The following is a 56010-nucleotide window of genomic DNA, read 5'->3' on the forward strand; positions in this document are numbered from 1 at the left end:
GAAGACAACGGCGGCATTTATTCGCGCAACAGGCCGGAAGCCCGGCGCGCCTACTGGACCAAGGACCTGAAGCGCTGGGCAGTCCTGCGCGGCAAGACGTTGAACTTCGAAAATCGCGCTGCCCTGTCCGATCCGACGCCCGCCGGCTTCATGGTCATCGCGGCCATCGAGGACGGCTTGGACTGGCTCGGGCTCACGCGCGCGCTGCAGACGGCATTCTGGACGGACGCGGCGGATATCGGCCGGAGCGAGGTGCGCCAGGCAATCGCCAACTCGGTAGGGATCGACGGGACAAAGCTGGAAGAATGCGCCCAGGCCGAGGCCACCCAATCGATCTGGAGATCCAACATCGAAAGCGCCAAGAACACCGGCGTCTTCGGCCTTCCGACGTTTCGTTACGAAGACGAGCTCTACTGGGGGCAGGATAGCCTGCCATTCCTTGAGCGCCACCTGAACGGCGAGAAGATCGCCGTCTGACCGCCAGCCTGGTGAGACTTGGTGACGGTCAATCTGCATCCGTGCCTGATCGTGATGGCATGGCACGATTTCGGTTGGCACTGTCAACACCCGAAAGAGGGACGTGAACTATGGGCCTCCTGTCCGTTGAGCTATCGGGCCAATTGCTGGCGAGGTTCGGTGATCGCTTCTCGATCTCACAGGCGCTGCGCGAGCAGCATGGCCGCGGCGAATCCCATCACACGCCGGCAATTCCGGATGCCGTCATATTCGCGCAAAGCACTGACGACGTGGCCGATGCCGTCCGGCTCTGCGCCGCCGCAGGCGTGCCCGTCATCGCCTTTGGCGCCGGAACCTCGCTCGAGGGACATCTGACCGCGGTGCGCGGTGGCGTGTCGATCGATCTTTCGCAGATGTCGCAGATCATTCGTGTCAGCGCCGAGGATCTCGACTGCACCGTCCAGGCCGGCGTCACGCGCGAGCAGCTCAACGCGCACCTGCGCGACCAGGGCCTGTTCTTCCCGATCGACCCGGGCGCCAACGCTTCGATTGGCGGCATGACGGCGACGCGGGCTTCGGGCACCAACGCCGTGCGCTACGGCACCATGCGCGAGAACGTGCTGTCGATGACCGTCGTGCTACCGACAGGCCAGGTCATTCGCACCGGCGGTCGGGCACGCAAAACGTCTGCCGGCTATGACCTCACCCGCCTCTTCGTCGGCTCGGAGGGTACGCTCGGCATCATCACCGAAGTGACCTTGCGGCTCCAGGGCGTTCCGGAAACCATTTCGGCGGCCCTCTGCTCATTCGGGAGCGTGGAGCAGGCGGTCAGCGCCGCGATCGCCGTCGTGCAGCTGGCAATCCCAGTCGCGCGGATGGAACTGATGGACCGCGGCCTGATTGCTGCCGCAAATGCCTATTCCGGCCTGTCGCTCAAGATTGAAGATACCCTCGCCTTTGAATTCCACGGATCGCCCGCCTCGGTTCGGGAACAGGTCGAGCTGGTTGCGGACATCGTCAAGGATCACGGTGGCAGGGATTTCGAATGGGCCAATGCGCCGGAAGAGCGAAATCGCCTCTGGAAGGCTCGCCATAACGCCTTCTACGCAGTCGTCTCGCAGAGACAGAATGCAAAGGGCTGGTCATCCGATGTCTGCGTTCCGGTGTCGGAACTCAGCGGCTGTATTCTCAAGACCCGCGCCCTGTTGCAGGACTGCAGTGTTCCGGCTGCTATTCTTGGCCATGTCGGCGACGGCAACTACCATGTGGTGTTCGCCGTAGATCCCGACAACGAGGCGGAGCTTGCCGAGGTCGCGGCCATCAACAAGAAGATGGTCGAACACGCAATCTCCGTCGGCGGCACGTCCACCGGAGAACACGGCGTCGGCACCGGCAAGATCGGCTATCTGCGTCAGGAACACGGAAACGCCGTCGATCTGATGGCCCTGCTGAAGCACGCCATCGATCCCAAAGGCATCATGAACCCCGGCAAGATCCTGCCGGTGTGAATGTTGTCGATCTTTCCACCCTTGTCGCGGGAGACGGTGCGATGGACGGCTTCAAACCCCACAGCTCTCATTGGGGTGCATTCTATGGACGGCATCAGGGCGAAGCTCTCGAAATCCGTCCGCATCCCGCCGACCCCCACCCATCTCCCATCCTTGGCAATCTGCCCGCAATCGCCCATAGCCCCGCCCGCATCCGGCGCCCGGCCGTCCGGCGCGGCTGGCTTGAAGCCAGGCCCGATAATGCCGGGAAGCGCGGGAGTGACGGTTATGTCGAGGTCACCTGGCCGGAAGCACTCGATCTTGTCGCCAATGAGCTTCGCCGCGTTCACGGCGAAGCTGGACCTCAGGCCATCTTCGGCGGCTCGTACGGCTGGTCCAGCGCAGGGCGGTTTCATCATGCCCAAAGCCAGATCCACCGCTTCCTCAACGTGCTCGGCGGATATGTCAGATCGGTCAATACCTACAGTTCGGGCGCGGCGATGGTCATCATTCCGCATGTGCTCGGTCCTTACGATACCCTCGACCGAAAGAGCGTCACCTGGGACGCGATCGAGCGCAGCAGCGAACTGATCGTTGCCTTCGGCGGCATGGCGGTCAAGAACACCGATGTCCATGGCGGCGGCATCAGCCGGCATGTCGTGCGCCCGGCGCTGAGCGGTGCCCGTGCGCGCGGCGCGCGTTTCGTCCTCGTAAGCCCGCTCAAGGATGATATTGCGACCGATCTCGATGCGGATTGGCTGCCGGTCACCCCTGGAACCGATGTCGCGCTCATGCTCGCCATCGCCTTCGTCCTCGTCAGCGAGGGGCGGCATAACCGGGAATTTCTCGACCGCTATACGACAGGCTATCCACGCTTCGAGGCTTATCTGCTGGGACGCGAAGATGGCGTCGAGAAGAGCCCGCAATGGGCAGCCGGGATCTGCGGTATCGCTGCCGATACGATCGTGGATCTGGCGCGCAGCATGGCAAATGCCCGAACGCTGATCACCGTCAGCCATTCCCTACAGCGCGCCGACTACGGCGAACAGCCGGTATGGACGGGGATCGTACTGGCGGCCATGCTCGGCCAGATAGGGCTCGATGGCGGCGGCTTTTCCTATTCGCTCGGCGCGCTTGGCAACATCGGCAAAAGCCAGCTCGCCGTTCCCCTGCCGACGCTCAAGCAATTCCACAATCCGGTGCCGGATTTCATTCCCGTCGCACGGATCGCCGACATGCTGCTGAACCCGGGAGAGCCGTTCCACTACAATGGCCAGGCTCTGCGCTATCCTGACATCCGCCTTGTCTATTGGGCCGGGGGTAACCCATTCCATCATCATCAGGATCTCAACAGGCTTCGCCAGGCGTTCAAGACGCCGGAGACGATCATCGTGCATGAAACGGCCTGGACGTCCTCGGCACGCCACGCCGATATCGTCCTGCCCGCGACCACGACGCTTGAGCGCGACGATATTGGTGCGGCCGATCGCGATCCGATGATGATCGCGATGAAGAGGCTGATCGAACCCGTCGGCGAGGCACGCGACGACTACGAGATATTCGCGGATATCGCAGAGCGCCTCGGCAAGCGCGGCGAATTCACCGAGAACCGGTCGAGCCATGAGTGGCTCGCTTTCCTCTTCGAGACCACACGCGCGGCGCTCGCTGCCGGCGGTCATCCGGCGCCGGATTTCGAAACCTTCTGGGAGATGGGCGAACTGCAGCTCCCGGTAAAGCCTGACGATGGCGGCCCTGCGCGCGCATTCCGGGCTGATCCGGACGCCAATCCGCTGCCGACGCCATCGGGCAAGATCGAAATCTTCTCTGAAACGATCGAGAGCTTTGGCTATGACGATTGCCGCGGCCATCCGCGCTGGTTTGAACCGAACCCGACGACAAGGGCGGCGGAGAGCCGCTATCCGCTCTATCTCGTCTGCAACCAGCCCCGCTCGCGCCTTCACAGCCAGCTTGATTATGGCGACTTCAGCCGCTCCACCAAGATCGACGGCCGCGAACCGGTGCGCATCAACCCTGCAGATGCGGCAGAGCGTGGCATTTCGGACCGGGATATCGTCAGGCTGTTCAACGCCCGCGGCAGTTGCCTGGCGGCTGCGGTGATCAGCACGGATGTAAAACCTGGCGTGATGCAGCTTGCCACCGGCGCGTGGTTCGAGCCTGATGATGCGGATGCCGAGATTGCCATGTGCCTTCATGGCAACCCGAATATTCTCACCCGCGATACCGGTACGTCTCAGCTTGCCCAGGCCTCGACCGGGCAGCTGACAAAGGTCGATGTCGAGCGCTTTGTCGGGGAGTTGCCGCCCGTGCGCATTCTCGACGGAATGACGTTCATCGACAAATAGACCGGCAGGAGCCGTACCCTCAGCGGGCGAACGGACACTGGAAATCCTGATCCTCGTGCTTCAGATTGCGCTGATAAAATAATCTACAAATTTGATAGAAAAAGAACAACCAGTCTTTCTCCAAACCGATCCGCTCACATAGGCTCCTGTTCAAATCAGCCCCGGCAACCAAACAGGACCGCTTTATGAACGACCGTTCTACTCGCCCTCTTCTTTCCCGGCGTCGTCTGCTGACCGCCACCTCTGCACTGGCATTTGCCGCGCTGGTCGCGACCGCGAATGTAACCCCGGCATTGGCTGAGGACGGAGCGCATGATGGCGGAGACGTCGTCTTCCTGATCGACTCACTCGGCGACACCTGGATCCCCAACAATAGCGCGATCTCCAGCTTTCAGGGCCATATCTGGGGCCATGTGACCGACAAGCTTCTCTATGTCGATGCCGACGGCAAGGTCAGCCCGTGGATCGCCGAGCGTTGGGAGCAGAACGACAATGCGACTGAATTCACCCTGCATCTGAAGGGCGGCGTGACCTTCTCTGATGGCAGCGCGCTCGATGCTGCAGCCGTCGTCGCAAATCTCGACATCTGGTATGCCGGGCGCAAGAGCGAGGGCATCAATCCGATCGGCCTGTTTCCCAAGACCTATGATCATGCCGAAGCTGTCGATGCGACAACCGTGAAGGTCTTCTTCAAGAAGCCGACCCTAGGCTTCATCCCGACGCTCGGCTACCACGGCTCGATCCTCATTTCCCCGAAGACCATCGCCTCGCCGGCGAGCAGCCAGGCAGACTTGAGCAAGACCTCCGGCAGCGGCCCTTATGTTGTCGAGTCCTGGAAGGAAGGCGACTACGTCAAGCTCGCCAGGCGCAAGGATTACAACTGGGGCCCGGCAGCGGTGGGTCAGACCGGTCCCGCCCATCTCGATACGATCACCTACAAGCTTGTCTCGGAACCTTCGCTGCGCGTTGCGGCAGTCCAGTCCGGCCAGGCCGACGTCGCCTATAACGCATCGCCTCAGGAACTCGAGTCCCTCAAGTCGGAAGGCCTCACGGTGGCCACGCCCCGCTATCTCGGCTTCGTCAACGGCTGGGCTGTTAACACCAAGCTTGCCCCCTATGACGACGTGAAGGTCCGCCAGGCACTTCAGGCAGGCATCAATCGCCAGGAAATCATCGACACCGTCTATACGCCCGACTGGAAGCTTGCGACGTCGTTCATCCAGAGCAACGTTCCGGGTGCGACCGACCAAAGCGCGCTCCTCGCCTACAATCCTGAAAAGGCGGAGAAGCTTCTCGACGAGGCAGGCTGGAAGAAGGGAGCAGACGGCGTCCGCGTCAAGGATGGCAAGCCGCTGTTGCTGACGCTGAACTCGAACCCCTACCTCGCGACATCGAAATCGATCGACGAACTGATTTCGCAACAGCTCGGCAAGATCGGCTGGAAGGTCGATATCCGCGCCTATGACGTCGTCACTTACGGCCAGAAGGTGAAGTATGGCGGCGCGGGAGTGCCGGCATATGAGGTGACGCGCTCCTTCATCGACGCCGGCACCGTCGCCGGCATTCTGACCAACGCCAACAATGGCGAGAACTGGTTTGCGCTCGACGAGAGCGACAAGACCCTCAACGATCTACGCGACAAGATCGCTGGGGCTGGCTCCATCGAGGCTCGCAGGCCGCTTCTCGACGAGCTGCAGAAATACGTCCTCGACCAGGGCTATTTCATTCCGCGAACGCAGATCGTCCAGCGCATTTACGTGCAGTCGCCCAAGCTCAAGGGCGAGGTCTACAACGGCGTCGCCTATGCCAGCTACTACACGGCCACGAAAAGCGAATAACCCGCAATTCAACCGAGCAACGTAAGAAGGTGACGGCATGAGCAAAGCCTACCTCAACTACGCCGCAAAACGCCTCGTACAGGCGATCGTCGTGATCCTGCTGGCTTATGTCTTCACCTTCATCGTCGTCAGCATCCTGCCCGGCGACCCGATCACCAATGTCCTGAACAACCCGCAGAACGGCTTCACGCCGGATGAGATCAAGGAGATCATCGCTGCGCAGGGACTGGACAAACCGATCCCCGTGCAGCTCTGGAACGCCTTTTCCGGCTTCGTGACCGGCGATCTCGGCCTGTCCATGCGGACCAACAGGCCGGTGGCGACGCTGATCGGCGAGGTTCTGCCATCGACGCTCGTGCTTGCCTCGGCGGGCCTCGCGGTTGCACTTTTCTTGGCAGCGATCATCGCTTACGGCACACAATTTCTGCCCAGGCGGTTCGGCCAGGGCCTGCTGCGCGGCGTCCCCTCGCTGTTCCTGTCGGTTCCGAACTTCGTGATCGGGTTGGTGCTGATCCACCTCTTCGGTTTCCAGCTTGGCGTCTTTCGCGTCATCGAGCCCGACAGTTTCTGGGCAACGCTTTTTGCAGCGATCGCCCTCGGCATTCCGATCTCCGCGCAGATTGCCGAAGTCCTGATTGCCAATCTCGACCATGAGTCCGGCCAGGACTACGCCGCCGTCGCACGCGGCCGAGGGCTTGGTCAGATGCGGCTCTTCGTCATGCACCTGCTGAAGCCTTCATCGCTGCCGGTCATCACCGTCGTCGCTCTGACGATTGGCGAGTTGCTCGGCGGATCGCTAATCACCGAGACGGTGTTTGGCCGGAACGGGCTTGGCAGCCTGGTGCAGCGGTCCGTCAGCACTCAGGACCTGCCGGTTCTACAGGCGGTCGTTTCGCTCGCCGCGGTGGTTTTCGTGGTCGTCAACTTGATCGCCGACCTGACCTATCCGCTGCTCGATCCCCGCGTAAAACTTCTTGGCACGCAGCACCGTCGCCCCACGACCGCTGATGACAGCTCTCTCCCCATCTCCAAGGCGGTGACCCCATGACGCTCGCCTCTCTTTCTTCCACGCCCACGACACTGGTCGGCCGTCTGACGGGGCTGCGTGTGCCGCCGGTCGTCATCCTCTCGTTCCTGATCGTCACTCTGGCGATCGCCTGGTCCTTGGCCCCTGGCCTGTTCACCGGCTACGATCCGGTGAACGGCACCCCCGCCCAGAAATTGCTCGGCCCAAGTGCAGCGCACTGGTTCGGCACCGATCATCTCGGCCGTGACCTCTACGCACGCGTCGTCTATGGCACGGCCTCATCGGTAGCCAGCGCGCTGATCGCGGTCGTGATCGGCGTTGTCGCCGGGGGAATTATCGGACTGCTGGCCGGCTTCTTCGGCGGCTGGGTGGACACGGTCTTTGCCCGCCTCGTCGATGTCTTGCTGGCAATCCCCAAATTCCTGCTGGCAGTGATCGTCGTCACCGCAATCGGTTTCGACACGACGAATGCGGCAATCGCAACAGGCGTCTCCGCCGTTGCCCTTTTTGCCCGGGTGATGCGCTCCGAAGTCATCAAGACGAGGCAGGCGACATTCGTCGAATCGTCCTTCCTGCTCGGTGGATCGCGCTGGCATATTCTGTGGCGCCACGTGCTTCCGAACGCATCGCGATCGGTGCTTCCGCTCGCCGTCCTGCAGTTCGGCGATTCCATTCTGGTGATCGCCAGTCTTGCCTTCCTTGGCTACGGCGACCCGCCGCCTGCTTCCGATTGGGGCCTGCTGATCTCGATCGGCAAGGATTACCTCAAATGGCCCTGGCTGGTTTACGCCCCGGCCCTCGTCACGATCGCAACCGTTCTCTCTGTAAACAGGATCAGCCGATGGCTCCGCAAGACAGACTGACCACGTTTTTGAATCGCCCATCGTCCCCGTTGCTGCGGGCCGAAGGATTGTCGGTGGCCTATGGCACCCACAGGGTCGTGACCAATGTCGGCTTCGAGCTTGGACGCGGCAAAAGTCTCGCGCTGATCGGCGAATCCGGATCGGGCAAATCGACCATCGCCCGCGCCGTCCTGCGGCTGCTTCCCACAACGGGACACGCCACCGGCCGCGTCGAATTCGACGGCCAGGAGCTTCTGGCGCTTCCCGAGCGACGCTTCCGTCCATTCAGGGGACGCAGGATCGGCTTCGTGCCGCAGGATCCGGGCAACTCCCTGAACCCGGTTCGCACCGTCGGCGCGCAGGCAATGGAAGCTGCCGCACTTCTTGACGAACCGGACAAGGCGCTTCGCAAGGCACTTGTCCTGGAGACATTCGCGCAGGTCGGGCTCGACAATCCGCAGCGTGTCTACGACTCCTATCCGCATCAACTTTCAGGCGGGATGCTCCAGCGCGTTCTGATCGGGCTCGCCGTTCTGCCGCGGCCGTCGCTGCTGGTCGCAGACGAGCCGACCTCCGCACTCGATGTGACGATCCAGAAGCGCATTCTCGACCTTTTGTCGAAGCTGCAGGAGGAGCTGAAAATCAGCCTTCTCCTGATCACCCATGACCTGGCGATCGCAGCCGAGCGCGCGGATTCCATTGTGGTTCTCAAGGACGGCGCCATCCAGGAATCCGGAAACACCGCTACGGTATTCTCCGCCCCTTCCTCGTCCTACGCCAGAAAACTGCATGGCGATGTGCCAGCCCTCAACCCGGACCGGTACCGGCCATTGCGGGAGCCTGGTTTCCGGCACCTCAGCGCCAACCGCGAAAAGACACCGAAGATCGAGGTCAGCGGCGTAACGAAGAACTTCACCGTCGACGGCAAGGTTCTGACCGCCGTCAACGACGTCTCCTTTGACGTTCAGGCGGGAACGACGCATGCGCTGGTCGGGGAGTCCGGATCCGGAAAGACAACGGCAATCCGGCTTCTGCTCGGCCTGGAGCAACCCGACACCGGAAAGATCGCCGTTGGCGGCGAACAGGTGAACGGTCGGTCCCCCGAGCAGCTTCGCTCTGTCTGGCGGCACCTGCAGCTTGTCTATCAGAACCCGTTCACATCCCTCGACCCGACCTGGAACGTCGAGAAAATCGTGCGCGAGCCGCTGGACCGCTTCAAGATCGGGACACATCAGGAGCGGGCACTCGCGGTGCGCAAAGCGTTCGCAGATGTCGGGCTGGGGGAGCATCTCTTGTCCCGCAAGCCCGCCGCCTTGTCTGGGGGCCAGCGCCAGCGCGTTGCCATTGCCCGGTCGCTTGTCCTGAAACCCGATGTGATCGTGCTTGACGAGCCTACCTCGGCGCTCGACGTCAGCGTTCAGGCCGATATCGTCGAAGTGCTGCTGTCGCTGCAGGTCAAGCTCGGGCTCACCTATATCTTCGTGTCGCATGATCTGGCGCTGGTGCGCCAGTTTGCCCACACCGTCTCGGTCATGCAGCGCGGCAGCATTGTCGAGCACGGTACTGTCGGAGAGATCTTCGACACGCCCCGCCAGCCCTATACCCGTTCGCTGCTGGAATCGATCCCGTCAGGGGCCGCGCGTTTTGCGCGAACCCAGCCCCTGCAGCAGCGGCAGATCTTCAATGAGGAAAAGATCGCATGACCGCCGTCGCCACCGCCCCGGCACCGTCCGCGTCATTCCGTCCGAAGAAGCGGCTCGGGTTCAACACGCGCGTCTCGTTCAACGATGACACCGGCCCAGCCCATGGCTTGTGGGAAGGCATCGAGCTTTTCAAGGCGGCCGAACGTCTGGGCTACCAGTCAGGCTGGGCCTATCAGCGGCATTTCGACCACTATCTATCCTCGCCACTGCCCTTCTTTGCCGCGGCAGGTCAGCATACCAGCCATATCATGCTCGGCTCGGCCGTCATTCCGATGCGCTATCAGGACCCCATTCTGCTGGCGGAAGCCGCAGGCACGACCGACCTCCTGATCGGCGGCAGATTGGAACTGGCGATCTCGACCGGCTCGAACGCAGCCTTCGATGCCGTCTTCGGCACGGTCGAAACCGACGCCAGGACGGAAGCCAAGCGCCGTCAGGCGCGTTTTCTGTCCGCGATCTCGGGCGAGGTTCTGCACACCGTCGCAAAGCCCGGCCAGGCTGTCGTGGAAGGCAGCCAACTGAGGGTAACGCCGCACAGTCCGACTCTTCGCTCGCGCATCCGCCAAGGTTCCGCCAGCCTCGGGTCAGCGATCCAGGCCGCCGAACTCGGCATCGGGCTGATCGCCGGAACCGTACAGCACGATCACGCCCAGGGTGAGAGCTTCGGAAGCTATCAGGCCCGTTGTATCGAGGCTTTCCGGGCCATCTGGCGAAAGCAGCGGACAAGCGAGCCGCCGCCTGTCGCTGTGGCGGCCTCGGTCCTGGTCGGCACGACGCCAGAGCTTCGCGAAAAATATGCAGCCTATGATCTCGAGCGACGTACCCAGGGCATCGCCGCATCGCGGCCGAAGGGCGCGCTCGAACCGAACTCGCGGACCAACCAGCCGCCGGGAAGCCAGATCTCGCCGGTCTTTCACGGCACACCGGACCAGGTAATCGAAGCAGTGCTCAGTGATCCCGGGCTGGCAGCGGCCGACGAGATCGTTCTCTTCCTGCCGCCGGCCTTCGGCCTCGCTGAAAATATCCATCTGCTGACCGACCTCGCCGGGACCGTCGCCCCGAGCCTTGGCTGGTTGCCGGATTGGTAAAACCTCCGCTGGAATTTTAAACGCCGGTCGCCCTCAGTTAGAGATATTTTCTATAGTTTCAGTGTAAATAGAAAGACCTGTCTTCCTTAGCCTTTGTCTGCCGCCTAAATTTCGACCACCATCGACAATTAGAGGAGCTCCCATGACCGCGGAATTCATCAGCGTCAGCTTTCCCAACGCCTCGAACGACCTCAATCCCATCCCGGACGCTCCGGTCGATCCCCGCTATCTCGAGCGCTATTCGCGCGCCCTCGATGACTACGGCTTCAACTATACGCTGATCCCCTACTCGTCGTCGTCCTTTGACCCCTTTACCCTTGGCGCTACCGTTCTGGCGCATACGAAGAACATCAAGATCATCGTCGCGCTGCGGCCTAATACCGTCTACCCGACGGTTGCTGCCAAATCGCTTGCCACGCTTGACCAGTTGAGCGGCGGCCGTGTCGTCGTCCACTTCATTGCCGGCGGCAGCGACGAGGAGCAGGCGCGCGAGGGCGACTTCCTCAACAAGGAACAGCGCTACGAGCGGCAGGAAGAATATATTCGTATCCTGCGCCTCGCATGGACCTCGACCGAGCCCTTCGATTTCGATGGCAAATACTACCAGTTCAAGCAGTTCCGCAGCGCAGTGCGCCCCACGAATGGCACCATCCCCATCTCGGTCGGCGGGTCGTCGGATGCCGCCTACCGGATCGGGGGCTCGCTCGGCGACATCTTCGGGCTGTGGGGCGAGCCACTAGCGGAAACCAGGCAGCAGATCGAACGCATCTACGCCGAGGCGGCTAAGGCAGGCAGGACGGACCGGCCGCGGATCTGGGTGACGTTCCGCCCGATCGTCGCGGAAACCGACGAACTGGCCTGGGAGAAGGCCCACCGAGTGCTCGACCGTCTCAAGGACAACAGGGAAAGGGGCCTTCATCGCGCGCCGCCATCCGCCCCGCGCCCCGCCAATGTCGGATCGCAGCGCCTCCTTGATATCGCCGCGCGTGGCGACGTCCACGATCGCGCCCTCTGGTATCCGACGGTCACGGCGACCAATGCCTCCGGCGCCACGACCGCGCTCGTCGGATCACCGCGGACGATTGCCGATTCAATCCTCGACTATATCGATCTCGGTGCCGACCTGATCTCCATCCGCGGCTATGACAATTTCAACGATGCCGTCGACTACGGCCGCTATATCCTGCCGCTGGTGCGCGAGGGCATACGCGAGCGGGAAGAGGCAAAGAAGAAGGCCGCAGCCTGATGATCGCGCGCGACACAGCTTTCGATCCAAGCCTGCTGAGCGCCACGACGCGCGCGCTTGCGGACGCAGCTCCCGAGGCGGACCGGACGGGGGATTTTCCCTGGACGGGCATCCGTGCGGTTCATCAAAGCGGCCTGCTCGAAAGCACTGTCGCGACGAGATATGGCGGCGCCGGCGCAAGCCTCCACGAGGCCGCGACGATCCTTGCAGCCCTCGGACGGGGTGATCCGTCGGTCGCACTGATCAGCGCGATGACGATCTTCAGCCACCTCGGTCAGGCAACGAAGAGCCATTGGCCCGAGGACCTCTACAAACGCCTGATTAAACAGGCCAAGCAGCATCCACTGCTGCTCAACGCCGCGCGTGTCGAACCGGAACTCGGGTCGCCCGCCCGCGGCGGCCTGCCGGCAACGGTTGCCCGCCGTGCCGCATCGGGCTGGTCGATCACCGGCCGCAAGCGGTTCGTCACAGGCGCACACGGTCTGACCCATTTTCTCGTCTGGGCGCACACCGATGAAACGTCGGCCCGGGTGGGAACATTCGTCGTTCCAAACAAGCTCCCGGGCATTCGCGTCATCGAAAACTGGAAGAGCCTTGGCATGCGAGCCTCAGGCTCCCATGATGTCGAATACACCGACGTGGAAATCCCGCTGGAAAATGTCATCGATCTGGTCGATCCATCCGTTGCACAGCAGGACAACCGCGCCCATGCGGCGATCACGCTGGCGCTGACCGCGCTCTATCTTGGGGTGGCTGAAGCCGCTCAGGAGGCGTTCATCCGCTTTGCTCACGAGCGCGTTCCAACCAACCTTGGCCATCCGATTGCCCGCACGGAACGCTTCGTGACACTTTCCGGCGAAATCGACCTCCTCGTCTCCGGTGCCCGGCAGATCATTTTCGATGCCCTGAAGGACAAGCAAGCCGAGGCCGAAAAGCACATTCGGGCCCGGCTGCTTGCCGGCCGGCAGCTGCGCGACGCGGTGCAGATCGCCGTTCGCGGCATCGGCAATCCCGGCCTCGGGAACGAACTGGGGCTCGAGCGCCATTTCCGGGACATTCAGTCAGTGCTCGTCCATGCCCCGCAGGAAGACACGTCCATTTCCGTTCTCGGGCGCGCCGCCTTTGAACGTTGGAAGAGCGAAAAGGACACGCCATTGGCTCCTCCGGTCAATCTCACCGTATTGAAGACGGCCTGATCATGACACGCTACATCATCATCGGTGCCGGCGCAGTCGGCGCGAGCCTCGCGGCCGAGTTCGAAACGCATGGCATCCCCTATGTGCTCGTTGGGCGCGGCGCCCAGATTGCCCATATCGCCGCTCACGGTCTCTCGTATCGCCGGCCGGGCGGACACCGTGTGCTCCGGCTCAACACCGCCGACACGGCCGCGCCACCGGCGCTTCAGCCGGATGATATTCTGGTCCTTGCGGTCAAGGCGCAGGATGTCGAGTCGGCCACGGAATTCTGGGCCTGGCGGCAGGTCGAGGGTGCAGGCTTTGCATCAGAACTGCCTCTCGTGACGCTGCAAAATGGGCTGGCTGCGGAAGACATCGCGCTGCGGCGTTTCGATCGTGTTTATGCGGCCAGCATTCGTATTCCGGCGCGCTACACCGTCACCGGCGAGGTCGTCGTCGGGGGCGAGCCGAATGTCGGCATCGTCGCCCTGGGACGCTACCCCGAAGGGCTCGACCACAGGGCTTTGTCGATTGTCGCGGATCTTGCAAAGGCGGGTTATCTTGTCGAAGCGCGCCCCGACATCCGGCGATGGAAGGCAGCCAAGCTGGAACACAACGTCACCAATGCGGTCGAGCTTTTCGCAGGCGCTCCCGAGCTCCGCTCAAAGGCCGCAGCCGGCCTGGCGCAAGAGGCACGCGCTGTTCTCATTGCCGCCGGCTATGATCCAGCTGCACCTTCGGAGTGGAAGATCGACATCTCTTCCTGGCGCGTCGCACCAGAGAGCGGCATCAAGCCCGGCCAACAATCGACTTGGCAAAGCTTCACCCGTGGCACCACAAGTGAGGTCGACTATCTCAACGGCGAGATTGTCAGGCTCGCCCGTATCTACGGCATCGCAGCTCCTCTCAATGCAGCCTTTCAACAGGCCGCGGCAAGGCTTGCGCTAGAAGGCCGGCAGCCGGGCACGAGGGATATCGCCGAAATCGTTGGCGGTATTGCCGGTTAAGTTAGATGCAGTTTTGTAACGGGATTGAGAGGAAAGACATGGGAAACCCAAAGATCGTCGGGATGGCAGGGAGCTTCAGCCGACCTTCGAAAACGCGATCGCTGGTCCGGCATGTCGCCGAACTCGTGAGCGGCCGCTATGGCTTCGACATCGCCATCTACGACATGATAGATGTCGGGCCCTCGCTTGGCTCTGCCCTTTGGCGCAAGCAGCTCGATGAAAAGGCACAACATGTGCTGCAAGAGCTTGTCGCCGCCGATATCCTTATCATCGGCGCGCCGACTTATAAGGGCTCGTACCCGGGCCTCTTCAAGCACCTGATCGACCTCATTGATCCTCATGAGCTGAAGTCGAAGCCGATACTCATCACCGCAACAGGCGGCGGCAATCGTCATGCGCTGATGGTAGAGCACCAACTTCGCCCCCTGTTCGGGTTCTTTATGGCTCACACCCTGCCAACGGCCGTCTATGCATCGGATGATGATTTCCTCGACTATGCTGTTGCATCGGAGCACCTCAGCAAGCGGATCGAGGAAGCCGTGAGCGAGGTGGACGTCTTTTTCCCGGGACGAGTGCCGACGCGTGAAGCCGCGGAGTAGACACCACTCCTCATCGAATGTTGCGCTTGAGTGGTGGGACGGCAGCGAGGCCGTTCAAACCGCTACGTCGGACGTCCGCTCACCTTGAGGCAGTATATCGCCCTCTCCCGCAAATGACCTCTAACTGAAGATGCCGGCCATTCCTGAAAGCCGGTTGAAAGCTTCGTTGGGCTACGCAAAGCTCACGCATCGTGGAGGAGACACAATGTCCGTGGCTAAATTCGGTGCGCTCAACTTACCTGGAGGAGACTTTTATGCGGTTCACGCGCAAATTGTTCAATGGAATTGCTATCTCTGCAATTGCAGCCGCAGCATCGTTAGGCGCTTCGGCCACGCACGCTGCCGACAAAATCACGATCATGGTCGGCGGCTATGAAAAGCAGATCTATCTGCCGGCCAAGCTCGCCGAGAACCTCGGCTATTTCAAGGATGAAGGCCTCGATGTCGAGCTTCTGAACGAAGCTGCCGGTGTCGATGCCGAAAACCAGCTTCTGGCAGGCGCCGTTCAGGGCGTCGTCGGCTTCTACGACCACTGTGTCGACCTGCAGGCCAAGGGCAAATTCGTCGAATCCATCGTGCAGTTCAGCCAGGCGCCGGGCGAAGTGGAGCTCGTCTCAACCAAGCATCCCGAGATCAAGTCGCCGGCCGACTTCAAGGGCAAGAACCTCGGCGTCACCGGCCTCGGTTCCTCAACCAATTTCCTCACCCTCTATATGGCATCGAAGGCCGGCCTGCAGCCGGGCGATGTCGTGACGGTCCCTGTTGGCGCCGGCGGTACGTTCATCGCCGCCATGCAGCAGGATCAGATCCAGGCAGGCATGACCACCGAGCCGACCATCTCGCGTATGCTGAAGACGGGTGAAGCCAAGGTTCTCGTCGACATGCGCACGGTAGATGCGACGCGCCAGGCGCTCGGCGGCACCTATCCGGCGGCCTCGCTCTATCTCGAAAGCTCCTGGGTGAACGAGCACAAAGAAGAAACCCAGAAGCTCGCCAATGCCTTCGTGAAGACGCTAAAGTTCATCAACACGCATTCGGCGGCCGAGATCGCCGACAAGATGCCGAAGGATTTCTACGTCGGCGACAAGGATGGATACATCAAGGCGCTTGAAGAAGGTAAGGGCATGTTCACTCCAGATGGCGTGATGCCCGACGACGGCCCGAAGACGGTTCTGGCCGTGCTGTCCGAGTTCTCCAAGAACGTGAAGGGCAAGCAAATAGACCTTTCAAAGACCTACACGACCGAGTTCGTCAAAAACGCGAAGTAACTTCTGTCGCGACGGCTCCCGCCGTTTGGCGGGAGCGCAGCGCGCTATGGGCACTGCGTGCACGCCCGTAGAGGCACGCATAGGTATCACCATGCAGCAGGAAAACATGAAGACGCCTGCGGTCGAGCTGATCAATGTCAGCCGCCGCTTTGTGTCGCCAACCGGAAAATCCCTCACAGCCCTCCGCGACTTCAACATGACCGTCGAACGCGGCGAGTTCGTTGCCGTCGTCGGCCCGACCGGATGCGGCAAATCGACAACGCTCAACCTGGTGACCGGGCTTGCCCGTCCGAGCGCCGGAGAGGTTCGCCTGATGGGCGGCCCGATCACCGGCATCGACCGCCGCGTCGGCTTCGCCTTCCAGACCGATGCGCTCTTCCCTTGGAGGAACGTGATCGACAATGTGATGGCCGGACCGCTTTTTCGGGGAAAATCGAAGGCAGAAGCCGAAAAGAGTGCCAAGGACTGGCTGGCGCGCGTCGGCCTCTCGAAGTTTCTGCATCACTATCCGCACCAGCTCTCTGGCGGCATGCGAAAGCGCGTCTCATTGGCGCAGACCTTCATTAATGAGCCTGAGATCCTGCTGATGGACGAGCCGTTCTCGGCCCTCGACGTCCAGACGCGCACCGTCATGCACGAAGAGCTGTTGAAGCTTTGGGCCGAGCGCAAGGCGTCGGTCATCTTCGTCACCCACGACCTCGAGGAAGCCGTTGCGCTCGCCGACAAGGTCTACGTGCTGACGGCAGGCCCGGCGACGGTGAAATCCGTCTACTCGATCGATCTCCCGCGGCCGCGTGTCGTTTCCGAGATCCGCTACGAGCAGAGCTTCATCGCCTATTGCAAGACCATCTGGGACGACCTGCGCGAAGAGGTGGAAACCAGCTACCGCCGCGCAAGCGAAGCCGCCTGAGGGAGAGGACAATGACTGATACAACTTTTGTCGCGGGCTCCGCCGCGGTGTTTCGACCGGGAACCTCGGACGCGGAAATCGAGGCATCCGCGATGAAGGCGCTAAAGCGACGCACCGCGCTTGTCCGCTTCTGGCAGATCGCCATTCTCGCCTTCGTCATCGGCATGTGGGAGCTCTCCTCCAACATGCAGTGGATCGATCCCTTCTTCTACTCCAGCCCGAGCGGCGTTCTCGCGCGCCTTTACGAGTGGGCAACCGAGGGCACGACCGAAGGCTCGCTCTGGTACAATCTTTGGGTCACGATGGAAGAAGCGCTGATCGGCTTCTTCGCCGGTTCGATCACCGGTGTCTTCGTCGGCATCGGCCTTGGCCGCAACCGTTTCCTATCGGATATTTTCTCGGTTTATATCAAGGCGATCAACTCGATCCCGCGCGTCGTCCTCGCCCCAATCTTCATCATGATCATGGGGCTGGGACTTCCCTCCAAGGTGGCGCTCGCCTTCATCATGGTGTTCTTCGTGGTCTTCGCTAATGCCTTCCAGGGCGTGCGCGAAGCAGACCGGAACATGATCGCGAATGCTCGCATTCTCGGCGCCTCCGACTGGCAGGTGACGCGCACCGTCGTTATCCCCTCGGCTATGAGCTGGATCTTCGCCAGCCTTCACGTGTCGTTTGGCTTTGCGATCATCGGTGCGATCGTCGGCGAGTTCGTCGGCGCCCGCTTCGGCATCGGCCAGCTCATCTCGATCGCCAAGGGGACCTTCGATGCGGCCGGCATGTTCGCCGCGATCTTGCTTGTCATGGTGGTGACGCTTGTCGCCGAATACATCATGACGATCATCGAGAACCGCCTCGCCAAATGGCGTCCGCAGCAGCATGTCGACGCGCAATAATAGAGGCCATCCTCCCAAGCGTTCGGAAGGCCGGATCGCAAGATCTGGCCTTTTTTCATGCCCGTCTGTCCGGCACTATTTTTCGGCAGCGACCGGAAGCCGCACGCTCACCACGAGACCACCGCCATCGGCTTCGGCAAGCGCAACCGTTCCACCGGCGCCGTCGACAACTTCCCGGACGATCGAAAGACCCAAGCCGCTGCCGTCGCCTTCGGTGCCGAGCACGCGGTAGAACCGTTCGAAGACCTGTCCGCGCTCGTCCGCGGGAATGCCGGGGCCGTTGTCTTCTACGTCCAGCACGGCGAGAGTCTCCTCCCGCGTGACGGAAACCGTTACCTGGCCCCCGCGGCGTGTGTAGCGGATCGAGTTGTCGACAAGGTTGACAAGCATTTCGCGCAGCATCGTGCCATCGCCCTCCACCGGCACAGGCCCGGAGACTTCCAGGCCAATATCGATATCGCGTTGCAGGGCCTGCTCTGCATGGGCCGCGACGATGTCCCTGGCGGCGGCAGCGAGGTCGATCGTGTCGCTGCGGGGCCGTCGGCTGCCCGGCTCCGCGCGCGACAGGGTGAGAAGCTGGCTCGCCAGGCGCGACATGTGGCGCGTGCTGCTGCGCAGTGCCTGCAAGGCCTCGTCGCGCCTAGCCTCGTCCGTCTCGCGCGCAGCGACGCTGGCCTGCGTGGACATCAAGGCAAGTGGAGTCCTGAGCTGGTGCGCGGCATTGGAAACAAATCGCCGCTGCGCCGCCATCTGGTTCTGAACACGTTCCATGTGATCGTTCAGAGCGCGCACCAGCGGCTGAAACTCGGTCTGCACCATGCCCGGCGAGAGGGGATCGAGCCGCTCACGTCCGCGGGCGCGCACGGCATCGCGCAGACGGAGCGCCGGCGCAAGCCCCCGCTGCAGTCCGATAATGGTGACGACACCGGCGAGCAGAACGAGGATGAACTGCTTGGTGAAATCGTCCAGCCACAGGCGCCTTCGCAGCGCATATTGGCTGTTGTGAGTAATCGCGACGGTGACGGAAATATCGCCGTCGTCAGGGAGGCCGACGACCGGGTGATTGAGCGTCAGCGCGCGAACGGTCGAGTTGCGGAATGTCACGTCCTGGCCCGTGCGCTCGACGCTCGGCAGCGGCAGATCGGGAAAGCCGCTGACCAAATTCCCCCAGGCGGTGATGACCTGATAGAAGACCTGATCGCCATAACCGGTATCGAACATCTCGAGGGCTGCCGGCGGGATGTCCGCCTCGACATTGCCCCCCTCGTCGACGCGTACGGCTTCGGCAATCACCCGCGCCGAGCTCAGCAATGTGCGGTCGGAAACCAGCTTTGCGGTCTGGTCGGCCGTTTGGTAGCTATCGTAGAGATTGAAGCAGATTGCGCCGACCAGGGTGAGCACGACCCACGCCAGCAGCTGGGCGCGCAAACTCTGCCGCAAATTCCAGACGGCGCCGAGCATCATGCCCAAACGGCGCATTCTAGGAGGCATCCCGCAGCAGATATCCGAGCCCACGCAGCGTTGCGATCTGGGCAGAACTCGATTCAAGCTTTTTGCGTAGTCGGTGAACATAGATTTCGATGGCACTCGGGTCCGCCTCATCGTCGAAGCCGAAGATGCTTTCCGAAAGCGCTGCCTTGGACACCGTCGTTCCGACCCGGGTAATCAGATGCTCCAGAACCGCATGTTCTCTGGGCGTCAAAGCAAGGGGTTCACCGTTGATTGAGAACTGCCTGGTGGCTCCAGCAAAGATCAGATCGCCGACGGCGACCTCGGGAGCGGCGCGATCCTGCCCGCGTCGAACAATGGCACGGATACGGGCCTCCAGTTCGGCGATCTCGAAGGGCTTGGCAAGATAATCGTCCGCTCCGCCATCAAGACCCGCCACGCGGCCGTCAAGGCTGGCATTCGCCGTCAGAATAATGACGGGAACCTTCTCTCCACTTTGTCGGAGCCGCTTCAAAAGCGTCATCCCGTCAATCTTGGGAATGGAAAGATCAAGGATCACGGCCGCATAGCTCGCGACCTTCAGCATCAATTCGGCGTCTTCGCCATCGAAAGCTATGTCGACCGCATATTGTGCCTGGCGGAGTGCCTTTGCGAGCCAATCGGCGAGCTCCTTATTGTCTTCAACGATGAGGATTTTCATGGAGAAGTTATACCATCTCGCTCTAGGGGAATGGAAGCTTGCCCTTTTCAACCCTGATTCCATTTTTGTAGATGGTTGGGGTAAGAGGCGGCGAGCGAGGTTTGCTCGCTGTTGATAGGCGAGTTAAGAGGGCTCTGTTGCACCAAGTCCGCGTGGTTGGGGATACCGGGTGTTTTCCGTTGTTACGCGGTCTGTCCCTCGAGATTCCGTGCGAGTAAAGCTACCCGCTTCCGTCGACCCACTGAGCCCAATGCCGAAAGCTCGCTCAACGATACGAGCTTGAGACTATGGCGTCGATGAGCGATGATCCGCAAATCAGCCTGCCTGCAGTCGCACGCTGACATCCCCTCCGGCCCTTGCTGGAAAGCACGGCCATCAGGCGCCAGCTACACCACTCATTGGGACACCATCCAGACATGCCTTCAGATTTCGTATGGCACTCGTATGTCCGGCATTTCGCGAGGGAAATCCTTCGTGTTTCGGGTGATCAGCAACATCGAGTGAACATTAGCCGTTGCCCAGATGATGGCATCACGAAGCTTGATACGATGAAGTTGTCGCAGAGATACTGCTCGTTCGGCTATGGCGTTATCGACAGCGATGACCGCAAAGCCAGCCAGGAAAGCGCGCGTTCCGATCGTCACCTCAGGCTTGGCACCGACGAGAACCTCCATCCAGGTGATAATGCTAATCGACTTTTCGCGATATCTTGTCAGTTCGTCTCGCGCTTGCGGAACTGCGTTGAGATAGTCGATCAACACATTGGTGTCGAACAGAGACTTTACCATTCGCTGCGCATGTTTTCTTCATAGGTCAAACCATCGATCTTTCGATCGCCCCAGAGCCCGAACGCTTCTGCTTCAATATCGGCATTGTTCCTAGCAAGAAAGTCATTGATCGCCTTTCGGATCAGCGCTGCTCTCGACATTTTTTCCCGCTGTGCCAGCCGGTCCAGCGCTTTGACTTCTGGGTCGCCGATATCTACCAACGTTCTCATGAGATAAGGTCCGATATATGATATCGGCTATATATATCATGGCTGATCAGTATCTTCAATGGCCACTAGGCGTTAGCTCACTACCAGGCCGCGAGTCTGGAGTTTGGCCCTTGCTGAGGCAAATGTCTCGTCGCCTATCGTAGGTCCGGCAGCGGGGATCGCCGGTTGGATATCAACCCTGCGCAATCGCATGCAGTTGATAGGAATCGAACCGCTGGGCACCGACCCATCGATGCCGCTGTAAGCCCTGTTGGCAATTAATTTACTGATTTGCAAATGAAGCGACGCGCTATAGTTCAGTGGAAACCCAAGATGAATGCGCACTGATATCTAGTTGACGCCGAGAAACTGCTTCAGTTCTGCCGTCTGCGGATTGGCGAAGACTTCCTCTGGCCGGCCTGCTTCGTGGACCCGGCCCTGATGCATGAAGACGACACGGTTGCAGACGTCGCGGGCGAACTTCATCTCGTGGGTTACCATCAGCAGAGTCATGCCCTCGGCCGCAAGCTCGCGCACGACGGCCAGGACTTCGGCGACCAGTTCCGGATCGAGCGCGGAAGTGATCTCGTCGCAGAGGAGTGCTGCCGGCTGCATCGCGAGCGCGCGGGCAATGGCGACGCGCTGCTGCTGGCCACCCGACAGCTCATCCGGATAGGCATCGAACCTGTGGCCCAACCCCACTCGCTCCAGCATCTTGCGGGCGGTGGCTTCGGCTTCGGCCTTCGGGGTCTTCTTGACCACGGTCTGCGACAGCACGACGTTGCCGCCGACCGTCAGGTGCGGGAAGAGGTTGAACTGCTGAAAGATCATGCCGACCTTGAGGCGCAATGCCTTCAGATGCACTTCGTCATCGAGGAGCTGCGCGCCGGCCACGGAGATCGAGCCATCGGTGATGGTCTCCAGACCGTTGATGCAGCGAAGCAGGGTCGATTTACCGGAACCGCTCTTTCCGATAATGGCGATGACTTCGCCGGCCTCGACATCGAGATTGATGCCTTTCAGCACCTCGGTGGCGCCAAAGCTCTTGCGGACTTCAGTGATTTCGATGAGCGACATTGAGCTTCCTTTCCAGGATCTGGCTGCTTTTCGACAAAGGCCAGCAAAGGGCGAAGTAGATGAGGGCGACGAGCCCGTAGACGGTGAAGGGCTGGAAGGTGGCATTGGTGACCACGGTGCCGGCTTTCGACAATTCGACGAAGCCGATGATCGAGGTCAGCGCCGTACCCTTGACGATCTGAACGGAGAAACCGACCGTGGGCGGTATGGCGACCCTCAGCGCCTGCGGCAGGATGACGTAGCGCATCTGCTGCAGCCGCCCCATGCCAAGGCTGGCAGAGGCTTCCCATTGACCCCTAGCGACCGCTTCGACGCAGCCGCGCCAGATTTCCGCGAGGAAGGCGGCACTCCACAGGATGAGCGCCAATCCCGCAGCAAGCCATGCCGGCACGTCTATCCCGAAGAGGCCGAGGCCGAAAAAGGCGATGAAGAGCTGCATTAGCAGCGGCGTGCCCTGAAAGAGCTCGATATAATATTTCGCGACTGTCCTGAACGCTTTGCGCTTGCTGATACGCAGGAAGAGCAGCCCCAGTCCGACCACGCCGCCGCCGATGAACGAGACGAGCGAAAGAAGGATCGTCCAGCGGGCGGCAAGCAGCAGGTTGCGCAGGATGTCCCAGAGTGTGAACTCGATCATCGCGCCGCCCTCCTCGGGAAAATGAATCCGCCGACCACCGCAAGGACCTGCCGCAGCAGGATCGCCAGCGCGAGATAGATCGATGTCGAGACGATGTAGGCCTCGAAGGCGCGGAATGTTCGCGATTGTATGAAGTTCGCGGCAAAGGTCAGATCCTCGGCGGCGATCTGCGAGACGACCGATGAGCCGAGCATGACGATGACCACCTGCGACGACAGGGCCGGCCAAATGCGTTGCAGCGACGGCACGAGAACGACATGTCGGAAGGTTTCGAAGCGCGTCATTGCAAGGCTCTCGCCGGCCTCGAACTGGCCCTTCGGGGTTGCCTGAATGCCCGCGCGGATAATCTCGCAGCTGTAGGCGCCAAGGTTAACGACCATCGCAAGGTTGGCGGCCGTCAGTTCGGAAAGCTTGAGGCCGAGCGACGGCAGACCGAAAAAGATGAAAAAGAGCTGGATCAGGAACGGCGTGTTGCGGATCAATTCGACATAGATCGCGACGACCGGCTTCAGCCAGGTCGGCCCGAGCGCGCGCACCCAGGCGCTGAAGATGCCGAGCGAAATGCCGAGCACGCCACCGATCGCGATAAGCTCCAGCGTGACCAGTATGCCCTTGATGATCTCAGGATAATATTGAAGCAGCCATCCGAATTCGAAATGATAGCTCAAGGAATTGTCCCCTCTTCTGGCGACGGAGCGGCACATCATCCCGCGCGCGGGATGATGTGCGGAAGACCGGTTTCCTTACAGATCCGACGGGAGATCGGCGCCGAGCCACTTCTTCGAGATGGCGTTGAGCGATCCATCGGTCTTGGCGGCGGCGATAATGCCGTTCACCTTCTCGAGAAGAGCCGCCTGTTCCTTGTTGAGGCCGATGTAGCAAGGCGAGTTCTTGATGAGGAACTTCATCTCAGGGCGCTTGGGAGGGTTCTTGGCGAGGATCGCAGCAGCGACGACGTTGCCGGTCGCGATGGTGTCGACTTGGCCGGACAGGAAGGCCGAGATGGTGCCATTATTGTCCTCGTAACGCTTGATCGTTGAATCGGCTGGCGCGATCTTCGTCAGCTCGAGATCCTCAACCGCGCCGCGCGTGACGCCGATGCTCTTGCCGGAGAGATCCTCCACCTTGGCGATCGCAATATCGGCCGGCGCGAACACGCCGTTGAAGAAGGGTGCGTAGGCTAAAGAGAAGTCGATCACCTTTTCGCGCTCGGCGTTCTTGCCGAGGCTTGATATGACTAGATCGACCTTATTCGTCTGCAGATAGGGGACGCGGTTGGCGCTGGTGACCGGCACGAGTTCGGTCTTGACGCCCAGCTTTTCGGCAATGAGATTGGCCACATCGATATCGTAGCCCATCGGCGCCATATCGGTGCCGACGCTGCCGAAGGGCGGAAAATCCTGCGGGACGGCGACACGCAGCGTACCGCGCGCCGTGATGTCGGCGAGAGCATCGGCGTGAGACGCGGAGCCGAAGCCGAAGGTTGCAGCCAGGGTCGCGATTGCGAAGAAGACTCGTCTTGTAAGCATATTTTAATTGCTCCTTTGAAGTAGTGGTTTTTTGGGTCTGACAGTTGGGCCGGAGGCCACGGTCTTGGGAGGGAGTGACAGGGAACTGCGCAATTCCGAGAGCGGGTCCGGGCGCGTGGTCAGGTCAAGGCCCATTTCCACTTCATCCAGATGTTCGACAGAAAGTTCCGCGGCTCTGACGAAATCGCCCGCCTGCATGGCCTCGAAGATGCGGCAGTGCCCATCGTGGGACTGTGCGGCATGAAATTCAGACTGATAGAGCATCGAGATGAGGATCGTCCTCGCGGTGAGATCACGCAGGATATCGACGATGATGGCGTTCCCGCTCAATTCTGCGATGCGGATGTGAAAATCGCCCATCAAATAGGTGAGGCGCTGCCGGTTGCCCGAAGCCAGCGCTCGCTTTTCCTCGTTCAAATGCGCATCGAGAGCGCTACGCCCCTCGTCCGTCAGTGCGCACATGCTGCGCAACAATCCGGCCTCGATAACGCGCCGTGCCTCATAGACCGCGATCGCGTCTTCGGCGGACGGCTCAATGACAAACCAGCCCCGTCTCGGACTGACATGCACAATGCCGCGTGTTTCCAGGCGCATCATGGCTTCACGAACGCGGGTGCGGGACACGCCGAAGAGGGCTGCCAGCTGGTTTTCACTGAGACGCGTCCCAGGCCGGATCTTGGCTGAAAGAATCCCGGAAACGATCGTTTCTTCGATGGTCTTCTGCGTGGTCTCGGATGTCTGGCTATCTTGCATACAAGACAGAAAGCAAAGCTCGTGCCAAAATTCTGCGTTCAGGATTTCCGGGACGTCTCGGATTCTTCACCTCGGATTTGCACGCTGGGAATGCAGACTGAACGTAAATTGAGCGGGTGCCGCAACTCGTTGTCAACCGGGATCGGCGCCGGCTGCCCAAAGCCGATAAAGCCCCTTCCCTCTCGAAAGCCGCTTGCGGCAAGATCGGTTCGGTTTACCTAGTCACTACAGTCCAGGAAATGGCGAATGTAGCCATCGCGACCAGAGGATAAGGGAGGCGGACCAGTCCATCGTTCGAGTTTTCGGTGGCATGGGTGCCCCCAGCCGTTGCGCCCAAGCGAGGTTATTCGCTTAGATAGATCCAAGCCATCTCGGGCAGGCGCTTGACGCGGATGCTCGAGGCTTTGCCGGCGGTGCGAAACGCTTCGAAGCGCTCCTGCAGAAGGAGGGGCGTTGCGGACTACTTGCCATTAAGCTTTTGCGCTTTCACGCTTTCACACCCCCGAGCCATTTCGACCGACCATAGTGTGTGTGCCCTTAATATCCCCCAATGCATCAGGCCTTCGATTTCCTCCAGCCGGCCGCCCAAGCTTCAAACTCCGAGCAGAACCACCGTTCTCCATACTGGGGGCTGATCTTCGTCTGTGAGTAGTATCGCTGCCCCGGCACGTGGAAGATGCGCTCGCCCGTCTCGATGCTGATGTTGCCCTTGATCTTGCATGAGTGTCCGGAGCCGCCTGAAACGTTCCAGGACGCAAGCAGGTCGCTCAGGGTCATGCCGCCGGCTGCACCAAACGCGAGCGCACCGATGAGCAAACCCGGCGCCTTAAACAGCACCGATTTCTTCTGCGGATTGCGAAAACCCTGACGCATGCCCCCAAATCTCCGCCATTTCGCGCAAAAGATCGTAATCGTGTTGGCGCATGGCGAACATCTATCCAAAAGGGGTAACTCGCTCATTCCATCCTGACGGGGCACCAGGGCTGAAGACGGGTAATCGGGCCAATTCGGCGTTGTCGAACCATCTGCCGTGAACGGCCCGTTCGGAACCGGCGAAGGGTAGAATCAGCGCTGTGCACCATATCCACCAAGTTCAAACCGGAAAGTGACCTTATCATCCCAAGGATCGCGGGGTTACGAATCGTGCGAGATAACCGGTGCCCGCCGCAATCTCGTCCCATCCGTCGAGATCGAGGTCGATGACGGCGAGTCCGGCCGTCGGGAACTTCTCCCGCATGCGCCCCACGGCATCGGCATCGCCGTCCGCCACGATAAGCCAGGCCGCATTCTCGATGCCGGGATTGTGGCCGATGACGAGCAGCGTGCGGATGCCAGGTTCGACGGCCCGGATCATATCGAGGATGCGCTCGGCCGACACCTCGTAGATATCCGCCGCCTCGCGTTCGGACACCTTTTTCGAAAGGGCCGCGCGGACGAGCTTCCAGGTTTCCCGCGCCCGGCGGGCCGGCGAGACGAGGACGAGATCGGGGATCAGCTTCTCGCGCGCCATATAGGCGCCGATGACGGGTGCTGCCTTGCGCCCGCGAACCGCCAATGGCCGTTCACGGTCGGCCACACCGTCGGGCCAAGCGGATTTGGCGTGGCGCAGAAGGATGAGGCGGTGTTTCGGCAGCATGGGTTCAGCGTCATTTTATCGCGAGGCCGATGTCATATCATAAGCTAGAGCCTCGTTTCGTGTTGACTCCTGGAGCATGAGGGGCCGCTCTTGATATAGGTCGCAAACTGGCGGATGACACTGGCAGGTCCAGTTGTTTCGTCCTGCATTTGCGAAACTTAGGCATCCCGCGGATTTCGGCGTCGGCGATGGCCGATCGGACGTAAAGCGCGTCTTGTCAGAAATCGAAATCGAGCTTGACCGCGCTGACGAAACTCTAGACCTGGTCCCGAGTTCCGATCTGCTTGGAGAACCGCAACCCAAAGCGAGTATTTTCGGCTTTTTTTGAGGATTGATCGCCATAATTGCCTGCGTCACGATGAGCGCAGGCTACCCCTGGCTTCGCCGCCCACTCTCAAGCTGAGCGGCGCATTACAAGGTTGTCGATCAAGCTCTCAGTCAGCCTTTCGTATGTCCCACCGCGCTTGACATAGGCGGCCAGCAGCGGGCCGAAATCGAGCGCCGTTCGTCTCTCCAGGATTCGACGGCTGGAATGAAGCTCGAAGCCGCTGCTTTATCGCCTCAACAGCAAGCGCGCCATATGCGGCTATTTCCCGATTAAGATATGCCACGCGTGCCATGGCGTGACTTCCATTCAAATCCTCTTCAAGGTTCCTTCGCTGGAAGCGCGAAGTCTGGCCGCGCCACAACTTTGCCCCAACGATGACTGATCCCAGCGAGACCCTCTCGGGGAATGTGGATTTGGAGCAATATAGAATGGATAAGTGTTCGTACCTCGTGGCGTTTTCTATCGCGGTACTCGCCTCAAGTGGCTCAATTGCGAAGGCCGACGGGTTTGCTGAGAAGGCGCAAGCTTCATTCGAACCCGTGGTAAAGGAATACGATATTCCCGGACTCGTCGTCGGAGTTACCAGGAACGGCAAACATGAGTTTTATGCGGTCGGGTTGGCATCGCGTGCCGACAACCGTCCGGCCACCCCTGATACGCTGTTTGAGCTCGGCTCGATAAGCAAAATTTTCAACGTGACGCTTGCGGCATTGGCCGAAGAACGCGGAAAGCTCAGCCTCAGTGATACGGTTGCACATCACGTCTGTGTCGACGCATGCTCAATTGGCGACAAGCTTACACTCATGGATTTGGCAACACATCATTCGGGCGGACTGCCATTGCAGGTGCCGGACAACGTTTCGAACGTAGATGGGTTGGTGAGCTGGCTGAAGGATTGGCACCCGCCGCAACCGGGAACGCGAAGCTACTCTAACGTCGGCATCGGGATGCTCGGCTACATATCTGGCAAAGCCATGGGCTCCAACTACAAGCAGGCCTTGCAGGACGTGCTCTTCCCTGCGTTCGGACTCCGCCATACGTGGATAGACGTTCCTAAGAGTGACATGAGCCAGTACGCTTTCGGCTATGACCGAAAGACCAATGCGCCAATTCGGGTGAGCCCTGGGGTCTTGGACTCGGAGGCCTATGGCGTGAAGTCGAGTGTCCGAGACATGCTAACAGTTCTTGATGTGGAGTTGGGGCACGGGAAGGCTCCCGACGAATTGCGCAAGGCGGTTGAGAGAACCCATGAAGGTCAGTACAAAACTGCCTTTTTCACCCAGGATATGATTTGGGAGCAGTACCCGTGGCCCACCGACCTGCAGACCATGACGTCTGGCAATGGCTATGATTTCATCATGAAGCCACAGCCAGCCGAAAAAATCAGCCCATCGCTTCCTCCCCAGAAGAATGTGATCCTGAACAAGACCGGTTCGACGAACGGGTTTGGCGGTTACATCGCTATGGTGCCGAGCGAGGACATCGGCGTTGTTGTGCTCGCTAACAAGAACTACCCAAACGAAGCCCGCGTGAAGGCGACCTACTCCCTGATCGAAGCATTACTGTCCAAAAAATAGATGTCATTTTTGGCCGAACCGGACTCGACCTAAATGTCCGCTTCGGCCGAATTGGCATGTTCACTGCGCGACAATTCTGCCGAGCTTTCATTCCTGGACTACCGGAAATCTCGGGCTTTAGGGAATGGGCTCGCCATAGTATCGGGCTCGGGATAAGTCCCCTTATGCCGAATTCGGCATAAGGGCACGAACATATTTCTTGGCCGAAGCCCCGCCGGACGAGGGCTTCACAGAATAAGGCCCGTAGTCCGATAGGCCCGGATCGTACGATCGTAAATGCTGATGTCCTGGCAGCCGCGCGCGACTAATTGGGCCCCCTCGATGGCAGCAAAGATCGCCATCCCGTGTTCCTGCAAATCCTGCTCGCTCGCGGAAGGCTTTGCCCGTGAGAGCACCTTGATAAGCCAGCCGACGTTCATCGCGGCGAATTTATCGACCTCGGCCCGGACCTCCGGGGGAAGGTCGTCGAGTTCCGCGCTCATAATGCCGCACAGGCACATGCGATTATCGTTGGCCAGGGCGGCGCGAAAGATATCCGCGTATCTTTCCATGCACCAACTCGCATCGTTGGAAGTGGCCAGCAGCTCCGCCAGATAGGCCGCCCCTTCCTCGGTATAGCGACGCGCCAATGCCGCGCCGAGGTCGCCCTTGGTGGGGAAGTGGTAGTGCACGCTGGCACTTTTGATGCCGACTTCTTTCGCGAGCTCACGAAAGCTGAGGGCATTGTAGCCGTGGGCCTGCACCGTCGCCTTAGCAGCAACCATGACCGCCTCACGCATGTCGTTCTTCGTTCTAGCCATCGCCGTTCCATACCTATCACTCGATAGATAGTTGTTGACGCCGCAAAAGGGAAGAGCTAAGCGTGGATCGCAACCTATCTATCGATAGACAGACAAAAGGAGTCTCCCATGCAAATCTTCGATCGCCCCGGCTTTCCCAATCCAGCCCGTATCCGCATCGTGCTCGCCGAGAAGGGCCTCGAGCCGCAGGTAGAGTTCGTCTCCGTCGACCTCATCGGCGCCGAACATAAGCAACCCGCCTTCCTCGAAAAGAACCCCTCGGGCGTGCTGCCGGTCCTCCAGCTCGAAGACGGCACCTACATCAGTGAGGCTACCGCCATCACTGAATATCTCGACAATCTCGACGGCGATCCGCGGCTCACCGGCAAGACGCCGAAGGAAAAGGCCGTCATCCACATGATGCAGAAGCGGGCCGAGACCGAGCTGCTCGATGCCGTCGGCAACTACTTCCATCACGCGACGCCGGGCCTTGGCGCCGAGCTGCAGGTGTTCAAGAGCCCGGAATGGGCTGGCCGTCAGGACTGGGGCAATCGCCAGCGTGATAAGGCAGTCGCGGGCATGAGGTACTTCGACACGGTGTTGCAGGACCGGTCGTTCGTCGCCGGCAATGCATTCTCGATGGCCGACATCACAGTGTTTGCCGGGCTGATGTTCGCGGACGCCGCCGGCATTGCCATCCCTGACGATCATTCTGCGCTGAAGTCCTGGCGCGCAAAGGTCTCAGAACTCCCAAGCGTCAAGAATCGCAGCGGCCAGATGTTCGTCGCCGAGGATCTGCGCAGGCTCGGCTTCTAATCACCCGCAGGAAAGCGGTGCGAACACCGCACCGACACGCCCAGCCACATTCGCCACTCGCGCCGCCCAGGCGGCATAACCTCACGGAGTTTCTTCATGTCCGCGATCTCAACACCCGACAGCGCTTCCCGGCGCAGCCTGCTGAAAGGCGTGGCCGTCGCCGGCGTCGGACTTGCAGCGGCTGGCGCCGCCGCAACCGTCGCCGATGCAGCCGATGCAAAGACCCCCGCGCCTGCCCGCGCCGGCAAGACCACAGGCGACCGCCTCGTCACGAAAGACGGCACCAGCCTCTATTTCAAGGACTGGGGTACCGGGCCGGCCGTGGTGTTCAGCCATGGCTATCCGCTGTCGTCAGACGCCTGGGAAGACCAGATGTTCTTCCTGTTGCAGAACGGCTATCGCGTCATCGCCCATGACCGTCGGGGTTTTGGCCGGTCGAGCCAGCCGTCCAGCGGTTACGACTACGACACCTTCGCCGATGATCTGGCGCAACTGGTCGAGGCGCTCGATCTGCGTGAGGCGACCTTCGCCGGTCATTCGATGGGCGGTGGCGAGGTCGCACGCTATATCGCGCGCCATGGCCAGAGCCGCGTCGCCAAGGTCGCTTTCGTTTCCTCGGTGACACCCTTCCTGCTGAAGACTGCGACCAATCCTCACGGTGCTCCCAAGGAGCTGTTCGATACGTTCCGCGCCGCCGTGCAGGCAAACCGGTCGCAGTGGAATCTCGACGTCACCATGCCGTATTACAGCTTCAATCGGCCGGGGGCGCACATCTCGGAGGGCCTGCGGGAGAGCTACTGGCGGCAGGGGCAGGCAACAGGCTTTCTTGCCGCCTACCATGCGCTCGGCGCCTTCTCGGAAACCGATTTCCGTGATGACCTTAAGAAAATCACCGTCCCCGCACTGGTGATCCATGGCAGTGACGATCAGATCGTCCCGCTAGAGATTTCCGCGAAACTGACCGCCGGGCTCCTACCACATGCCAAGCTCATCGTCTACGAAGGCGGCTCCCATGGGCTGCTGCATGTCGACAAGGACCGCTTGAACGCCGACCTGCTGGCGTTCCTTCGCCACTGATGGCGTGCAAGGGCCGGGGCTGGCCTGGCTTAGCCCCGGCCCTTTTGCGTGCGATCTTATGCGAGTCTGGCATCAGACCGACGCGATCTCGTTCACCGACGCATCGTAAATGAGATCGTCAGCAAACTCCTCCCCGACGATTCCGCCCGGTCCTGCCGACAGTGACAGCGCAGCGTCTAAAGGCGCAAACATCATCGTCACGCGCCGAACGAGTCCGGTCTCGTCACGCTCGATGACACCCACCGCTTCCAGATCGAGGCCGGACCGAAGTGTTGCCTTGTATTGCAGGAAATGGCCACCACGCCCTTACTTCCGCAGGACTTCGCCCATGTTGCGCCTTTGCCGGCCGAATTGCCTTCGGTTGGTGGCTCTACGCCTGCCTTGAAGCGCCTATCGACGAGCGCAAAAGTGCTGGCACACCAATTGCGAGCTTGACGTTTAATTAAACAGAAAGGGCTAAATTTCATCAATTGCTTCGCAAGCGCCAGATCCATTTGACCTGGTCTGTCATCGTTCCGAAGGAGTGAGAAGAAATGCGCAGGCTCACTGTCCGAACCTCCCTGATTGTCATCAATCTGATGTTTGCGTCAATTTTTCTCGCATTCGCTCTGTTCTCCCTGAGTAGCGTGCGCGCGGTAAATGAGAACACCGCTGCGATCGCCAAGAACTGGCTGCCGAGTGTCTCCGTCGTGCGAAATATGCAACTCCAACTTCAGCAGCTGAAGTTCGCATATGCCAATCACATCATGTCCATCAGCGATGAGGCAATAGCGGCGGCGGAAAAGCAAGTTATCGCACAAAGGGAGGAAGTGGCGAAATCCGTCGAAGCCTATCGGGCGCTGATATCGTCCCCTCACGAAAAAGAACTGCTTGACCAGATCGGAAATGCCGCCGCCGCATACGCCAATGCGGCCGAGCCGATGCTCGTGAAATCCCGAAAGAATGACAACGACGCAGCCAAGAGCATTTTCTACAAGGACATGGAGCCGATTATCCAGGAAGCCGAAAGCCGTGCGAGCGAGCTACTCGACATCAACGTGAAGGGTTCGGATGCTTCATTTGACAGCAGCAAACTGACCTACGCCACGATCCTTTGGAGCACATGGACGCTTATTGCCTTAGTCTTGGGGATTGTCGCCGGAGCCATTGCCTATGTTGCTGTGCAAATCTCCCAGCCGGTCAAGGCAATTACCAGTTCGATGACCAGGCTTGCGGGAGGCGACACGGCGTCGGCCATCCCCTACGCAAGCCGAACGGACGAAATCGGTTCGATGGCTGGAGCGGTCGAAACATTCAGGCAGACAGCATTGGCTAAAATCAAAGCCGACAAGGAAATCGAGGCAAGCCGCGTCCTTTCAGAAGGAGAGCGCCAGCGGCGTGCGGAAATCGACCGTGCGCGAGCCGCTGCGATGGGTCAGGCGACGAATGGACTGGCCGGAAGTTTGAAGAAACTCGCTGAAGGCGATCTGACAATCCAGATCATCGAACCGTTCGATCCTGATTTCGAGCCGCTTCGACGTGACTTCAATAGCGCCGTCGCTCAACTCTGCCGCACGCTGAGCAAAGTGGCGGGCTCGACAGCCGGCATCGACACCGGATCGAATGAGATCGCCCACAGTGCGAATGACCTCGCAAGGCGCACCGAGCAGCAGGCGGCTGCTTTGGAACAAACGGCCGCCGCCCTGGATGAAATCACCGCAAACGTCGCCTCATCTTCCAAACGCGCCGAGGAGGCCCGCAAGGTGGCGGCAGAGGCCAACGCCAGCGCTACGACATCCGGCATAATTGTCGCGCAGGCGGTCGACGCGATGAGCCGGATTGAGCAATCCGCCAACGAGATATCGAATATCATCGGTGTCATTGACGAAATTGCGTTTCAGACGAATCTTCTTGCGTTGAACGCAGGTGTTGAGGCTGCACGCGCCGGCGAGGCTGGTAAGGGTTTTGCGGTCGTGGCGCAAGAAGTGCGCGAGCTCGCGCAGCGCTCAGCCAAGGCGGCAAAAGAAATCAAGGCGCTCATTCACACATCGAGCGGTGAAGTGGCCACAGGCGTCGAGCTGGTCTCGAAAACCGGCGGGGTTTTGAAGCAGATCGGTGAATTCGTGGTGGCGATGAATCAACACGTCGACGCGATTGCTGCATCGTCGCGCGAGCAGTCGGTGGGCCTCGCCGAGATAAACACGGCAGTTAACAGCCTCGATCAAACGACCCAGCAGAATGCCGCAATGGTCGAGGAAGCGAGCGCAGCTTCCGCATCGCTTGCCGACGAGAGCGCCACGCTGCGCGAGTTGATTGGTCAGTTCAAGGTTGGGGGCGCAACAGAGCACCAAGCCTATGCTTTCCGTAAGACTGCATAGTTCGCACGTTGACCGGATAAAAAAATCGTACGGCGACAATGCCATCCCTACCGTTTGCATTCCGTGAGGATTCAGGTTCCCGTCAATCGCTCGCCCCGTGACCTCGGAGAGGGTGACAGGACCTCCGGTTGCTGAAGATGCAAGGTTCGTAATAGACAGGCGCGCTAACGATGAGCTCGAGGCATCGCCTTCGCGAAACCCGAGCAGGAACGTTATTCCCTGCCGGAGAATTCACTGGGCCACGGGTAATTGACGTAACCTTGGATGCCCTGACTGAACCACGTTGTGGGATCATCCGGAGCGGGCGGGATCTTTTCCGTGAAACGTTTCGGCAGGCCCGGACCGCGTGCCGACACCGTCATCAATCGCTGCCTGCGACCGCACGAAGTTGAAATCGGAGTTCAGGATCAACGGACCTTGAACGCATGCCGCAATTGCGGCGCCAAAGGATCCATCTCGCCGACACCGAAGGTGCCGTCTCGGCGGTCCCATCAGCGCCAGATGGGCGATCCCGATCTTCGGCAGCATTTCCAAGACCGCCGTGAACAAGGGGAAGGGATCGCTGTCGCGGACGCCCTGCGTTTCGCCGTTGGGAGAGACACGCACGCCCACGCGGCCGGCGCCGCCCGCATCGGCCACCGCCTCAGTGGCCTCCCGCAGCAACCGGATACGGATTTCGATCGAGCCGCCATAATGCCCCGAAAGCCTCTCGCAGATTAGTTCGGCTTGACAATACGAGTATATGCTCCTATTTGGTTGGCAGTAAGAGCATATGCTTTCATTCAAGGAGATATGGCAATGAGCGAGACTGACATCCTGGTAAGTGGTGCAACTGGACGGACCGGCGGCGCCGCGATCGACGAGCTTCTCAAGATGAACAGGAAGGTTCGAGCCTATGTTCGCTCGGACGACGACCGTGCCAAAGCGCTGCGTGAGCGCGGCGTCGAAGTCGCGGTCGGCGACTTCACTGACATCGATGACATCCGTGCGGCCATGGAAGGCATTCGGTCTGCATACTTTCTGCACCCCATCGCGCCGGGAATTCTCGGCGCCGCAGCCTATTTTGCGCAGGCGGCGAAGGAGGCGGGCGTCTCCGCGATCGTAAACATGTCGCAGATCTCGGCACGTCGACAATCCACCAGCCACGCGGCGCAGGATCATTGGATTTCGGAGCGCGTTTTCGACTGGTCCGGCGTCGCGACCACGCATCTGCGTCCCACCTTCTTCGCCGATTGGCTCGTCTATCCGCATTTTGCAAGGGAGATCTGGGCGTCTAAGAAGATCGAGTTTCCGTTCGAGAACGGCCGACATGCACCGATCAGCTCCGATGACCAGGGCCGCGTGATCGCCCACCTGCTGGCGAAGCCGGAAGGTCATGGAAGCAAGATTTATACCCTTCACGGCCCCGTGGAAATGAACCACGCCGAGATCGCCGCAGCGATGAGCGATGTTCTAGGAGCCAAGATCGAATACGCGCCGACCTCGATCGAAGCCTTTAAGGACAAGATGGAGACGCTCTACACGTTCCCGCCGTTTCTGGTGCAGCACCTTGTCGAGGTCGCCCAGAATTATCGCGAGGGCATCTTCTCCGGCACCAACGACGTCGTCGAGCGGATAACGGGAACCCCTGCCCTCTCGATCCCGGAATTCGTCGCCAAGAACCGCGACGCCTTCCACTGAAATCCAGGACCAGGATCAACGACGATGCCCAACACTCATCAAGAACGTCATCCGTTTCTCGACGACCTTGCGAACGACGCCGAGCTGATCAGTTCCGTGCTGCGCGGACCGGTGGTCGGTCGCGACGAAATCCGGCGTGTCGTTGATGCCGTCGGCACTTTCTACGCCAAGCAAACCCCGACCTTTATGGAGATCGTCGGTTCGCGGACGCTTCTGGAATATGAAGCGATCTTGACCAGCGGCGAACGCCTGAATGCGGCCGTCATCATCGATCGCGACCCGGATGGCTTCATACCGCGCGTAAGTGTCCGTATGGCCCCGGTCGATGCCGTCGTGTCGCTCGCCGGCCACCTCAAAAGCGCGCTATCCGGTCAGTTGCCCGAGCAGCTTTTCCTTTGAATCCAACAGCCCGGTTGGCCTCCGCCGCAGTAGCGGATCGGCCACCTATCTAAGAAGGTGACGTGTCATGGAAATCAACAACGCAACGGTCTTCATTACAGGTGCAAATCGTGGCCTGGGCCTGGCCTTCGCCCGGGAGGCCGCCCGGCGCGGAGCAAAGAAGGTCTACGCAGGCATGCGCAACACAAATGGCTTCGACGAACCCGGCGTCGTGCCAGTCCGCATCGATGTCACCGATCCGACGTCGGTCGCCGCCGCAGCCGAGGCTGCAGAAGACACAACGATCCTGATCAACAACGCTGGTATTGCCGCTCTGATCGACAATCCCTTGGCGGCCGAATTCGAGGCGCAGTCGAAGGCGCTGTTCGACACCAATTACTATGGCGTGGCGCGGGTCACACAAGCGTTCGAGCCTGGCCTGTCAAAGGCGCCCCATGCCGCCATTATCAATGTCCTTTCTGATATCGTATGGCTGCCACGACCCTACCTGACGCCGTACGCCGCTTCCAAGGCCGCGGCCTGGAGCTATACGAACCAGCTACGGTTCCACCTTGCGGACCGCAGCATCCAGGTCCTCGGTCTTCACGTTGGCTTCCTGGACACCGATCTGACAAACGGTATCGACGTGCCGAAAACCAGCCCGACGGACGTGGCAATCCAGACCTATGATGCACTTGCCGCCGGAAAGAGCGAGGTCATGGCCGACAAGGGCACGGCTCTGCTAAAGAGCACACTGGCGGACGAGATCCCCGGCTACATCACGCCCCCGCCGGGATTGTTCTAAGACTTCGCGAGAGACGGGCGTCTTCTGCAGCAAGCGTGAAGGCGCCCCGGAACTAAAATTGAAAGGAATGGAAATGTTGTCGGTCAATCAGCCTCTGGGAATCGACCAGTGCAATTGCAACGCCATGCGTAAGGCGAGCCGGCAGATCACCCGCCTCTATGACGCTCACCTCGAGCCGGTCGGGCTCCGCATCACGCAGTTCCTCATCCTCGCCGCTCTGGCTGAGGCTGAAAGCGCGACCGTCATCGCGCTGGCCGAGCGCCTCGATGTCGAACGCACGGCCATGGGCAAGATGGTCGGGTTCCTAGAGAGAGACGGCTTTGTCTCCATGAACCCCTCACCGATCGATGGCCGCTACCGGGTCATCGAACTTACGCTTGAAGGACGTCTTTTGCACGACAGGGCGTCGCCCCTGTGGCTGGCCGCCCAGCAAGAGTTCTCGAACCTAAACGGAGCACCAAACGTAGCCTCACTTCGAACGGAACTCAACCGGATCGTGGTGGGCAAACACGCTGCGGCATCTTCGGGCGATTGACGCAGGTCTTGCCCAGGCCCTCCGTAGCGGGCCGGTTCCGTGTGAAACCGCAAACGCAACGGCTCTTGACCGGATTGGAACCGGTGACCCCGCCCTACACGATCGGAACACTTGAGGGTCTGAACCGGTGGCGTTACCGCGGTCAGTGCCTTCTCAGCCATGCGGCGCGGCTTCAGAAAGCTCCGAAAGTAGCTGCCAGTGCGTAGCTTTGGAATTCGAAGTTCAACAGTTCCATGCGGCGATGGTGGTCCGACTTCCTTCATGGCAACGGACCAGTCGGTAGGTGCGTCCCAACCGGTATCGCAGGTCGTCGCCGTCCCGGTCGCGGCAAAGGCATTGCGATCACCATCGCCTGCGCCGTGGTGATCGGTGCCGCCAGCTGGCTGTATCTTGATAGCAACGGCCATCTCGACAACACTGCCGCTTTCGTCAAAGCGCCTGCACAAGACGCGCTGTCGGTGTCGTTCGTGTTCTGCGCCGACAGCTATCGTACGAACTGCGTCGTCAATGGCGACACCTTCTGGTTCTGGACGAGAAAATTCGAATGGCCGATATCGATACGCCTGAACTCAGCCCGCCCCGCTGCGAGGCTGAACGGATAAAAGGTGAAGCGGCGAAATCCCGCCTATTGAAGCTGCTCAACGCCCCTGACAACCGGATTCCGCGACGAAGATAAGTATGGACGCAAACTTCGAACCGTGTGTCGTGCGGGCAATTCGCTAGACGTTGTTTTGATCAAGGAAGGCCTCGCCCGGCCATGGGATGGCGCGCGCCACGGCTCGGGGCCAATGAGGGCTATCATCGTTTCCGCTGTGCGGGAGAGGATTGGGGCAACGGACGAATTCGTCAGCAAGTGTCACCGGTCGAACGGAGCTCGTGGCCGCTTGGCGCAGATTGTGTTGAAAGACTCCACTAGACCGCGTTCGAAGTAATTTTCACGCGAAGCGCGAGGAATACAATTCCAACTGTAGCCTGTGCAAGCCGTACTCGCGCAACTGAGGCAAAATGAGACGCTGATCCGTTGCCGCGTTTTTCAACACAATCCGCCAAAAGCGGAGATCCTCAAGCGAAAAGCCGACGGACGCGATCAAATGCGTCTGTCACGGCAGGCTTAGGCGGAGCCAATTCGGGGTCCTGCTCAGCCTCAACGACCAACCATCCGCGATAGCAGCCGTTCCGCACGAAATCGGCGACGGGAGCGAAATCAACGTCGCCATCACCGGGAACCGTGAACATGCCCTGGCGCACGCCCTCATTGAAGCTGAGATCACCCGCCCTCACCATCTCCATTACCTTGCCACGAACATCCTTGAGATGGATGTGGGCGATCCGGTCGCCGAAGCGATCGATGAGGTGCTTGTAGTCGAAGCCGCCGCCAACCGCGTGTCCGGTGTCGAGAAGAAGGCCGACATCACCTCCAGCTCGGTCGAACAATGTGGAAATTTCGTCAAGGGTCTCGGTGACCATCATGAGATGATGGTGATACGCGAGCCGGAGGCCATAGGCATCTTGGAGGCGCTTGGCGAATTCCGTAAGCCGGACCGCGTACGCAGCGATTTCGTCGGTGGGCATGACAAGCCTTTTTGACATCGGGGCGTCGAGCGGCGCTCCAGGGGTCATCATCGCCACCTCGCCATAGACCATGACCGAGCTGCCCATGTCGCGAAGAAGGCTTGCATGAGGAGCTACCGCAGCCATCTCGGCCTCGACGTCCCTCTCGGCCAGTTCGCCTGAATGCCATCCCGACGCCAAGGCCAAGCCACGCGAATCCAGAAGCGGTCGAAGAACGGCGGCGTCGCGGGGAAACTTGCGCCCGAGTTCGACGCCCTGGTAGCCGATTGCGGCCGCATCATCCAGGCAGGTTTCGAGCGGGATGTTCGCGCCGAGGTCCTCGAGAACGTCGTTCGCCCAGGACAACGGACTCACTCCAAGACGGACGCCTGGCGGGAGGGAGGATAGGGACTGGTTCATCTGCGTCTCCAGATTTTGCGCACGGGTTCGCGATCCTGCGCCGCAGGGCGCAGGTCGAATGACAGGCTTCAGATCACGTGGACGACCGGACGACGAGCTTGCCCGGAAGGGAAATGGTCTCTCCTTCGCGCTTGCCAGTGACCATTTCCACGACGAGGTCAACCATCTCGCGGCACGGCTGCTCGTAAGTCGTGAGGCCGAAGGCCGGCGTGCCGCCGAGTTCGTAGTTGTCGAATCCGACGACAGCGATATCGTCAGGGACCCGGAGGCCAAACTCGCTCCGCGCGGTCTCCATCGCACCGATCGCCAGAATGTCATTTTCGCACATCAGGACATCGACCCGTTCGCCAGCGTGAGTCTTCTGAAGGTATCTCCGTGCCGACTCTGCGCCGTCTTGGTGGCTGTAGCGCTCGGCTGAGATGTCCACGATGTGGTCGACACCCTTCTGCCTCCAGAACTCGGCGAAGTGGTGCCTCCGCTTCAATGCGGTCGACAGCGCCGAGGCCCCGGTCATGAAGCCTGGCCGCCGATAGCCCCGTTCATGAAGATGGTCCACGATATCCCTCAGGCCGACTTCCGCGTCGCAGACGACCGCCGGGACACCCTCGATCTGGCTATCGCGTGCGAGGACAAACATGGGCGGCATGCCCGGTCCCAAGCGACGGTCGTTCAAGGTCTCGTCCCGAAATGCGGTGCCGAGGAGAATGATGGCGTCGACCAGGCGCTGGTCGGCATTGAGAAGCGCATGCACATGGTCGAAGTGATTGTTGATGTTGATGAGCATCGCCACGAGACCCTCGGCCTGCAGGCGCTCGGTCAGGGATTCCAGAAACGGAAGTTTCTGCGGGTTGGCGAAGTCGTCGACGAGCACGGCGACCTGATGGGTGACGTTCGTCGAAAGGCTGCGCGCGAGCAGATTGGGCGAATAGTTCAGTTTCTCCGCCGCCTCCATGATCTTGCGTTTGGCTTCGTCGGTGATCGACGCGCCGGGCTTGAACGCGCGAATGACCGTCCATTTGGACACCCCCGCCGCCTCCCCCACTTCCTTAGCCGTAGCCCGCTTTCGCATGCCTCTCCCCTCGGATGGAACAAATATTCCATCATCGCCTACCGATGAAATAATCTCTTGCTTTTATAACATCTGGCAATAATATGCATCCACTTGCACCCGGGTGCAAGCGATTTTGCACCCGGGTGCAAAATGTTTTTAGCCGTCCCGGAGGAGTGGGACGGCATACCAGGAGGAAGAAATGAAAGCTCTGCTGAAGACGCTCGCCATGAGCGCAATCGCATTCGGTGTCGCCACCTCGGCCGCCGTCGCCGTCAAGGCGCAGGAAATCTCCATCATCGCCGTTACGCACGGGCAGGCATCGGACCCGTTTTGGTCGATCGTCAAGAACGGCATGATGCAGGCTGCCAAGGACAGCAACATCAAGGTGGACTACCGCGCGCCCGAAACTTTTGACATGGTCGCGATGGGCCAGCTGATCGAAGCCGCCGTCAACCAGCATCCGGCTGGCATCGTCATCTCCAATCCCGATCCGGACGCTCTCGGCCCGGCGATCGAAAAGGCCGTCGCCGCGGGCATCCCGGTCATCTCGATGAACTCGGGCATCGCCGCCCAGGAGAAGCTGGGCATCAGGCTCCATGTGGGCCAGGACGAAACTCCGGCAGGCATCAAGGTCGGCGCGAAGCTCAAGTCGCTCGGCCTTAAGCATGTCCTCTGCGTCAACCAGGAAGTCGGCAATGCCGCGCTTGACCAGCGTTGCGCCGGGACCGAGAAGGGCTTTGAAGGCGGCAAGGTAACCGTGCTTCCGACGACTGCCGATCCGGCCGAAATCGAAGCCAAGATTCAGGCTGCCCTGACATCCGATCCGTCGATCGACGTCGTCCTGGGCCTATCCGCTCCGCTCGTCGGCGAGCGCGCCGTAGCCGTCGTTGAGAAGATGGGCGTTGCCGACAAGGTGAAGGTGGCTTCCTACGACCTGTCCGCCAACTTCCTCCAGGCCGTCGCCGACGGTAAGGCGCTGTTCGCCGTCGACCAGCAGCCCTATCTGCAGGGTTACCTGCCCGTGACCTTCCTCGCGCTCAACGCCCGTTACGGCACCATCCCGGCAGGCAATGTCCCGTCGGGTCCGAGCTTCGTCGAGAAGGACACCGCTGCTTCCGTCATCGAGAAGTCCTCAAAGGGCATTCGCTAAGCGAAGCCCGGCGGTCCCCAACCTCCACGGGGGCCGCCACTCTTGCCTGACGCGCATTGCCATGGAGTCTCTCGCACACTCTGGCTTCGGCGCGACTTGAACGACCATTCGCAAAGGAACGGGCTATGTCCCTCGTCAATGAACAAAACGGCGCGGCGGCTTCGCGCGCCGATGAGCGGCTCAAGAAAGTGTCGACCGTCACCTCGCTTCTGCGCCGCCCTGAACTCGGGGCCGTCGCCGGACTTGTGCTCGTTGCAATATTCTTCGTGTTCACTGCGAACCCCGCGATGTTCACGCTCGCGGGCATCATGAACTTCATGGCCCCCGCCGCGCAGCTCGGCATCCTCGCGATAGGAGCTGCCCTGCTCATGATTGGCGGGGAGTTCGACCTCTCCATCGGGTCGATGGTGGCCTTCGCCGGCCTCGTCTTCGGCACAGCTCTCGTCGTGCTCCAGCTTCCCCTCAGCGTCGCCATCCTCATCGCCATGGCTTTCGCGGTCTGCATCGGCGTCACCAACGCCCAGATCACGATCCGGACGGGTCTGCCATCGTTCATCGTGACGCTTGCATTCCTCTTCATTCTACGAGGCCTGACACTCGTGGGTCTCAAATGGGCCAGCGGCGGTTCCACCCAACTCCGTGGAATGAAGGAAGCCGCCGCCAACAGTCCCCTTGCCCCCATCTTCTCGGGTGATGCGTTTCCGGGATTGTTCCGTTGGATGGCCGAGCTCGGCGTGATCGCCAAGCTTCCCAACGGCAATCCGCAGGTGCCCGGCGTTCCCGTCGAAATCCTGTGGTTCATCGCCATCGCGCTCGGTGCGACCTGGCTCCTCCTTCGGACCCGGTTCGGCAACTGGATATTCGCCGCTGGCGGCGATGCATGGGCGGCCCAGAAGTCAGGTGTTCCGGTCCGTCGGGTCAAGACGACGCTCTTTGTGATCACCGCGCTTTGCGCCACCCTCGTTGCCATCCTGACCGTCCTCGATGCCGGCTCTACGGATGCGCGTCGCGGGTTCCAGAAAGAGTTCGAGGCGATCATCGCCGCGGTGATCGGCGGCTGCCTGCTCACGGGCGGCTACGGTTCGGCGATCGGTGCCTTCTTCGGCTCCATCGTGTTCGGCATGGTCCTGATCGGCCTGACCTACACCTCTATCGACCAGGATTGGTATCTCGTCTTCCTCGGCGGCATGCTGCTGATCGCGGTTATCTTCAACAACGTCATCCGCAAGCGCGTTACGGGAGAACGGTGATGAGCAATTCCCAGACGCCCCTCATCGAGGTCAAGGACCTCGTCAAACACTTCGGTTCCGTGATCGCCCTCAACGGCGTGTCGATGAAGGTGCATTCCAACGAAGTTCTGTGCCTGCTAGGGGACAATGGCGCGGGCAAGAGCACGCTGATTAATACCCTCGCTGGCGTGCACAAACCCAGCTCAGGCGAATTCCTCGTCGATGGCCAGCCGAGGCTGTTCTCAGGCCCGCGCGACGCCCTCGATTCGGGCATCGCCACAGTCTACCAGGACCTCGCCATGATCCCGCTGATGTCGGTCACCCGGAACTTCTTCATGGGCCGGGAGCCCCTGAAAGGCTTCGGCCCGTTCAAGACCATGGACATGGACCTCGCCGACAACGTCACGCGCGACCAAATGCACCGTATCGGCATCGATGTTCGCGATCCGCAGCAGGCCGTCGGTACGCTGTCCGGTGGTGAACGCCAGTGCGTCGCCATCGCACGAGCGGTCTACTTCGGTGCCAAGGTGCTGATCCTCGACGAGCCGACGTCGGCCCTCGGCGTGGCCCAGACCTCGATGGTGCTAAAATACGTCCACCAGGTCCGCGAGAAGGGCCTCGGCGTGATCTTCATCACCCATAACGTGCGCCACGCCTACGCAGTCGGAAACCGCTTCACGGTTCTCAACCGCGGCAAGACGCTCGGCACCTTTACGAAGGGCGAGATCAGCATCGACGAGCTTCAGAACCTGATGGCCGGCGGCAAGGAGCTGCAGTCCGTTTCGCAGGAACTCGGGGGCACCATCTAGCCCCCTCCGTGGCCCCGGAGTCCGGAGCCACACCTCACTCCGATCGATGATCGGCTCGATCCAGAAACAAGCCAAGAGGAGTCCGGCGACGACCGGACCAGGTAATGACATGACTTCTTCGTTCCCGCTCGCAGCCTGCGCCGAAATGATCTGGCGCGACAAGCCGATCGAATGGCGCGCCTCCCGACTCAAAGAACTCGGTTTCGGTGTGGGTCTCTGGAACTGGCCAGAGCACGACATCGGCAAGCTCGAAGCGACCGGAGCGACGTTCACGATCATGAATGGCTATCTGAGGGGCCGGCTCACCGATGACGATGGTGCCGCCGAGCTGCTCAAGACGGCCCGCGAGACCGCACAGGTCGGCAAGCGCCTCGGCGTTCAACGCCTGAACCTTCACGGCACCGGACTTGGCGACCGCGGCCTGCCGGTTCAGCCGATGGAGATCGTGACAGGAGCCATGTGGCTCAAGGCCCGCGACACCTTGTCCCGCATCGTCGACCTCGCCGAAGAGGAAGGCGTGACATTTACGCTTGAGAACCTGAACCTCCCTGTCGACCATCCAGGCGTCCCGTTCGGCCGCGCCGAGGACACGCTGGCGCTGGTCTCCAGCATTGATCATCCGCGCCTGAGGCTCAATCTGGACCTTTATCACGCGCAGATCGGCGAAGGGAACCTGATCGAGCTGTGCCGCAAATCTCTACCTTGGATCGGCGAAATTCAGGTCGCCGACGTTCCCGGCCGATTTGAACCGGGCACAGGCGAGGTCAACTGGAATGGCATCGCCAAGGCGCTCGCCGCCATGGGCTATTCCGGTCCGATCGGCATGGAGGCCTGGGCATCCGGAGACTCCGACGTCGCCCTCGAAGCCTTCCGCAAAGCCTTCACTCTCTGAAGTTCAAGTCTCCCAAAACAGGAACAAGACAATGCCCAAGAAACCCGTCAACATCGGCCTCATCGGAGCCGGCCGCATCGGCTCCTTCCATGGCGAGACCGTCGCCCGTCGTCTGGTCGATGCCGAACTCGTCGCCATTGCCGACCCGGCTCCCGGTGCCGCCGCAAACCTAGCCGCCAAGCTTGACGTCGACGCCTCCTATACTGACGTCGCCGAGCTGCTCGCCCATCCAGGCCTCGACGCCGTGATCATCGCCACGCCCGCCCGCTTCCACACCAATGTCGTCGTTCAGGCGGCGGAGGCCGGAAAGGCCGTGTTTTGCGAGAAGCCGATGGCCCTCACCCTCGCAGACGCCGAGCGCGCCGTCGCCGCCGCCAAATCGGCTGGCGTCCCTCTCCAGGTCGGCTTCAATCGACGCTGGGATCAGGCCTTCGCCGAAGGCCGCGCAGCAATCGACGCCGGGAAGGTCGGCACCCCCCAGCTCATCCGCTCGCTCACCCGTGATCCCGGCCCGTTCGGTGCCGATCCGGACCGCATTCCCCTCTGGACCATCTTCTACGAGACCCTGATCCACGACTTCGACACGCTGCTGTGGCTGAACCCCGGTGCGAAGGCCACCGAGGTCTACGCCGTTGGCGACGCGTTGGTCCGCCCTGACGCCAAGGACAAAGGATTTCTCGATACCGCCGTCGTCACCATCCGGTTCGACAACGGCTCCGTGGCTGTGGCGGAAGCCAACTTCTGCGCCATGTATGGCTATGACATCCGCGGCGAGGTGTTCGGCTCAGGCGGCATGATCACCATGGGAGACGTCCGCCGCTCCAGCATGACTATGTTCGATAAGGACGGCGTGTCCAACGACACATGGCGTCGCGACACCGACCACTTCATCCACGGCTATACCGCCCAACTCGCCTCGTTCGCGAAGTCGGTTCGCGAAGGCAAGCACTTCGCAGGCGCGACGGGGCACGACGCCCGCCAGGCGCTGGCGATCGCGCTCGCTTGCATCGAGTCGGTCCAGAAAAAGGCCCCCGTGCCCGTGAAGTGATGTCAACGAACTCGGCCGCGATCAATCCGGAGCTATGGACATGATTGACATAGAGCGATCGGCGCGGCCGACGACGATCAAGGACCTCAAAGGTCTGGTAGTATCCCGGACAGTGGTCCTGCCGGATCAACTTAAAAAGGTCGCACAGTTCGCGTTCGAGCGTCCCGAGGAAATGGCCTTCGGCACCATCAAGTCGATTTCCGTCTCCTGTGGGGTCGCACCGCAGACGGTTCTGCGCCTTGCACATGCGTTCGGTTTCAATGGCTTCCGAGACTTCAAGGCACTATTCCGAGCACATCTTCGGAATATGTAATGTACTGAGGCAGTCATATGCCGCAGGGCCAGTTGGCATGTTGGCATTCGTCGAGCTGTTGCCGCGTGCGCGGAAGCAGCTCCAACCATCAGCGCCGAGAATGGATGTGTAAGACGGAAATGTCACCCAGGTCGGCTCGAACACGAGAGATCGTCTCGGGCGACCATGTGCTTCTGCCCCATGGGCGCGATGGGGCGGATGTAGATTTCTTAAGGGTGCGCCTCCTCGCCAGCCTTGCGGCAGGACATACCGCCTCGCCGCAATACTCCACGACGGCGACCGGCACGCCGAACTGTGGCTCCAGCAAATTCACCGTCTCGCCGACATCATCACGTTGGCCATTCAGTTTCCTTCGGCCCATGTCCCAATCAACATGGTCATGAAGCGCTCGGCTGCCGGCGAAAGCGTCCCACCGCGACGGCGCACGATGCCGATCGTTCGCGAGATTTCAGGATTGCGAATTGGTCTTGTGACGAGGAACGGGTGCTCTTCCTGAGGTGTAGCGAGTTTCGGCAGAACCGAAATTCCAAGCCCGGCTTCCACCAGACCAAGTGATGTCGAAAGATGCGTGACTTCATAGGACCAGCGCAGTTTCAGGTTCGACTTCGCCAGCGCGGCGTCAAGAAGCGTACGGTTGCCGCTGGACCGGTGAACTGTGATCAGTTGATAGGGCGCCAGATCGTCCCATTCGAGTTCGCTCTTGGCCGCCAGCGGATGATCCTTGCGTGCCGCCAGCACGAATGGATCTTCGATGAGCCTCTCGAAGATGAGGTCGGGATCTGAAAAGCCCATGATATTAATGCCGAACTCGACTTCCCCACGGGCGACTGCCTGCAGTCCGTCGGTGGCCGGCAGATCGAGAATGCGAAAACGAATATTCGGATACTCGGCGCTGAATTGCTTGATGACGGTCGGCAAAAAATAGAAAGCAGCCGTCGGCAGACATGCGATTGTCACGAGGCCGCTGCGCTGAGATCCGACGTCGCGCACCGCAAATAGCGACGTGTCGAACTCCTCAAGCATTCGTCGCACCAAAGGGATCAGTTCCGCGCCGAGGGCGGTTGTCGAGACATGACGCGTGGTGCGCTCGAGCAAAGGCGCCCCGATTGCCAACTCGAGCTTCTGAATTCGACGACTGAGTGCCGGCTGGGACAGATTAAGCGCTTCGGCAGAGCGGTGGAAGTTTTCCAGTTCGACGACCGACAGAAACGCGCGCAGATCCAGTATCTCGCAATTGATGCTCATGACGCATCATTCCCTCTGATATTCGCATTTCACATATCAATCATTTTGCCGCTTACTGCAACAAAGAAGTTGATTGATATCTAAATCACATCAGTATGCGGGCACAACCATGAACGACCTGATTTCCATTCCCTGCGTTCTGATGCGAGGCGGCACCTCCAAAGGACCGTTCTTTCTCGCATCCGATCTTCCATCGGATTCGCGTCAACGCGATCAGATCCTGCTTTCACTCATGGGTTCGGGTCATCCTCTGCAGATTGACGGTATTGGCGGCGGCAACCCCGTCACCAGCAAGGTTGCCATCGTCGGCCCATCAACTGTGTCCGATGCTGATGTCGATTATCTTTTCGCCCAAGTCCGCATCGATCAGCAGTTCGTGGATATCTCGCCCAACTGTGGAAATATGCTGGCGGCCGTCGGGCCGTTCGCGATCGAGGCGGGCCTAGTCAGAGCGGCGACGGGCGCAACCCGCGTGCGCATTCACAACGTCAATACCGGCAAACTCATCGAAGCGGAGGTTCCGACCCCCGATGGCCGCGTTGCCTACATGGGAGATGCCTCGATCGACGGTGTGCCGGGCAATGCGGCACCGATCGCGCTGACCTTCATGGATGCGGCCGGGGCACGCACAGGCAAGCTTTTCCCGACCGGCAACCCGCGCGACAGGATCGATGGCATCGATGTGACCTGCATCGATTGCGCGATGCCGATGATGCTGCTCGAAGCCGCCGCCCTCGATGTGACGGGCAACGAACCTGCACCCGAGCTCAACGCCAACGGGGCAATGCTGCACCGACTCGAAACGCTACGGCTTGAGGCCGGCCGGCGTATGGGCATGGGCGATGTCAGCAACCAGGTCACGCCCAAACCGGTGTTGATCTCCACGCCCAACAAGGGCGGAGATCTCGGCGTGCGCTATTTCATGCCGCACCAGTGCCACCCCTCTCTCGCAACAACCGGCGCGGTTGGGATTGCCACGGCCTGCATCAGCGACGGAACCGTCGCTGCGCAACTGATCGGCAATCGCAAGCCGCCGGTCGTCCTCGTTCTCGAACATCCAAGCGGTCGTTTGGAAGTAAAACTGGATACCCGCAACGGCAAGACAGTTGCCGGAATCCTGCGGACCGCCCGACGCCTCTTCGAGGGTCGGGTCTTTGCAAAACCTATCGCGCAAGTGGTTTGCGCTGCATAATCGGAAGTGGTTGCCGGGAGGGCGCCACGCATCAGGGAGGAATACACATGCGTAAACTTATACTCGCTCTTGCGGCAACGGTCGCTTTTGCCGGTTCGGCTTTTGCGGAACCGGTTCGCATCAGCGTCGGGTCCTACAACCTCAACAACCTGCCCTTCCCGGTCGCAGCCGGCCTAGGTCTCTACGAGAAGGAAGGTCTTGAGGTGACCGTCGAAAACTTCGCATCTGGCGGCTCCAAGACGCTGCAGGCGCTTGTCGCCGGCTCCACGGATATCGCTGTCGGCTTCTACGACCATACGATCCAGATGCAGTCGCAGAACAAGGCGGTCGTGGGCTTTGTGCAACTGGCCCGCAATTCCGGGCTCGTGCTTGCCGGTGGAAAAAACGCTGCGTTCGATCCTGCCAAACCTGAAACAATCAAGGGCGCGAAGATCGGCATCACAGCGCCGGGCTCGTCTTCAGACTTCTTCGTTCGCTACTATCTGCAGCGCCATAGCCTATCGGCTGATGACGTCTCTTTGATCGGGGTCGGCTCCGGTTCAGCTGCTGTTGCGGCGCTCGAGCAAGGGAAGGTTGATCTTCTGGTCAACTACGATCCCGCGGCGACCTTTATCGAAGCCAAGGGTGTCGGCAAGATTTTGATCGACGCCCGCAGCGACGAGGGAGCCAAGGAGATCTATGGCGGAATTTATCCGACCGCCGTCCTCTATGCGACACAGGCCTATATCGATGAGAACCCGGAAACCATCCAGAAGGTCACAAACGCGACCGTGAAGGCACTGGCATGGATGAACACACATAGCGCCGAAGAGATTGTCGAAAAATTGCCGAAAGAATTCATCTCTGGCGACCGGGACACTTATGTGAAGGCCGTCCAGAATGCCAAGCCGATTTTCTCGGTGGACGGCAAATTCAGCGAGACCGACACGCAGACGCCGTTGGCCGTTCTCAAGAGCTTCAACGAAAAGGTTGCTGCCGCAACAATCGATCTTTCCAAAACCTACACGAACGCTTTCGTGGACAAGGTAACGGATAAGACTACCAACTGATCCTAGGAGGAGGCCATGTCTTTGGCTGTCGTAAACCCCATGCCTATCCCGACGGGACAGCAAAACGCAAAGCCGATGGTATCGATCGACGCCGTGACAATGTCGTTTGGTTCCTATGTCGCGGTGCAGGACGTCAACCTCACGGTGGCCGATGGCGAGTTTCTCGCCATCGTCGGCCCGACCGGTTGCGGCAAGAGCACCATTTTGAACGCGATCGCAGGTCTTCTGAAACCCGCGAGCGGTACGGTGACGATCGACAGCACGCCGGTAAAGGGCGTGCAGAACGACATTGGCTATCTCTTCCAGCAGGACGCGCTGCTTCCGTGGAAGACATCCATCGAAAATGTCGAGCTCGGCCTGATGTTCAGGGGTGTTGGAGCCACTGAGCGCCGCGAGCGTTCGATGAGCTGGCTTGCCAAGGTCGGGCTGAAGGGCTTCGAACACCGCTATCCGCACCAACTCTCCGGCGGCCAGCGCAAACGTGTCCAGATGGCGCAGGCCCTCATTGCCGGTCCGAAGGTGATCCTGATGGACGAGCCCTTCTCGGCGCTCGACATCCACACGCGCCATCTCATGCAGAATGAATTGCTGCGCCTTTGGCAGGAAGAACGTCGCGCCGTGGTCATGATCACGCACGACCTCGAAGAGGCCATCGCGCTTGGAGACCGCGTCGCCATTTTGGCCGCCGGCCCTCGTTCGCGGGTCATCGAAAGTTTCCCGGTCGATCTCGAGCGGCCACGGGATGTGGCAGAGATCAAACTCGATCCCCGCTTTATGGATCTCTATCGCAATATCTGGGCTTCCCTGCGCGGCGAAGTGGAGAAAAGCTATGAACGTCGTGACTGAACGCATTGTCCAGCTCGGTATGCTGGTTTTTATCCTCGGGGGCTGGCAGCTCGGCGTGACCGCCGGCTTCATTGATGTCTTCTTCTTTCCAGCCCCACTGGATATCTTCAACCAAATCGTCAGCTGGATTGTCGACCCCGGCTTCTATCGTCATGTGTCAATCACACTGACGGAGACTGTGCTGGGTTATATCATCGGTACCGGATTGGGCGTCGCGGCAGGCGTATGGCTCGGTCTCAGCCGCAGCGCGGCGCGGATCCTTGACCCGTTCATCAAGGGGCTCAACGCCATTCCCCGCGTCGTTCTCGCACCGATCTTCGTTCTTTGGCTTGGACTCGGTCTCTGGTCCAAGGTGGCGCTTGCCGTAACGCTGGTCTTCTTCATCACTTTCTTCAATGCGATGCAGGGTGTGCGCGAGGTTAATCCGGTGATCCTCGCAAACGCAAAAATCCTCGGGGCCAAACGTTCCGAGCTATTACGGCACGTCTATTTCCCGGCTGCGGCCAGCTGGATTTTGTCCTCCCTTCGCACGTCTGTTGGCTTCGCGGTGGTCGGCGCCATCATTGGCGAATATCTTGGATCCTCTGCAGGGCTCGGTTACCTGATCGCGCAGGCGGAAGGCAACTTCGACGCGGTCGGTGTATTTGCCGGCATCATCATTCTGGCCATGTTCGTGCTCATCATCGACCGAATTCTCGATGTTCTGGAAGGGCGGCTTATCAAGTGGAGACCGAATGCCGCAGAAGAAAGAGCGGCGTAACCCCGGATCAGTTGCTCTGTGAGTTGGAAACGGGGTGCCGTCATCGGCACCTCGCTCTTTTTCGGCTTTGAGTTCGAACGCGCGACCAACACACGGTTGATATCGAATCAAAGTGCTAAAATCGTGCGGGTTTCTGGACGGCCGTTGACTCAAGAATTATCGCCGTAACCCTGGATCGGCTCGGTGGCAAACACCACGCTCGTGAGGAAGCTCGCCCGGTTCGCACTCCAAGCAAACACATTTGCCCCCTCGATGTGGTCCTTTAGCAAATTCACGACATCGTCTGCCCGTTTTTCAATATATGCGCAGGTAATCTTCTCGTGATCGTCAAGCCAGGATGGCGTTTCATCGATCAGCGTGTCGTACTGCACAGAATACCCATCGACCCCGTCAGGGAGAGTGCCATGTCCTTAAGCGACCAGTGGTCTTCGTTCAAACTGTCGAGCACTTCTTCGATGCGGACGATCTGACCCTCCGTTTTTCGGATATTTTGGTCGAGCTTCGCCGCAATCTCCGGGTAATTCTCGATACGCGAGAGCTGGGGCTTCATGATCGAAAGCGCCTGACTTTCCATGGCGTGGGCATTCTTAAGGCCAGTGATAATAATTTCGCGGGTTTCAATCTCGGACATCGAAAATCTCCTCGTTGACCGGCTCTAACTTCGCACTGTCGGCGATGTTTCAGACGCTCTGCAGATTGACCGGCGACGCCGCCTTCCGATCTAGTCCAGGTGAGCTGACGGACATAGCATGCTCAGTGCAGCCATTCGTGAAAGGCGCCTGGTTTGAGAACGTTGGGGTAAGCTCGGTCTGGAAGATCCGGTAGCCGGGGTTACGGTCGGGAGAGATTTCTGCGACCCGCCAAGTCCGGCCCGGCCATTCAGGCAGCGCATCGATCGCGACCAGGTCACTGTGATGAGATCAGCACCCATAGAGTTCCTCTTGTCACGAAATGCCGTCTCACTAGCTCGGCTAGTGCCATCCACAGGTGATCGCAGACACACATGGCACCCACGAGAGTGACCAAAACCCCTTGCATAACAGGCCCATCACCCTAAGTGCCAATTTCGAACACGCTAAATTAGCCAATTGACATTCACATTTTCTGCCGAAGGAACAGCGCAGGGATGATTCTGGAGGACCTTTACCGATTGCTGAGAAGTGGGCACGTGCAGGCACAGGGCGTCGTCGACACGATGACCCAGCCGATTGTGGTTCTGGACCATAATCTTTGCGTGACGAACGCCAATAACGCTTTCGTAAGAACCTTCGAGGTCGAGCGGGACGACATCCTAGGGGAAAGCTTCTTTCGTCTCGGCAACGGTCAATGGGAAATAGCCGACCTCCGACACCTGATCGCGTCGGTTATCCCAAAAGCCGCCGCCGTTGTCGGCTTTGAAGTAACACATGACTTTCCCGCGATCGGGCAGCGGACGTTTCTTGTCGATGCGCGTCGCCTCGTTCATCCCGACAATAACAGCACGAACATCCTCATCCTCTTCGATGATGTCACGGAGCGACGGCGCCATGACGCCGAGAAAGATTTTATTGTCGCGGAGGCACGGCACCGCCTGAGGAACCTGTTTGCGGTGATACGCGCAATCGCCATGCAGACGGAAACTGAGGATCGTACCGCCACCGAATATCGCGACATCTTCCTCGGGCGGCTCGAGGTTACGCTTCGCGCGCAGGAAATCGCATCGTCTGGCGAGACTACCGATTTTGAACCACTGCTGCGGCGATCGGTCGGCGAACTCGGCGTTGAGCGTTTTCATTGCGATGGTCCGGCGGTGACCCTTACCAGTTCCAAAGTTCTCGCGGTCAGCATGATATTCCACGAGCTCGGTACCAACGCGATGAAGCATGGCGCCTTGTCCGTTCCCGCTGGGCAAATCCACGTCACGTGGGCGCTCGAGGCCGGTCCGAGAAGCCGGACATATCTTATTTGCGAATGGCAGGAAAAGAACGGGCTACCTGTCACCCCGCCTAAGCGCCGCGGCTATGGCACCGAGCTGATCGAGGGCACTTCCGCTCACCTCGGCGGAAAGGTGGAACTTAAGTACGATCCGGGCGGTTTGACAGCTACGATCAAAATCCCGGTGTGAGATAGATGGACGACCCTGTGGAAGTCGATGTTGAAGGCAGAAGATGCGTCCTCGTGGTAGAAGACGAATTGCTGATTGCAATGGAACTCACGGCAGCTTTGACCGCTGGTGGGTTCCGGGTGTTGGGGCCTGCAGCATCGGTTGATCACGCTCTTGATCTGATCAGGGAGGAACGTCCCCACGCTGCGGTCCTGGATTTCAATCTCATTGGCGAGAAAGTCACGCCCGTGGCTCTTCAATTGAAGGCCTTGGGGGTTCCGTTCGTCATCGCCAGCGCGGTCCATCCCACTGAGCTCGCAGTCCACTCGGTGCTTGCGGGTGTCGCCAATATTGGAAAGCCGACGGACCTGAAACGGCTTGTCGACGCGCTGAAGGCGTTTCAGACCTAACCGCTTTCATCGAACCGAATTGGCAGCGTTGCATTTGAACGTCGTGGCACCGCCCATCTGACGTTGCTCACGCAAGGACGCCTGCTGCAATGGCGGCGTCGATAAAGCGGCTTCGTGCAGTCTCTGCACTTCCATGCTGAACGAGCGCCTCAGGGAAGCTTGGCTTCGCAATAGACCTCGCTTCGGCATTCGGGCCATCGATGACCAAGCGCCTCGAGCGCTGCATCCGGCCCGTCCACCCGTTCCCGGAAGCCGTTGCCGATCCTCACAAAGACCGGCGCCCGCCATTTCAACCTGAATCTACTTCGATCACCTTGTCCCAGGTCATTCCTCATGCCGATACTGGTTCCCGCCGCCCGATTCGCGCTTGCGTCGATATCATCGGGGCGCCTTCAGCCTCCGCGTCGGTCCCCATCGGAGCGGCGTGAAATCCGGCCGCACATCTGCACTTGCACCAGACAGGGATGTAGCCATGAACTGGCGCCCGGTCGTGCGCTCACAGCTCGTCATTCGCGCCGTTGCATTCCCTCCGTGGTCGTGTCGGGGTCACCGGAGCATACCTCGAGTCCGCCGGCGATGCGTCGACTTGGTGCCTTTGCATTAGCGGATCTTCTCGGTGCCGCTGGGTATCGTGACCATGGTCGGACCGCCGCCACTGCCTTGAGGCGTAGGATCACGATCGGTAGCTTCGGGCGGTCGGCTGCCGCCGCCCGCCGGGTCATCGTCGAACGTTCCGGTGCCATGAGGTTTGACATTGATTGGATCAGGAACCGTCGATGCCGTGGGTTTAGGATCGGTGTCGATGCTCTCTCCCCATATCTCGGCGGCTCCCCAGGCAATCATCGTGAGCACGAGAGCACTGATGAGCACCGCTAGGAGAGGTTTGCCATATCGCCCCTGTCTGGCGTCTGTCGCGTTTTCGGTCACTCGCTCGGGCGGGCGCTGCGACTGGTGGTCCGAATTCGTCATCGTAAAAACTCCCTAATGGCGAACCGCACCAACCGCGGCCGGATCCGGAAGTTCCAAGCCCTGCAGAAGCATACTCAAATGGGTCCAAAATAATCTCGGAATGGCCACGCGCAGAGTTTGGGCGCCAATTCCTCTGATGGAGACTTCCATAAAAATCGTTCTCGCCTCCCTTGTAGCCTGCTTGGCTGCATTTTCGGCCACGGCAGCAGACAACGCCGCTAAGCAGCACGCCACCGACCTCGGGGCGAGGGCCGCCATGTCCAATATGTTCGAGATCGAGGCCGCGAAGATCGAGATCGCGAGCGGAAAGGCTAATGACGCCAAACAGTTCGCGCATGACATGATCAGGGATCACGGCAAGGCAGGGTCTGTTCTTAGCGATGCGGCACAAAAGGACGGCATCGAACTGCCCGCAGCTCTCGACGTAGGGTTTACTTCGAAGTTGGCCGCTTTTCGGCGAAGCAGCGCCGCCAATCTTGATCAGGCCTATCTTCCCACTCAGGTGACCGCCCACGAACAGGCCGTCAACCTCTTCGAAAGCCATTCAAAGCAGGGGTCGGATGGGAAACTCAAGCGGACGGCTGCAAAAATACTGCCGGGCCTTCGGATGCATCTGACGCGAATCCGCGGCCTGACCTCGAAATGACGGTGGGAGTGATCTGGCAGCCGGTTTTTTCACCCTCTCTGACAATGTCATAACAACGCGATTGCCGCTACCATTGCCAAGGCTGAAACCAGTCCGGTCGCAGTCAGAGCGAGCGTTACGACCTCGGAGCCCCTTCCCATTTCTTTGTTCCGGACTGCGTAACTCGTGCCTAGTACCACCGCAACGAGACCCGCTCCCATCCAGCACATGAGCGTCAGCGTTCCGAAAAGCATCGCCCGATCGAACCTCAACGCTCTTCCAATGTTCCTGCCGTTTGGAAAGGCCGGGAACATTCGCCGCTGCGGCATGTTGGTTGGTTCGAACCAGATCAAGGAGACGTACGGTGGCGAACGATCGGAAAGAAACAGTCGGGCAGCTAGCTCACGACAAATGGGAGAGGGAGGGGATGCCGGATGGATGGCGTATGCAGAACCGGCAGGAACCCGAAGCGGAATCGCAAGCAGGCAATTTATGGTCTCAGCTAACGCCACCAGGCGAGGACGGTCATGGTCAAGGCAAGGTAACACCCGTAGGGATGGCGGCAGATCGCATGGATCTGGGCGAATCCGGTTTAATCAAACCACTCCAATGATTGCGTTTAGTTTCATAACCCCGCCATGCCTGCTACCACACTCGCTTGTCTGCGGACAAATCATCTACACCGGCCCGACACAACCAGGGCAGAGGAGCGAGGATTTGGAAAATTTAGCCATCGAGCTCTTTGCAGGAAAGCGCGTACTGATCGTCGAAGATGAGTATTTTCTGGCGGACGAGACCCGGCGGAAGCTTGAGAAGGCCGGCGCAACCGTTATCGGTCCGGTCGCTGGAGTGGCTGCCGCTCTGGATCTCGTCGAGAATGAGGAGCTCGACGCAGCAATCCTGGATGTTCATCTTGAGGGCGATTTAGTATTTCCGGTCGCGGACGAGCTTGAGCGCCGCAATATCCCGTTTGTCTTCGCCACGGCCTTCGACCCCTCGGTAATCCCCGGGAGGTTCACAGGCTTCGCGCTTTGCGAGAAGCCGGCCGAATTGGGAAAGATTGCGGAAGCGTTGTTCGGCCAGAGGGCCGGCGAATACCACTAGTCTGATTATTCGCTGTCGAGGGCTTTGGTCAGATGATAGCGAGCCCGGTTGATCCGGCTCTTGATTGTCCCAATCGGAACGCCGCACCGGTCTGCAGCGGCCTCGTAGCTGACACCCTGAACAAATACCAGCACAATGGCGGTTCGATAGTTCGTTGGCAAAGCAGAAATCGCGGCCTCCAACTCGCGGCCGCGCAGCTCCCAGATCTGCGATGGCTGCGATGACGCCCAAGCGGCGGAATCTTCGATCCCACCGACCTGCTCTCGTTTGGAG

General features: G+C 60.1%; 57 protein-coding genes and 3 pseudogenes (2 of these 60 cut by a window edge). 38 read left to right on the top strand and 22 right to left on the bottom strand.

The genetic code is table 11. From position 1 onward, the window contains the following. The 15 genes from EFD55_RS22785 to EFD55_RS22855 all read left to right on the top strand — a co-directional run. A protein-coding gene (locus tag EFD55_RS22785; RefSeq protein WP_125847630.1) for a 2-hydroxychromene-2-carboxylate isomerase crosses the window boundary here: on the top strand, window positions 1-477 show its 3' portion. The gene continues 126 nt to the left of window position 1, outside the view; 477 of the gene's 603 nt are visible here — the last part of the coding sequence; its start codon lies off the left edge, out of view; it ends in the stop codon at window positions 475-477. A gap of 110 nt (window positions 478-587) precedes the next feature. Next, entirely contained in the window at window positions 588-1964 is a 1377-nt protein-coding gene (locus EFD55_RS22790; RefSeq protein WP_125847632.1) for an FAD-binding oxidoreductase, read from the top strand. Window positions 1965-2005: 41 nt separating this feature from the next. Next, on the top strand, window positions 2006-4306 hold the full coding sequence (locus tag EFD55_RS22795; RefSeq protein WP_125847634.1) for a molybdopterin guanine dinucleotide-containing S/N-oxide reductase: 2301 nt from the start codon (window positions 2006-2008) through the stop codon (window positions 4304-4306). A gap of 185 nt (window positions 4307-4491) precedes the next feature. Beyond that, on the top strand, window positions 4492-6144 hold the full coding sequence (locus tag EFD55_RS22800; protein ID WP_125847637.1) for an ABC transporter substrate-binding protein: 1653 nt from the start codon (window positions 4492-4494) through the stop codon (window positions 6142-6144). 37 nt (window positions 6145-6181) lie between these two features. Then, window positions 6182-7192, top strand: a complete 1011-nt coding sequence (locus EFD55_RS22805) for an ABC transporter permease (RefSeq protein WP_125847639.1) — start codon at window positions 6182-6184, stop codon at window positions 7190-7192. Further along, the gene (locus EFD55_RS22810; RefSeq protein ID WP_125847641.1) at window positions 7189-8034 is read left to right on the top strand and encodes an ABC transporter permease; all 846 of its coding nucleotides are present in this window, start codon (window positions 7189-7191) and stop codon (window positions 8032-8034) included. Before EFD55_RS22805 ends, EFD55_RS22810 begins: the two co-directional genes overlap by 4 nt. Beyond that, entirely contained in the window at window positions 8013-9716 is a 1704-nt protein-coding gene (locus EFD55_RS22815) for an ABC transporter ATP-binding protein (protein WP_125847643.1), read from the top strand. Before EFD55_RS22810 ends, EFD55_RS22815 begins: the two co-directional genes overlap by 22 nt. Beyond that, a complete protein-coding gene (locus EFD55_RS22820; protein ID WP_125847645.1) occupies window positions 9713-10804 on the top strand; it encodes an LLM class flavin-dependent oxidoreductase in 1092 nt (363 codons plus the stop codon). The genes EFD55_RS22815 and EFD55_RS22820 overlap by 4 nt, the downstream gene beginning before the upstream one ends. A gap of 142 nt (window positions 10805-10946) precedes the next feature. Continuing rightward, window positions 10947-12050, top strand: a complete 1104-nt coding sequence (locus EFD55_RS22825) for an LLM class flavin-dependent oxidoreductase (RefSeq protein WP_125847647.1) — start codon at window positions 10947-10949, stop codon at window positions 12048-12050. Beyond that, the gene (locus EFD55_RS22830; RefSeq protein ID WP_125847649.1) at window positions 12050-13246 is read left to right on the top strand and encodes an acyl-CoA dehydrogenase family protein; all 1197 of its coding nucleotides are present in this window, start codon (window positions 12050-12052) and stop codon (window positions 13244-13246) included. The genes EFD55_RS22825 and EFD55_RS22830 overlap by 1 nt, the downstream gene beginning before the upstream one ends. Before the next feature lie 2 nt (window positions 13247-13248). Continuing rightward, window positions 13249-14232 (top strand): ketopantoate reductase family protein, encoded by a 984-nt coding sequence (locus EFD55_RS22835; protein WP_125847651.1) that lies wholly within the window; start codon window positions 13249-13251, stop codon window positions 14230-14232. A 38-nt stretch (window positions 14233-14270) separates the two neighbouring features. Then, on the top strand, window positions 14271-14831 hold the full coding sequence (msuE, locus tag EFD55_RS22840; RefSeq protein WP_125847653.1) for an FMN reductase: 561 nt from the start codon (window positions 14271-14273) through the stop codon (window positions 14829-14831). 254 nt (window positions 14832-15085) lie between these two features. Then, window positions 15086-16099, top strand: a complete 1014-nt coding sequence (locus EFD55_RS22845) for an ABC transporter substrate-binding protein (RefSeq protein WP_125847655.1) — start codon at window positions 15086-15088, stop codon at window positions 16097-16099. 91 nt (window positions 16100-16190) lie between these two features. Further along, the gene (locus tag EFD55_RS22850) at window positions 16191-17009 is read left to right on the top strand and encodes an ABC transporter ATP-binding protein (protein ID WP_125847657.1); all 819 of its coding nucleotides are present in this window, start codon (window positions 16191-16193) and stop codon (window positions 17007-17009) included. A gap of 11 nt (window positions 17010-17020) precedes the next feature. Beyond that, the gene (locus tag EFD55_RS22855; RefSeq protein ID WP_125847659.1) at window positions 17021-17902 is read left to right on the top strand and encodes an ABC transporter permease; all 882 of its coding nucleotides are present in this window, start codon (window positions 17021-17023) and stop codon (window positions 17900-17902) included. A 75-nt stretch (window positions 17903-17977) separates the two neighbouring features. On the opposite strand, the gene EFD55_RS22860 is transcribed toward EFD55_RS22855, so the two are convergent. From EFD55_RS22860 to EFD55_RS22910, 11 genes are all read right to left on the bottom strand, one after another. Further along, complete coding sequence (locus EFD55_RS22860) at window positions 17978-19381, bottom strand: sensor histidine kinase (protein ID WP_245438521.1); 1404 nt, start codon at window positions 19379-19381, stop codon at window positions 17978-17980. A 1-nt stretch (window position 19382) separates the two neighbouring features. Then, the gene (locus EFD55_RS22865; RefSeq protein ID WP_125847661.1) at window positions 19383-20051 is read right to left on the bottom strand and encodes a response regulator; all 669 of its coding nucleotides are present in this window, start codon (window positions 20049-20051) and stop codon (window positions 19383-19385) included. 422 nt (window positions 20052-20473) lie between these two features. Continuing rightward, window positions 20474-20839, bottom strand: coding sequence for a type II toxin-antitoxin system VapC family toxin (locus EFD55_RS22870; protein ID WP_125847662.1), 366 nt, complete (start codon window positions 20837-20839; stop codon window positions 20474-20476). Further along, complete coding sequence (locus tag EFD55_RS22875; protein WP_125847664.1) at window positions 20833-21048, bottom strand: ribbon-helix-helix domain-containing protein; 216 nt, start codon at window positions 21046-21048, stop codon at window positions 20833-20835. The genes EFD55_RS22870 and EFD55_RS22875 overlap by 7 nt, the downstream gene beginning before the upstream one ends. A 330-nt stretch (window positions 21049-21378) precedes the next feature. Further along, window positions 21379-22104: an amino acid ABC transporter ATP-binding protein gene (locus EFD55_RS22880; RefSeq protein WP_125847666.1), complete on the bottom strand. Its 726-nt coding sequence runs from the start codon at window positions 22102-22104 to the stop codon at window positions 21379-21381. Continuing rightward, window positions 22082-22741, bottom strand: a complete 660-nt coding sequence (locus EFD55_RS22885; RefSeq protein ID WP_125847668.1) for an amino acid ABC transporter permease — start codon at window positions 22739-22741, stop codon at window positions 22082-22084. The genes EFD55_RS22880 and EFD55_RS22885 overlap by 23 nt, the downstream gene beginning before the upstream one ends. Further along, on the bottom strand, window positions 22738-23409 hold the full coding sequence (locus EFD55_RS22890; protein ID WP_125847670.1) for an amino acid ABC transporter permease: 672 nt from the start codon (window positions 23407-23409) through the stop codon (window positions 22738-22740). The genes EFD55_RS22885 and EFD55_RS22890 overlap by 4 nt, the downstream gene beginning before the upstream one ends. 75 nt (window positions 23410-23484) lie before the next feature. Continuing rightward, a complete protein-coding gene (locus tag EFD55_RS22895) occupies window positions 23485-24270 on the bottom strand; it encodes a transporter substrate-binding domain-containing protein (RefSeq protein ID WP_125847672.1) in 786 nt (261 codons plus the stop codon). A 3-nt stretch (window positions 24271-24273) separates the two neighbouring features. Further along, on the bottom strand, window positions 24274-25023 hold the full coding sequence (locus EFD55_RS22900) for a GntR family transcriptional regulator (protein WP_125847675.1): 750 nt from the start codon (window positions 25021-25023) through the stop codon (window positions 24274-24276). Window positions 25024-25578: 555 nt separating this feature from the next. Continuing rightward, window positions 25579-25896: a sunset domain-containing protein gene (locus EFD55_RS22905; RefSeq protein WP_125847677.1), complete on the bottom strand. Its 318-nt coding sequence runs from the start codon at window positions 25894-25896 to the stop codon at window positions 25579-25581. Between the two features lie 241 nt (window positions 25897-26137). Continuing rightward, the gene (locus tag EFD55_RS22910; RefSeq protein ID WP_125847679.1) at window positions 26138-26659 is read right to left on the bottom strand and encodes a SixA phosphatase family protein; all 522 of its coding nucleotides are present in this window, start codon (window positions 26657-26659) and stop codon (window positions 26138-26140) included. 756 nt (window positions 26660-27415) lie between these two features. Here EFD55_RS22910 and ampC point away from each other — a divergent pair. Next, window positions 27416-28564: a class C beta-lactamase gene (gene ampC, locus EFD55_RS22915; protein ID WP_125847681.1), complete on the top strand. Its 1149-nt coding sequence runs from the start codon at window positions 27416-27418 to the stop codon at window positions 28562-28564. Between the two features lie 227 nt (window positions 28565-28791). Here the strand turns inward: ampC and EFD55_RS22920 are convergent, their stop codons facing one another. After that, the gene (locus EFD55_RS22920) at window positions 28792-29364 is read right to left on the bottom strand and encodes a TetR/AcrR family transcriptional regulator (RefSeq protein WP_125847683.1); all 573 of its coding nucleotides are present in this window, start codon (window positions 29362-29364) and stop codon (window positions 28792-28794) included. A 108-nt stretch (window positions 29365-29472) separates the two neighbouring features. Between EFD55_RS22920 and EFD55_RS22925 the strand changes: the two genes are divergently transcribed. Then, window positions 29473-30159 carry a glutathione S-transferase family protein gene (locus tag EFD55_RS22925; RefSeq protein ID WP_125847685.1) on the top strand — a complete coding sequence of 229 codons (687 nt, stop codon included), beginning with the start codon at window positions 29473-29475 and terminating at the stop codon, window positions 30157-30159. A 96-nt stretch (window positions 30160-30255) separates the two neighbouring features. Further along, entirely contained in the window at window positions 30256-31236 is a 981-nt protein-coding gene (locus tag EFD55_RS22930) for an alpha/beta fold hydrolase (RefSeq protein ID WP_125847687.1), read from the top strand. 72 nt (window positions 31237-31308) lie between these two features. Here EFD55_RS22930 and EFD55_RS22935 read toward each other — a convergent pair whose 3' ends face one another. Next, the gene (locus EFD55_RS22935; RefSeq protein WP_245438523.1) at window positions 31309-31479 is read right to left on the bottom strand and encodes a hypothetical protein; all 171 of its coding nucleotides are present in this window, start codon (window positions 31477-31479) and stop codon (window positions 31309-31311) included. A 290-nt stretch (window positions 31480-31769) separates the two neighbouring features. On the opposite strand from EFD55_RS22935, the gene EFD55_RS22940 reads away from it, so the two are divergent. Then, on the top strand, window positions 31770-33593 hold the full coding sequence (locus tag EFD55_RS22940; protein ID WP_125847689.1) for a methyl-accepting chemotaxis protein: 1824 nt from the start codon (window positions 31770-31772) through the stop codon (window positions 33591-33593). Between the two features lie 291 nt (window positions 33594-33884). On the opposite strand, the gene EFD55_RS33495 is transcribed toward EFD55_RS22940, so the two are convergent. Next, the gene (locus tag EFD55_RS33495; protein ID WP_245438525.1) at window positions 33885-34232 is read right to left on the bottom strand and encodes a beta/alpha barrel domain-containing protein; all 348 of its coding nucleotides are present in this window, start codon (window positions 34230-34232) and stop codon (window positions 33885-33887) included. A gap of 159 nt (window positions 34233-34391) precedes the next feature. Here EFD55_RS33495 and EFD55_RS22950 point away from each other — a divergent pair, with 159 nt between their 5' ends. From EFD55_RS22950 to EFD55_RS22965, 4 genes are all read left to right on the top strand, one after another. Continuing rightward, on the top strand, window positions 34392-35273 hold the full coding sequence (locus EFD55_RS22950; RefSeq protein ID WP_125847691.1) for an NmrA family NAD(P)-binding protein: 882 nt from the start codon (window positions 34392-34394) through the stop codon (window positions 35271-35273). Window positions 35274-35297: 24 nt separating this feature from the next. Further along, on the top strand, window positions 35298-35672 hold the full coding sequence (locus EFD55_RS22955) for a hypothetical protein (protein WP_125847693.1): 375 nt from the start codon (window positions 35298-35300) through the stop codon (window positions 35670-35672). Window positions 35673-35739: 67 nt separating this feature from the next. Then, window positions 35740-36456 (top strand): SDR family oxidoreductase, encoded by a 717-nt coding sequence (locus EFD55_RS22960; RefSeq protein WP_125847695.1) that lies wholly within the window; start codon window positions 35740-35742, stop codon window positions 36454-36456. Window positions 36457-36529: 73 nt separating this feature from the next. Continuing rightward, window positions 36530-36991 (top strand): MarR family winged helix-turn-helix transcriptional regulator, encoded by a 462-nt coding sequence (locus EFD55_RS22965; RefSeq protein ID WP_125847697.1) that lies wholly within the window; start codon window positions 36530-36532, stop codon window positions 36989-36991. 134 nt (window positions 36992-37125) lie between these two features. On the opposite strand, the pseudogene EFD55_RS33500 reads toward EFD55_RS22965, so the two are convergent. Beyond that, window positions 37126-37224 (bottom strand): annotated as a pseudogene (locus tag EFD55_RS33500) (transposase); the annotation flags it as partial. A 108-nt stretch (window positions 37225-37332) separates the two neighbouring features. Here EFD55_RS33500 and EFD55_RS22970 point away from each other — a divergent pair. Beyond that, window positions 37333-37770, top strand: a pseudogene (locus EFD55_RS22970) (thermonuclease family protein); the annotation flags it as partial. A 283-nt stretch (window positions 37771-38053) separates the two neighbouring features. Here EFD55_RS22970 and iolE read toward each other — a convergent pair. Together iolE and EFD55_RS22980 are read right to left on the bottom strand one after the other, a co-directional pair. Continuing rightward, window positions 38054-38962 carry a myo-inosose-2 dehydratase gene (iolE, locus tag EFD55_RS22975; protein WP_125847699.1) on the bottom strand — a complete coding sequence of 303 codons (909 nt, stop codon included), beginning with the start codon at window positions 38960-38962 and terminating at the stop codon, window positions 38054-38056. Window positions 38963-39035: 73 nt separating this feature from the next. Further along, entirely contained in the window at window positions 39036-40031 is a 996-nt protein-coding gene (locus EFD55_RS22980; protein WP_125847701.1) for a LacI family DNA-binding transcriptional regulator, read from the bottom strand. A gap of 181 nt (window positions 40032-40212) precedes the next feature. On the opposite strand from EFD55_RS22980, the gene EFD55_RS22985 reads away from it, so the two are divergent. The 6 genes from EFD55_RS22985 (at window position 40213) to EFD55_RS23010 (ending at window position 45454) form a co-directional block, all read left to right on the top strand. Further along, on the top strand, window positions 40213-41163 hold the full coding sequence (locus tag EFD55_RS22985; RefSeq protein WP_125847704.1) for a sugar ABC transporter substrate-binding protein: 951 nt from the start codon (window positions 40213-40215) through the stop codon (window positions 41161-41163). 125 nt (window positions 41164-41288) lie between these two features. Then, window positions 41289-42413, top strand: coding sequence for an ABC transporter permease (locus EFD55_RS22990; RefSeq protein WP_125847706.1), 1125 nt, complete (start codon window positions 41289-41291; stop codon window positions 42411-42413). Beyond that, complete coding sequence (locus tag EFD55_RS22995; protein WP_125847709.1) at window positions 42413-43201, top strand: ATP-binding cassette domain-containing protein; 789 nt, start codon at window positions 42413-42415, stop codon at window positions 43199-43201. The genes EFD55_RS22990 and EFD55_RS22995 overlap by 1 nt, the downstream gene beginning before the upstream one ends. A gap of 109 nt (window positions 43202-43310) precedes the next feature. Further along, complete coding sequence (locus EFD55_RS23000) at window positions 43311-44093, top strand: TIM barrel protein (RefSeq protein ID WP_125847779.1); 783 nt, start codon at window positions 43311-43313, stop codon at window positions 44091-44093. 31 nt (window positions 44094-44124) lie between these two features. Beyond that, entirely contained in the window at window positions 44125-45141 is a 1017-nt protein-coding gene (locus EFD55_RS23005) for a Gfo/Idh/MocA family oxidoreductase (RefSeq protein WP_125847711.1), read from the top strand. Between the two features lie 40 nt (window positions 45142-45181). Then, the gene (locus tag EFD55_RS23010; RefSeq protein WP_164737632.1) at window positions 45182-45454 is read left to right on the top strand and encodes a MurR/RpiR family transcriptional regulator; all 273 of its coding nucleotides are present in this window, start codon (window positions 45182-45184) and stop codon (window positions 45452-45454) included. A 342-nt stretch (window positions 45455-45796) separates the two neighbouring features. Here EFD55_RS23010 and EFD55_RS23015 read toward each other — a convergent pair whose 3' ends face one another. Beyond that, window positions 45797-46699, bottom strand: a complete 903-nt coding sequence (locus EFD55_RS23015) for a LysR family transcriptional regulator (RefSeq protein ID WP_125847715.1) — start codon at window positions 46697-46699, stop codon at window positions 45797-45799. Between the two features lie 109 nt (window positions 46700-46808). Between EFD55_RS23015 and EFD55_RS23020 the strand changes: the two genes are divergently transcribed. The 4 genes from EFD55_RS23020 to EFD55_RS23035 are packed head-to-tail and all read left to right on the top strand — an operon-like array spanning window position 46809 to window position 50546. Continuing rightward, the gene (locus EFD55_RS23020; RefSeq protein WP_125847717.1) at window positions 46809-47891 is read left to right on the top strand and encodes a 4-oxalomesaconate tautomerase; all 1083 of its coding nucleotides are present in this window, start codon (window positions 46809-46811) and stop codon (window positions 47889-47891) included. A 47-nt stretch (window positions 47892-47938) separates the two neighbouring features. Further along, window positions 47939-48940, top strand: coding sequence for an ABC transporter substrate-binding protein (locus EFD55_RS23025; protein ID WP_125847720.1), 1002 nt, complete (start codon window positions 47939-47941; stop codon window positions 48938-48940). Window positions 48941-48955: 15 nt separating this feature from the next. Further along, complete coding sequence (locus EFD55_RS23030; RefSeq protein WP_125847722.1) at window positions 48956-49786, top strand: ABC transporter ATP-binding protein; 831 nt, start codon at window positions 48956-48958, stop codon at window positions 49784-49786. Further along, window positions 49770-50546, top strand: coding sequence for an ABC transporter permease (locus EFD55_RS23035; protein WP_125847724.1), 777 nt, complete (start codon window positions 49770-49772; stop codon window positions 50544-50546). The genes EFD55_RS23030 and EFD55_RS23035 overlap by 17 nt, the downstream gene beginning before the upstream one ends. 149 nt (window positions 50547-50695) lie before the next feature. On the opposite strand, the gene EFD55_RS23040 is transcribed toward EFD55_RS23035, so the two are convergent. Both EFD55_RS23040 and EFD55_RS23045 read right to left on the bottom strand, forming a co-directional pair. Further along, entirely contained in the window at window positions 50696-50917 is a 222-nt protein-coding gene (locus tag EFD55_RS23040; protein ID WP_125847726.1) for a hypothetical protein, read from the bottom strand. Beyond that, window positions 50908-51177: pseudogene (locus tag EFD55_RS23045) on the bottom strand (DUF892 family protein); the annotation flags it as partial. The gene EFD55_RS23040 and the pseudogene EFD55_RS23045, both read right to left, overlap by 10 nt. Before the next feature lie 495 nt (window positions 51178-51672). Here EFD55_RS23045 and EFD55_RS23050 point away from each other — a divergent pair. Both EFD55_RS23050 and EFD55_RS23055 read left to right on the top strand, forming a co-directional pair. Next, window positions 51673-52650, top strand: coding sequence for a sensor histidine kinase (locus EFD55_RS23050; RefSeq protein WP_125847728.1), 978 nt, complete (start codon window positions 51673-51675; stop codon window positions 52648-52650). A 5-nt stretch (window positions 52651-52655) separates the two neighbouring features. Beyond that, the gene (locus EFD55_RS23055) at window positions 52656-53039 is read left to right on the top strand and encodes a response regulator (protein ID WP_125847730.1); all 384 of its coding nucleotides are present in this window, start codon (window positions 52656-52658) and stop codon (window positions 53037-53039) included. Window positions 53040-53639: 600 nt separating this feature from the next. Here EFD55_RS23055 and EFD55_RS23065 read toward each other — a convergent pair. Next, window positions 53640-54008 carry a hypothetical protein gene (locus tag EFD55_RS23065; RefSeq protein ID WP_125847731.1) on the bottom strand — a complete coding sequence of 123 codons (369 nt, stop codon included), beginning with the start codon at window positions 54006-54008 and terminating at the stop codon, window positions 53640-53642. A 148-nt stretch (window positions 54009-54156) separates the two neighbouring features. Between EFD55_RS23065 and EFD55_RS23070 the strand changes: the two genes are divergently transcribed. Together EFD55_RS23070 and EFD55_RS23085 are read left to right on the top strand one after the other, a co-directional pair. Next, window positions 54157-54654 carry a DUF4142 domain-containing protein gene (locus EFD55_RS23070; protein ID WP_125847781.1) on the top strand — a complete coding sequence of 166 codons (498 nt, stop codon included), beginning with the start codon at window positions 54157-54159 and terminating at the stop codon, window positions 54652-54654. 696 nt (window positions 54655-55350) lie between these two features. Continuing rightward, complete coding sequence (locus tag EFD55_RS23085; RefSeq protein WP_165504861.1) at window positions 55351-55737, top strand: response regulator; 387 nt, start codon at window positions 55351-55353, stop codon at window positions 55735-55737. A gap of 5 nt (window positions 55738-55742) precedes the next feature. Here EFD55_RS23085 and EFD55_RS23090 read toward each other — a convergent pair whose 3' ends face one another. Next, window positions 55743-56010, bottom strand: partial view of a sigma-70 family RNA polymerase sigma factor gene (locus EFD55_RS23090; RefSeq protein ID WP_125847740.1) — the 3' portion only. It continues 230 nt past the right edge of the window; 268 of the gene's 498 nt are visible here — the last part of the coding sequence; its start codon lies beyond the right edge, outside the window; its stop codon occupies window positions 55743-55745.

The sequence above is a fragment of the Rhizobium pisi genome, from assembly GCF_003938655.1.
Lineage (GTDB): Bacteria > Pseudomonadota > Alphaproteobacteria > Rhizobiales > Rhizobiaceae > Rhizobium > Rhizobium pisi.

Excerpts from the sequence above, each read along its gene's own strand:
- EFD55_RS22905 (WP_125847677.1), bottom strand. The coding sequence starts at position 25,896 with ATGCGTCAGGGTTTTCGCAATCCGCAGAAGAAATCGGTGCTGTTTAAG.
- EFD55_RS22850 (WP_125847657.1), top strand. The coding sequence starts at position 16,191 with ATGCAGCAGGAAAACATGAAGACGCCTGCGGTCGAGCTGATCAATGTC.
- EFD55_RS23005 (WP_125847711.1), top strand. The coding sequence starts at position 44,125 with ATGCCCAAGAAACCCGTCAACATCGGCCTCATCGGAGCCGGCCGCATC.
- EFD55_RS22875 (WP_125847664.1), bottom strand. The coding sequence starts at position 21,048 with ATGAGAACGTTGGTAGATATCGGCGACCCAGAAGTCAAAGCGCTGGAC.
- EFD55_RS23000 (WP_125847779.1), top strand. The coding sequence starts at position 43,311 with ATGACTTCTTCGTTCCCGCTCGCAGCCTGCGCCGAAATGATCTGGCGC.
- EFD55_RS23015 (WP_125847715.1), bottom strand. The coding sequence starts at position 46,699 with ATGAGCATCAATTGCGAGATACTGGATCTGCGCGCGTTTCTGTCGGTC.
- ampC (WP_125847681.1), top strand. The coding sequence starts at position 27,416 with ATGGATAAGTGTTCGTACCTCGTGGCGTTTTCTATCGCGGTACTCGCC.
- EFD55_RS22910 (WP_125847679.1), bottom strand. The coding sequence starts at position 26,659 with ATGCTGCCGAAACACCGCCTCATCCTTCTGCGCCACGCCAAATCCGCT.
- EFD55_RS23065 (WP_125847731.1), bottom strand. The coding sequence starts at position 54,008 with ATGACGAATTCGGACCACCAGTCGCAGCGCCCGCCCGAGCGAGTGACC.
- EFD55_RS23010 (WP_164737632.1), top strand. The coding sequence starts at position 45,182 with ATGATTGACATAGAGCGATCGGCGCGGCCGACGACGATCAAGGACCTC.
- EFD55_RS22965 (WP_125847697.1), top strand. The coding sequence starts at position 36,530 with ATGTTGTCGGTCAATCAGCCTCTGGGAATCGACCAGTGCAATTGCAAC.
- EFD55_RS22835 (WP_125847651.1), top strand. The coding sequence starts at position 13,249 with ATGACACGCTACATCATCATCGGTGCCGGCGCAGTCGGCGCGAGCCTC.
- EFD55_RS22870 (WP_125847662.1), bottom strand. The coding sequence starts at position 20,839 with ATGGTAAAGTCTCTGTTCGACACCAATGTGTTGATCGACTATCTCAAC.
- EFD55_RS22860 (WP_245438521.1), bottom strand. The coding sequence starts at position 19,381 with ATGCGCCGTTTGGGCATGATGCTCGGCGCCGTCTGGAATTTGCGGCAG.
- EFD55_RS22920 (WP_125847683.1), bottom strand. The coding sequence starts at position 29,364 with ATGGCTAGAACGAAGAACGACATGCGTGAGGCGGTCATGGTTGCTGCT.
- EFD55_RS22825 (WP_125847647.1), top strand. The coding sequence starts at position 10,947 with ATGACCGCGGAATTCATCAGCGTCAGCTTTCCCAACGCCTCGAACGAC.
- EFD55_RS22985 (WP_125847704.1), top strand. The coding sequence starts at position 40,213 with ATGAAAGCTCTGCTGAAGACGCTCGCCATGAGCGCAATCGCATTCGGT.
- EFD55_RS22995 (WP_125847709.1), top strand. The coding sequence starts at position 42,413 with ATGAGCAATTCCCAGACGCCCCTCATCGAGGTCAAGGACCTCGTCAAA.
- msuE (WP_125847653.1), top strand. The coding sequence starts at position 14,271 with ATGGGAAACCCAAAGATCGTCGGGATGGCAGGGAGCTTCAGCCGACCT.
- EFD55_RS22895 (WP_125847672.1), bottom strand. The coding sequence starts at position 24,270 with ATGCTTACAAGACGAGTCTTCTTCGCAATCGCGACCCTGGCTGCAACC.
- EFD55_RS22820 (WP_125847645.1), top strand. The coding sequence starts at position 9,713 with ATGACCGCCGTCGCCACCGCCCCGGCACCGTCCGCGTCATTCCGTCCG.
- EFD55_RS23020 (WP_125847717.1), top strand. The coding sequence starts at position 46,809 with ATGAACGACCTGATTTCCATTCCCTGCGTTCTGATGCGAGGCGGCACC.
- EFD55_RS22900 (WP_125847675.1), bottom strand. The coding sequence starts at position 25,023 with ATGCAAGATAGCCAGACATCCGAGACCACGCAGAAGACCATCGAAGAA.
- EFD55_RS22815 (WP_125847643.1), top strand. The coding sequence starts at position 8,013 with ATGGCTCCGCAAGACAGACTGACCACGTTTTTGAATCGCCCATCGTCC.
- EFD55_RS22795 (WP_125847634.1), top strand. The coding sequence starts at position 2,006 with ATGGACGGCTTCAAACCCCACAGCTCTCATTGGGGTGCATTCTATGGA.
- EFD55_RS22800 (WP_125847637.1), top strand. The coding sequence starts at position 4,492 with ATGAACGACCGTTCTACTCGCCCTCTTCTTTCCCGGCGTCGTCTGCTG.
- iolE (WP_125847699.1), bottom strand. The coding sequence starts at position 38,962 with ATGAACCAGTCCCTATCCTCCCTCCCGCCAGGCGTCCGTCTTGGAGTG.
- EFD55_RS23025 (WP_125847720.1), top strand. The coding sequence starts at position 47,939 with ATGCGTAAACTTATACTCGCTCTTGCGGCAACGGTCGCTTTTGCCGGT.
- EFD55_RS23035 (WP_125847724.1), top strand. The coding sequence starts at position 49,770 with ATGAACGTCGTGACTGAACGCATTGTCCAGCTCGGTATGCTGGTTTTT.
- EFD55_RS22865 (WP_125847661.1), bottom strand. The coding sequence starts at position 20,051 with ATGAAAATCCTCATCGTTGAAGACAATAAGGAGCTCGCCGATTGGCTC.
- EFD55_RS22845 (WP_125847655.1), top strand. The coding sequence starts at position 15,086 with ATGCGGTTCACGCGCAAATTGTTCAATGGAATTGCTATCTCTGCAATT.
- EFD55_RS22990 (WP_125847706.1), top strand. The coding sequence starts at position 41,289 with ATGTCCCTCGTCAATGAACAAAACGGCGCGGCGGCTTCGCGCGCCGAT.
- EFD55_RS22930 (WP_125847687.1), top strand. The coding sequence starts at position 30,256 with ATGTCCGCGATCTCAACACCCGACAGCGCTTCCCGGCGCAGCCTGCTG.
- EFD55_RS22960 (WP_125847695.1), top strand. The coding sequence starts at position 35,740 with ATGGAAATCAACAACGCAACGGTCTTCATTACAGGTGCAAATCGTGGC.
- EFD55_RS22940 (WP_125847689.1), top strand. The coding sequence starts at position 31,770 with ATGCGCAGGCTCACTGTCCGAACCTCCCTGATTGTCATCAATCTGATG.
- EFD55_RS22790 (WP_125847632.1), top strand. The coding sequence starts at position 588 with ATGGGCCTCCTGTCCGTTGAGCTATCGGGCCAATTGCTGGCGAGGTTC.
- EFD55_RS22980 (WP_125847701.1), bottom strand. The coding sequence starts at position 40,031 with ATGCGAAAGCGGGCTACGGCTAAGGAAGTGGGGGAGGCGGCGGGGGTG.
- EFD55_RS22955 (WP_125847693.1), top strand. The coding sequence starts at position 35,298 with ATGCCCAACACTCATCAAGAACGTCATCCGTTTCTCGACGACCTTGCG.
- EFD55_RS23030 (WP_125847722.1), top strand. The coding sequence starts at position 48,956 with ATGTCTTTGGCTGTCGTAAACCCCATGCCTATCCCGACGGGACAGCAA.
- EFD55_RS22950 (WP_125847691.1), top strand. The coding sequence starts at position 34,392 with ATGAGCGAGACTGACATCCTGGTAAGTGGTGCAACTGGACGGACCGGC.
- EFD55_RS22880 (WP_125847666.1), bottom strand. The coding sequence starts at position 22,104 with ATGTCGCTCATCGAAATCACTGAAGTCCGCAAGAGCTTTGGCGCCACC.
- EFD55_RS22925 (WP_125847685.1), top strand. The coding sequence starts at position 29,473 with ATGCAAATCTTCGATCGCCCCGGCTTTCCCAATCCAGCCCGTATCCGC.
- EFD55_RS22805 (WP_125847639.1), top strand. The coding sequence starts at position 6,182 with ATGAGCAAAGCCTACCTCAACTACGCCGCAAAACGCCTCGTACAGGCG.
- EFD55_RS22885 (WP_125847668.1), bottom strand. The coding sequence starts at position 22,741 with ATGATCGAGTTCACACTCTGGGACATCCTGCGCAACCTGCTGCTTGCC.
- EFD55_RS22810 (WP_125847641.1), top strand. The coding sequence starts at position 7,189 with ATGACGCTCGCCTCTCTTTCTTCCACGCCCACGACACTGGTCGGCCGT.
- EFD55_RS22855 (WP_125847659.1), top strand. The coding sequence starts at position 17,021 with ATGACTGATACAACTTTTGTCGCGGGCTCCGCCGCGGTGTTTCGACCG.
- EFD55_RS23055 (WP_125847730.1), top strand. The coding sequence starts at position 52,656 with ATGGACGACCCTGTGGAAGTCGATGTTGAAGGCAGAAGATGCGTCCTC.
- EFD55_RS22830 (WP_125847649.1), top strand. The coding sequence starts at position 12,050 with ATGATCGCGCGCGACACAGCTTTCGATCCAAGCCTGCTGAGCGCCACG.
- EFD55_RS23050 (WP_125847728.1), top strand. The coding sequence starts at position 51,673 with ATGATTCTGGAGGACCTTTACCGATTGCTGAGAAGTGGGCACGTGCAG.